47 protein-coding genes (1 of these 47 running past the window's edge) are annotated in these 57671 nt (G+C 70.1%); 24 read left to right on the forward strand and 23 right to left on the reverse strand.

The genetic code is table 11. The annotated features are described in order from the left end of the window. Nucleotides 1–195: 195 nt before the first annotated feature. Together ABD844_RS04265 and ABD844_RS04270 are read right to left on the reverse strand one after the other, a co-directional pair. Nucleotides 196–1083: a phosphorothioated DNA-binding restriction endonuclease gene (locus tag ABD844_RS04265; protein ID WP_344873154.1), complete on the reverse strand. Its 888-nt coding sequence runs from the start codon at nt 1081–1083 to the stop codon at nt 196–198. Between the two features lie 177 nt (nt 1084–1260). Next, nucleotides 1261–3261, reverse strand: a complete 2001-nt coding sequence (locus ABD844_RS04270) for a hypothetical protein (RefSeq protein ID WP_344873156.1) — start codon at nt 3259–3261, stop codon at nt 1261–1263. Between the two features lie 1050 nt (nt 3262–4311). Between ABD844_RS04270 and ABD844_RS04275 the strand changes: the two genes are divergently transcribed. From ABD844_RS04275 to ABD844_RS04290, 4 genes are all read left to right on the forward strand, one after another. After that, complete coding sequence (locus ABD844_RS04275; RefSeq protein ID WP_344873158.1) at nt 4312–5520, forward strand: RNA ligase RtcB family protein; 1209 nt, start codon at nt 4312–4314, stop codon at nt 5518–5520. Next, nucleotides 5517–6140 carry a peptide chain release factor H gene (gene prfH / locus ABD844_RS04280; RefSeq protein WP_344873160.1) on the forward strand — a complete coding sequence of 208 codons (624 nt, stop codon included), beginning with the start codon at nt 5517–5519 and terminating at the stop codon, nt 6138–6140. Before ABD844_RS04275 ends, prfH begins: the two co-directional genes overlap by 4 nt. A 100-nt stretch (nt 6141–6240) precedes the next feature. Beyond that, a complete protein-coding gene (locus ABD844_RS04285) occupies nt 6241–6834 on the forward strand; it encodes a hypothetical protein (protein WP_344873162.1) in 594 nt (197 codons plus the stop codon). Between the two features lie 455 nt (nt 6835–7289). Next, nucleotides 7290–8537 carry an OmpA family protein gene (locus ABD844_RS04290; protein WP_344873164.1) on the forward strand — a complete coding sequence of 416 codons (1248 nt, stop codon included), beginning with the start codon at nt 7290–7292 and terminating at the stop codon, nt 8535–8537. 23 nt (nt 8538–8560) lie between these two features. On the opposite strand, the gene ABD844_RS04295 is transcribed toward ABD844_RS04290, so the two are convergent. Beyond that, entirely contained in the window at nt 8561–11635 is a 3075-nt protein-coding gene (locus ABD844_RS04295; RefSeq protein WP_344873166.1) for an AfsR/SARP family transcriptional regulator, read from the reverse strand. A gap of 76 nt (nt 11636–11711) precedes the next feature. Between ABD844_RS04295 and ABD844_RS04300 the strand changes: the two genes are divergently transcribed. After that, nucleotides 11712–13076 (forward strand): FAD-binding oxidoreductase, encoded by a 1365-nt coding sequence (locus tag ABD844_RS04300; RefSeq protein WP_344873168.1) that lies wholly within the window; start codon nt 11712–11714, stop codon nt 13074–13076. Between the two features lie 10 nt (nt 13077–13086). Here ABD844_RS04300 and ABD844_RS04305 read toward each other — a convergent pair whose 3' ends face one another. Further along, nucleotides 13087–14025 (reverse strand): zinc-binding dehydrogenase, encoded by a 939-nt coding sequence (locus ABD844_RS04305; RefSeq protein WP_344873170.1) that lies wholly within the window; start codon nt 14023–14025, stop codon nt 13087–13089. Nucleotides 14026–14103: 78 nt separating this feature from the next. Between ABD844_RS04305 and ABD844_RS04310 the strand changes: the two genes are divergently transcribed. Continuing rightward, nucleotides 14104–14679, forward strand: coding sequence for a TetR/AcrR family transcriptional regulator (locus ABD844_RS04310; protein ID WP_344873171.1), 576 nt, complete (start codon nt 14104–14106; stop codon nt 14677–14679). A 186-nt stretch (nt 14680–14865) separates the two neighbouring features. Here ABD844_RS04310 and ABD844_RS04315 read toward each other — a convergent pair whose 3' ends face one another. Both ABD844_RS04315 and ABD844_RS04320 read right to left on the reverse strand, forming a co-directional pair. Further along, nucleotides 14866–16527, reverse strand: a complete 1662-nt coding sequence (locus ABD844_RS04315) for a caspase, EACC1-associated type (RefSeq protein WP_344873173.1) — start codon at nt 16525–16527, stop codon at nt 14866–14868. Continuing rightward, nucleotides 16524–16874 (reverse strand): effector-associated constant component EACC1, encoded by a 351-nt coding sequence (locus ABD844_RS04320; RefSeq protein WP_344873175.1) that lies wholly within the window; start codon nt 16872–16874, stop codon nt 16524–16526. The genes ABD844_RS04315 and ABD844_RS04320 overlap by 4 nt, the downstream gene beginning before the upstream one ends. Before the next feature lie 340 nt (nt 16875–17214). On the opposite strand from ABD844_RS04320, the gene ABD844_RS04325 reads away from it, so the two are divergent. Further along, nucleotides 17215–18261: an LLM class flavin-dependent oxidoreductase gene (locus tag ABD844_RS04325; RefSeq protein WP_344873177.1), complete on the forward strand. Its 1047-nt coding sequence runs from the start codon at nt 17215–17217 to the stop codon at nt 18259–18261. 127 nt (nt 18262–18388) lie between these two features. On the opposite strand, the gene ABD844_RS04330 is transcribed toward ABD844_RS04325, so the two are convergent. The 5 genes from ABD844_RS04330 to ABD844_RS04350 form a co-directional block, all read right to left on the reverse strand. Then, the gene (locus ABD844_RS04330; protein WP_344873179.1) at nt 18389–21115 is read right to left on the reverse strand and encodes a glycosyl hydrolase family 95 catalytic domain-containing protein; all 2727 of its coding nucleotides are present in this window, start codon (nt 21113–21115) and stop codon (nt 18389–18391) included. Nucleotides 21116–21457: 342 nt separating this feature from the next. Continuing rightward, nucleotides 21458–23224 (reverse strand): outer membrane protein assembly factor BamB family protein, encoded by a 1767-nt coding sequence (locus ABD844_RS04335; RefSeq protein WP_344873181.1) that lies wholly within the window; start codon nt 23222–23224, stop codon nt 21458–21460. A gap of 14 nt (nt 23225–23238) precedes the next feature. Further along, nucleotides 23239–24300, reverse strand: a complete 1062-nt coding sequence (locus tag ABD844_RS04340) for a hypothetical protein (protein ID WP_344873183.1) — start codon at nt 24298–24300, stop codon at nt 23239–23241. A 132-nt stretch (nt 24301–24432) separates the two neighbouring features. After that, nucleotides 24433–27000 carry a polysaccharide lyase family 8 super-sandwich domain-containing protein gene (locus ABD844_RS04345; protein ID WP_344873185.1) on the reverse strand — a complete coding sequence of 856 codons (2568 nt, stop codon included), beginning with the start codon at nt 26998–27000 and terminating at the stop codon, nt 24433–24435. A 70-nt stretch (nt 27001–27070) separates the two neighbouring features. Further along, on the reverse strand, nt 27071–27574 hold the full coding sequence (locus ABD844_RS04350) for a phospholipase (RefSeq protein WP_344873187.1): 504 nt from the start codon (nt 27572–27574) through the stop codon (nt 27071–27073). A 246-nt stretch (nt 27575–27820) separates the two neighbouring features. Here ABD844_RS04350 and ABD844_RS04355 point away from each other — a divergent pair, with 246 nt between their 5' ends. Both ABD844_RS04355 and ABD844_RS04360 read left to right on the forward strand, forming a co-directional pair. Then, the gene (locus tag ABD844_RS04355; RefSeq protein ID WP_344873189.1) at nt 27821–29122 is read left to right on the forward strand and encodes a cytochrome P450; all 1302 of its coding nucleotides are present in this window, start codon (nt 27821–27823) and stop codon (nt 29120–29122) included. Nucleotides 29123–29229: 107 nt separating this feature from the next. Next, nucleotides 29230–29667, forward strand: coding sequence for an anthrone oxygenase family protein (locus ABD844_RS04360; protein ID WP_344873191.1), 438 nt, complete (start codon nt 29230–29232; stop codon nt 29665–29667). Nucleotides 29668–29687: 20 nt separating this feature from the next. Here the strand turns inward: ABD844_RS04360 and ABD844_RS04365 are convergent, their stop codons facing one another. After that, a complete protein-coding gene (locus tag ABD844_RS04365; protein ID WP_344873193.1) occupies nt 29688–30122 on the reverse strand; it encodes a hypothetical protein in 435 nt (144 codons plus the stop codon). A 363-nt stretch (nt 30123–30485) separates the two neighbouring features. Between ABD844_RS04365 and ABD844_RS04370 the strand changes: the two genes are divergently transcribed. Beyond that, the gene (locus tag ABD844_RS04370; protein ID WP_344873195.1) at nt 30486–30953 is read left to right on the forward strand and encodes a PPOX class F420-dependent oxidoreductase; all 468 of its coding nucleotides are present in this window, start codon (nt 30486–30488) and stop codon (nt 30951–30953) included. Nucleotides 30954–31051: 98 nt separating this feature from the next. Next, nucleotides 31052–33208, forward strand: coding sequence for an NAD-dependent DNA ligase LigA (ligA, locus tag ABD844_RS04375; protein ID WP_344873197.1), 2157 nt, complete (start codon nt 31052–31054; stop codon nt 33206–33208). Between the two features lie 262 nt (nt 33209–33470). Here ligA and ABD844_RS04380 read toward each other — a convergent pair whose 3' ends face one another. After that, on the reverse strand, nt 33471–34382 hold the full coding sequence (locus tag ABD844_RS04380) for a class I SAM-dependent methyltransferase (protein WP_344873199.1): 912 nt from the start codon (nt 34380–34382) through the stop codon (nt 33471–33473). A 371-nt stretch (nt 34383–34753) separates the two neighbouring features. Between ABD844_RS04380 and ABD844_RS04385 the strand changes: the two genes are divergently transcribed. After that, the gene (locus ABD844_RS04385) at nt 34754–35416 is read left to right on the forward strand and encodes a restriction endonuclease (protein WP_344873201.1); all 663 of its coding nucleotides are present in this window, start codon (nt 34754–34756) and stop codon (nt 35414–35416) included. 509 nt (nt 35417–35925) lie between these two features. Here ABD844_RS04385 and ABD844_RS04390 read toward each other — a convergent pair. Both ABD844_RS04390 and ABD844_RS04395 read right to left on the reverse strand, forming a co-directional pair. Beyond that, complete coding sequence (locus tag ABD844_RS04390) at nt 35926–36972, reverse strand: tartrate dehydrogenase (RefSeq protein WP_344873203.1); 1047 nt, start codon at nt 36970–36972, stop codon at nt 35926–35928. A 69-nt stretch (nt 36973–37041) separates the two neighbouring features. Further along, a complete protein-coding gene (locus tag ABD844_RS04395) occupies nt 37042–37917 on the reverse strand; it encodes a LysR family transcriptional regulator (RefSeq protein ID WP_344873205.1) in 876 nt (291 codons plus the stop codon). Nucleotides 37918–38020: 103 nt separating this feature from the next. On the opposite strand from ABD844_RS04395, the gene ABD844_RS04400 reads away from it, so the two are divergent. Beyond that, nucleotides 38021–39619 carry an SLC13 family permease gene (locus ABD844_RS04400; RefSeq protein WP_344873207.1) on the forward strand — a complete coding sequence of 533 codons (1599 nt, stop codon included), beginning with the start codon at nt 38021–38023 and terminating at the stop codon, nt 39617–39619. 30 nt (nt 39620–39649) lie between these two features. Here ABD844_RS04400 and ABD844_RS04405 read toward each other — a convergent pair whose 3' ends face one another. Beyond that, complete coding sequence (locus ABD844_RS04405) at nt 39650–40372, reverse strand: Clp protease N-terminal domain-containing protein (protein ID WP_344873209.1); 723 nt, start codon at nt 40370–40372, stop codon at nt 39650–39652. A 64-nt stretch (nt 40373–40436) separates the two neighbouring features. On the opposite strand from ABD844_RS04405, the gene ABD844_RS04410 reads away from it, so the two are divergent. Next, nucleotides 40437–41906: a serine hydrolase domain-containing protein gene (locus tag ABD844_RS04410; protein WP_344873211.1), complete on the forward strand. Its 1470-nt coding sequence runs from the start codon at nt 40437–40439 to the stop codon at nt 41904–41906. Here ABD844_RS04410 and ABD844_RS04415 read toward each other — a convergent pair. Then, a complete protein-coding gene (locus tag ABD844_RS04415) occupies nt 41898–43721 on the reverse strand; it encodes an ABC transporter ATP-binding protein (RefSeq protein ID WP_344873213.1) in 1824 nt (607 codons plus the stop codon). The two genes, ABD844_RS04410 and ABD844_RS04415, sit on opposite strands and share 9 nt — an antisense overlap. After that, a complete protein-coding gene (locus tag ABD844_RS04420; RefSeq protein ID WP_344873215.1) occupies nt 43721–45556 on the reverse strand; it encodes an ABC transporter ATP-binding protein in 1836 nt (611 codons plus the stop codon). Before ABD844_RS04420 ends, ABD844_RS04415 begins: the two co-directional genes overlap by 1 nt. A 209-nt stretch (nt 45557–45765) precedes the next feature. On the opposite strand from ABD844_RS04420, the gene ABD844_RS04425 reads away from it, so the two are divergent. Continuing rightward, on the forward strand, nt 45766–46380 hold the full coding sequence (locus ABD844_RS04425) for a mycothiol-dependent nitroreductase Rv2466c family protein (protein WP_344873217.1): 615 nt from the start codon (nt 45766–45768) through the stop codon (nt 46378–46380). A 60-nt stretch (nt 46381–46440) separates the two neighbouring features. Here ABD844_RS04425 and ABD844_RS04430 read toward each other — a convergent pair whose 3' ends face one another. The 4 genes from ABD844_RS04430 to ABD844_RS04445 form a co-directional block, all read right to left on the reverse strand. Continuing rightward, entirely contained in the window at nt 46441–46899 is a 459-nt protein-coding gene (locus ABD844_RS04430) for a DUF1348 family protein (protein ID WP_344873219.1), read from the reverse strand. A 103-nt stretch (nt 46900–47002) separates the two neighbouring features. Then, a complete protein-coding gene (locus tag ABD844_RS04435; protein ID WP_344873221.1) occupies nt 47003–49270 on the reverse strand; it encodes a xanthine dehydrogenase family protein molybdopterin-binding subunit in 2268 nt (755 codons plus the stop codon). Continuing rightward, nucleotides 49267–50256 carry an FAD binding domain-containing protein gene (locus ABD844_RS04440; RefSeq protein WP_344873223.1) on the reverse strand — a complete coding sequence of 330 codons (990 nt, stop codon included), beginning with the start codon at nt 50254–50256 and terminating at the stop codon, nt 49267–49269. The genes ABD844_RS04435 and ABD844_RS04440 overlap by 4 nt, the downstream gene beginning before the upstream one ends. Then, nucleotides 50253–50774 carry a (2Fe-2S)-binding protein gene (locus ABD844_RS04445; RefSeq protein ID WP_344873260.1) on the reverse strand — a complete coding sequence of 174 codons (522 nt, stop codon included), beginning with the start codon at nt 50772–50774 and terminating at the stop codon, nt 50253–50255. Before ABD844_RS04445 ends, ABD844_RS04440 begins: the two co-directional genes overlap by 4 nt. Before the next feature lie 115 nt (nt 50775–50889). On the opposite strand from ABD844_RS04445, the gene ABD844_RS04450 reads away from it, so the two are divergent. Further along, the gene (locus tag ABD844_RS04450; RefSeq protein ID WP_344873225.1) at nt 50890–51615 is read left to right on the forward strand and encodes a TetR/AcrR family transcriptional regulator; all 726 of its coding nucleotides are present in this window, start codon (nt 50890–50892) and stop codon (nt 51613–51615) included. A gap of 173 nt (nt 51616–51788) precedes the next feature. Here ABD844_RS04450 and ABD844_RS04455 read toward each other — a convergent pair whose 3' ends face one another. Next, on the reverse strand, nt 51789–52904 hold the full coding sequence (locus tag ABD844_RS04455) for an epoxide hydrolase family protein (protein ID WP_344873227.1): 1116 nt from the start codon (nt 52902–52904) through the stop codon (nt 51789–51791). A 194-nt stretch (nt 52905–53098) separates the two neighbouring features. Here ABD844_RS04455 and ABD844_RS04460 point away from each other — a divergent pair, with 194 nt between their 5' ends. The 8 genes from ABD844_RS04460 to ABD844_RS04495 all read left to right on the forward strand — a co-directional run. Continuing rightward, on the forward strand, nt 53099–54115 hold the full coding sequence (locus tag ABD844_RS04460; protein ID WP_344873229.1) for a LacI family DNA-binding transcriptional regulator: 1017 nt from the start codon (nt 53099–53101) through the stop codon (nt 54113–54115). Further along, complete coding sequence (locus tag ABD844_RS04465; protein WP_344873230.1) at nt 54112–54489, forward strand: FAD-dependent oxidoreductase; 378 nt, start codon at nt 54112–54114, stop codon at nt 54487–54489. Before ABD844_RS04460 ends, ABD844_RS04465 begins: the two co-directional genes overlap by 4 nt. 157 nt (nt 54490–54646) lie before the next feature. Continuing rightward, nucleotides 54647–54850, forward strand: a complete 204-nt coding sequence (locus ABD844_RS04470) for a hypothetical protein (protein ID WP_344873232.1) — start codon at nt 54647–54649, stop codon at nt 54848–54850. Nucleotides 54851–54862: 12 nt separating this feature from the next. Further along, entirely contained in the window at nt 54863–55132 is a 270-nt protein-coding gene (locus tag ABD844_RS04475; RefSeq protein ID WP_344873234.1) for a sulfurtransferase TusA family protein, read from the forward strand. Nucleotides 55133–55531: 399 nt separating this feature from the next. Then, the gene (locus ABD844_RS04480; RefSeq protein WP_344873236.1) at nt 55532–55849 is read left to right on the forward strand and encodes a DUF3140 domain-containing protein; all 318 of its coding nucleotides are present in this window, start codon (nt 55532–55534) and stop codon (nt 55847–55849) included. Between the two features lie 4 nt (nt 55850–55853). Next, nucleotides 55854–56216 carry a YybH family protein gene (locus tag ABD844_RS04485; protein ID WP_344873237.1) on the forward strand — a complete coding sequence of 121 codons (363 nt, stop codon included), beginning with the start codon at nt 55854–55856 and terminating at the stop codon, nt 56214–56216. Between the two features lie 37 nt (nt 56217–56253). Continuing rightward, nucleotides 56254–56466, forward strand: a complete 213-nt coding sequence (locus ABD844_RS04490; RefSeq protein WP_344873238.1) for a hypothetical protein — start codon at nt 56254–56256, stop codon at nt 56464–56466. A gap of 364 nt (nt 56467–56830) precedes the next feature. Continuing rightward, nucleotides 56831–57671, forward strand: partial view of a fatty acid desaturase family protein gene (locus ABD844_RS04495; protein WP_425568503.1) — the 5' portion only. Its footprint extends 92 nt past the window's final position; only the first 841 of its 933 coding nucleotides appear in the window; it begins with the start codon at nt 56831–56833; its stop codon lies beyond the right edge, outside the window.

A 57671-nucleotide genomic window follows, 5' to 3' on the forward strand; every position in this document is an offset into this window, starting at 1 on the left:
CCATCGCCGTCCTTCAGAACCACCGCGTTGCCCAGGCCGCCTGAGGATGAAAAGGGGTCAGTGTTCCAGGGCCGGCATGCCGGTGACAGTACGCCGCCCTTCCGACAATTTCGGTGTCAGCCGTGCTGACAATCTGCTGGTAGGTCGCGGGATTACGCCAACCCGGCGGTGCGTACAGACCCCATAGCCGATGACTCAGCCGCGGGCGGGCGTGCGGAACACCTGGTGACTGTGCCAGTCGATGTGGTCCTGTTCGACTTCGTCCAGGCCGGGCTGGGGAGGTCGAGCGGGCCGGCCTGCCAGGGCGAGCACCATGTCCAGGGCAGACTGCGAGCGGCCGACGAACCTGGCCGAGACGGTGATGGCGCGCTCTGTGGTCAGTCCGAGGACGCCCTTGTCGAACAGTTTGTGGTGGATCGCGCACAGGCACAGTCCGTTCGCCACGTCGTCGGGCCCGTCGAAGGCCCACCAGCGCACGTGCGCGGCATCGAGGCCCACCGCCGCGCCGTCCAGCCAGCCGTCGTAGGAGCAGAACGCGCAGCAGTACTCGTATGCCATGAGCACCCGGTCGCGGAAGCCCGGGTCACGGCGTGCGGCAGACAGCTTCTTGGTCTCTGCGGCGGTTTCGAGGGTCTCCAGGTCCAGGCCGGCCAGCAGGCACAGGTCGGTGTGCAGGGACGGCGCGAAGTTGGCATCCAGGAGATATCGGGCCATCCGCCCCAGCAGACCGGGTTCCTCCGCCAGCGCGCGGGCCAGGTCGGGATGCAGACGGCCGGTGGCCTCGCTCTCGCGCAGGCGGCCCAGCTCCGGGCCCGGGCTGCCAGGGCCATGGCGGGTGTCGACCAGCCAGAGGCCGTCGTTCGTCAGGTGATGAAAGGGGTAGCCCGGGCTGGTGTCACGGGGCGGACCGTACTCCTTGAGCAGTTTCTTCAGTTCGGCCTCGGCGGCGCTGAACGGGATGGGGCGATTGCCGTGCCGCTGGAAACGGCCCAGGGCGTACAGGAGGAGGAGCGGCTTGTGCGGCGCGCGCTCACCGCCTCTGCTCCAACGCCGGATCTCGGCGACCCGCTCGATCCAGTCCACGATCGGCCAGTGTAGGACGATCTTTCCGGTCTCGGCATACGTATTTCGCGTTGGCCGTCCGCGCCTTGTAGTCGCCCGGTGAGCGATCTTCGGCCAGGCGTCTGTCAGCATCTGGTCACTCGTGAGCTGGATGGCCACCGGGTCACACCGCCAGCGTGTGGCGCAAAAGGATCAGGGTCAGTGCTTGCGCTTCTTCCTGCGGCCTCGGGCTCCCGGCGGCCGAGTGGGGACGAGACGGAGGGGGTGGTGGCGGGTGGTCTTGCGGAGCGGCTCGGCCACCAGCTCGCGTAGCTCCCGCAATCCCACGACATCGGGGTGCCCCGACGCCAGGATCGCCTCCACGAACTCGTACGCGTCCCCGCCCCCCATCCTCTTGAGCTGCTCGACAAGCCCTTCAGGCCCCGCGAGCTCCAGCACCGACAGGAAGTTCTCCGCCCCCATCAGCAGGTTCTCCCGCTCACTCAACGACCCGGGCTTCATCTCCCCGGCATCGATGAGCTGCGTCCACACGGCGGGCCCGAGGACCGGGTCGCGACGCAGGTCATGCAGAAGCCGCCGTTCGGGAAGGGCGTCGGCCAGAACGCGCAGCATCGCCCCCACCCGCGTACGGAACGGGCAATCCCGCACGGCCTGCAACAACATCTCGACGTCATGACCCGGCCAGGCCAGCCACCCCTGGAGCTCCGCGACGGCGTCCTGCGGCGGATAGTGCTGGGCGAGCACCCCGAGCAGCTCGGCCGGCGGGGCGGTGGCCAGCTCGCCGATGAGGGGAGCGTCGCGGCCCTCGGCGAGGAGGCGGTCGCGGACGCCGCGCACGCCGAGCGGAGTGAGGCGGACCAGCGGGAGGTCGGGCTCGGCGAGGGCGGTGCGCAGGCGTTCGACCGCGTCCGGTGGCAAGGGCTGGTCGTCGTGGTCGAGGTCGCTCGCGTAGAGGGGGTCGGCGGGGCCGCGGGTGAGCTCCACGGCCCTGAGGTCGGACAGTACCTCGAACATGCGCCCCAGGTCCCGGGCGGCCTCGCGGCGCCAGAGATCACGCAGGCCCTCTTCTTCCTGGTCAAGAACGAAGTACTCTTGGCAGGCCAGCCACACCGTCTCTTCGAGCCGGGCCACCGGCATCTCGTCCAGCCCGTACATGGAGTTGAGCACGTCCGGCAGGATCTCGTCGAAGATCTCGGCCAGGATGGGCTCGGGCTGCCACGTCGCGGCGGGCACGGTGACCACACGGCCCAGCTCCGGCAGCACCTCGAACGCGCGCCGCCACAGCTCCTGCGGGTCGCGCAGCAGGGGTGCGGCCTTGGCCACGCGGAAGAGCCGGCCCTTGCTGGTGCGGGTCAGGCGCAGCTTCTTGGCCCAGGCGAGCAACAGGTTGAGCTGCGGCAGATCGGTGGCGCTGCGGACGCGCAACTGGTCCTCGCCGGTGCCCAGCAGGGCCGACACCTCGAGGGCGTCGGCGACGCGGAGGTTGCCCGCGTCGGTGAGGGCGCGACCGTCCTTGCCCGCCCAAGCGGCCAGGGTGATGAGACGCTGGACGGTCTGGCTGCGCGCGGCGGCCTCCATCAGCTCGGACGCAGGGGGCAGGGAGACAGGCGGCTGGGGGAAGGCGCGTTCCTCGCTGATGCCGCCGTTCACGAAGCGGTTCTGCATGATCTTGTCGAGCACCTGCTCGTCATACGGAACGCGACCGGCGTCGAGATCGCGTTTGAACCGCTCGAACGCCCCCGGAACGGTGAGATCGACGCCCTGGCCGAGAGCCGTGTGCGCCCAGAACGTCGCCACCCCGCGCAGTGTGGGATCGTCGAGCGCGGCCGCGTACTCCGCCCGCGCGCCGACGATGATCTCTTCCGCCTCCGCGAGCGTGGCGCCGCGCGGGTCGCGCAGGCCCGTGACGTCGAGATAGCGCAGGTACGTGCACAGCACCTCCGGGGCGAGGTCGAGCTCCTGCCGCGAGGCCGTCACCTTGTACGGCACGTACCGCAGCAGGAAGAACCTGATGCGCGCACCGTCCCAGTACGCCAGCCGGCCGTCACGGCTCTCGTGCCGCGCGTCGACGGCGGCGGAGAGCAGCAGGCCATCGACCGGACGCCCGTGCTCCTCCGCCCAGGTCACACACCGCCGGATCAGCAGGTCCTTGGCGGCCTCGAACTCCTCGGCCTCTTCGGGCTCGAACCAGGTACGCACAATCCAAGCCTCCCATCTCTACAGGGTCACCGTCTCGCCTGTCAGACGAGAGTTCCCGGCGGCCCAGGCGACGAGACGGCTGTGCAGGCTCTCGCCGTGCAAGGGGAGGATCGCGGTGCCGTTCCCCATCGTCGAGTTCTACGAGACGGCGACGTGGAAATTTCCTGGTTCCCATGCGCCGCTTCCGGTCGTCGCGGCTGTGCGGTTCGCGGTGTGGGCGGTGAGGGCGCCAAGTCCACAGAGAGCTGCGATTGCGCAGCGTACATAGCGTGCCGCGTCGAACATCGACTCGCCGGCGCTCGACTGCCGCACTCCCGACTGCGCCCAGGCCGACGTGCGTACGCTGGGCGCCGGCTCCGAGTACCACGCAATCCCAGCGCTGGTCCTGGACCGCGCATGGACGGCGCTCCGGGGGTACGCGGTCGAGGTTGCTATTGCTCCAACAGCCCTACCACCAACTCGTCAGCCTCACCCGCATATGACACCTGGACGACCTTACGCAGCTTGACGAAGTTCTTGCTCTTGTCAAGGTCAAGACGGGCAACGCTTGTGGCTTCCAACTGCCCTAATTCGGCGAGGCGTGCGTACGCTTCGTTGCTCGGGTCGTAAAGCGGGGATTCGGAGTTTCCAGAGGTGCTGATCGATGTCCCGTTCGTCCAGGCACAACGGGGCGTTCGGACTTCTCCCTGGTGACAGGCCGTCCTCGACGTTGAACTCTCGTGCCAGGAACGAACAGCGCTCCTTCTCACCCACTTCGAGCACGGAATGCTCACCTGAAGGTCGCGGGGATTCTCAATGAGAATGCACTCAGCCGCCATGGTCTCAGCGGGTCGGACGAAGCGCACCCGTACATCGTTACGTAGGAGGGTGCGTGCGGGCGTGCAAGCCCGTACGGCCGAAAACCACTTGCCTCGCGTGGTGAGCTCAGGGAATGTGGTGTCCATGATGCTCTGACGGACAGCACGCGCTATTTCGAGATGCCACGGCGCCTGCTCGCGCCGTAATGCCGCCCGCCCATACCCTGTTCCGCGAATCAGCGAAGAGAGCGTTTTGTCTCAGCAATACTCCCGGCGGGAGTTCCTGCCGCCATCCACCACGGCCATGGGTACGGCCACCGTCACCGTGTTCGCCTCCCCCACAAGCTGGATCGAGTCCGAGGCCGTCGCGCAATGCCATCAGGTGGCCGCCCTCGACGGCATGATGCACGTCGCCGCCATGCCGGACCTGCACCCCGGCAAGGGCGCCCCCATCGGCGCCGCCATGGCGTCGACCATCTTGTACCCGTTCCTGGTGGGTTCCGACATCGGATGCGGCATCGCCGTCTTCCCCGTCAAGCTCAAGCGCGCCGTACCCGAGAAGCTGGCCGCCCGGTTTCCCGATCTCGATCGCGCGCTGCATCCAGAGCAGGATGCCGACGACCCGGCCTGGGCCGTGGTGAAAAGTGAGATTCCCGCTGGTCATGTCGAGGGCCTTGGGACGGTCGGCCGGGGCAACCACTTCGTTGAGCTGGCGCGGATCGGGACCGTTTTCGAGCCGGAGCACGCGAGCCGTCTCGGACTCGCCGCCGGCGACCTGGTTCTCATCGTCCACAGCGGTTCCCGAGGGCTGGGCGAACGGATCCTGCGGGCGCACACCGAGGTCCACGGCGCGGGCCCGGCCCCTGATCCCGGCGCCTATCTGGCGATGCATGACGACGCCGTACGCTGGGGCTCGCTCAACCGGCGGCTGCTGGCCGCCCGGGTCGCCCATGCTCTGGGGACCGAGCCCACCGAGCCGATCGTCGACCAGTGCCACAACCTGGTCGAGCTCCACGACGGGATCTACCTGCACCGCAAGGGGGCGGCACCGGGTGACGGCCGCGACGTGCTCATCGCCGGTACGCGAGGCACCCCTTCCTACCTCGTGGCCGCCCACGCCGGGCCGGACGCCGGCCATTCCGTGGCGCACGGCGCGGGCCGCAAGATGTCGCGTTCGGACGCGCTGCGCCGGGGGCGGGCCAAGCACACGGTGGAGGAGCTGCGCCGCACACCGGTGGGGTCGCTGGTGGTGTGCGGCGACCGGCAGTTGCTCTTCGAGGAGGCGCCAACGGCCTACAAGCGCATCGAGCAGGTGATCGCCGACCTCGTCGACCATGACCTGGCCACGCCCGTGGCCACCACGATCCCGCTGGTCACGTACAAGACGCCCGACCTCGGATCGGCGCCCCAGAAGGACCGCCCGGAGCACCGGGAGCACCGCCGCAGGCGGGGGCGTCCATGAGCGTCCACCTGCTCCTGTCGGCCGGACGCGGCCCGCAGGAATGCGCCTGGGCATTGGCCCAGCTACTGCACCGCCTGGAAACCGACGCCACCCGGCAGAACCTGGAGACCCATCGCGCTCAGACTGTCCCCGGCGACCGGCCCGGCACCTACCGATCGGTCCTCATCCGCATCACCGGAGCCGCCGCCGACGCGTTCGCCGCCTCGTGGACCGGAACCCTGTGCTGGCAGGCCCCCAGCCCATACCGGACCAGCACCGGCCGGAAGAACTGGTACGTCATCGCCCAGCCATGCCAGGTCGACACCCCGCGCACGACGTTCGCGGAAGCAGACGTCGACATCGTCGCCTGCCGCACCGGCGGCCCCGGCGGTCAACATCGGAACAAGGCCAGCACGGCGGTACGGGCGACCCACCGGCCCACAGGGATCGTCGTCGTGGTCGACACCGAGCGGCAGTTCAGCCTCAACCGCCGCATCGCCATGCGGCTGCTGCGCCAACGCGTCGAACACGGCGACGAGGCGGCAGAGCTCGCCGTCACCACAGCCCGCTGGCGCATCCACGACGAGCTAGTACGCGGCAACCCCACCCGCATCGAACGCCCGATTCGGTCTCCACACTGACTCACGAGTCGGACCGCCACCAGGCGTCTTTGAAAGGCGCCAGGAAGATCTTTTGGTCTTCTCCTGACCGATCGTATGAGCGACCGTCACACTAAAGGCCGTGACGAACGATCTCACGGATGCGCAGAACCGCCTGGTCTCGCTCCGTCAACTCCACCAGGTGGCGGCTCTGCTCAATATGCCGTACCCGGGTGAGACAGTCACCCACGACGATTCTCCGCAATCCAGACAGCAGGCGGCGCTGTACGCCGGCATCGCCGACTGGGCTCGGCTGTCGGCGCAGGCGGCCGAACAACTTGGTAAGTCGAACATTCCCGAGATTACCGACAAATTCGCCTATCTCGTCGAATACACCGACCGGCACGCCAAAGGCTGGCACCAAGCTCCCAGCGAGCAGTCCCATGGGATCACCCTGGGCACCACGGCCGAGACGGTCGCGCAAATCGTACTCCCTCGCTACATCACCCACCTGGCCGAACACCGCTACGAATACGAGCTGTGGCTGGTGGATACGCTGTCCCTGCGTGCGAGCGTGTGGCACGTGGACAGCACCGAGGCGCGCCCCCGTCGCCGCCGCCCCAACTTTCCTTCATCACCGCTCACGCTCAAAGAGGCCGAGGTTCCTCCGCAAGCCGTCGAGATCCGCACGCCCACCCAAATATATCGACTCATAGATCACCAGCTCGCCCTGTAACCGAGAGGGCCGGGCCCTGGAAACGATGATTGCAAGCGAGTAGGGCCTGCCCCAAAGGCAAGTGAGCCCGCCCGTCATTGGCCTTTTCATTTCGACAAGCTCGCCGTTCGGTACGAAGCGATCATCCACATAGCTGCTGCCATCACGGCGATTCCGGACAGCCGCCTTCTGATGGCGTTCGGTGTGGGCGCGGCGTGGAGCCGGGTGCGTGAGACTGCCGTGAGACGTCTGTGGAACGTCGGGCTCGCAGGCTGGACGGCATGGCATTGACTGACAAGAGCCGGAGGACGGCGTACGGTGTGGCGCTTGTGCTTGTCCTCTCCGCTTGCGGACCGCGTGGGCAGGCAGCTCAGTACCCCGACGCGGCCCCGGACCCGGTGGAGCCTCGGGCGGCGAGTCCGTCCCCTCCGCAGACCGCTCCTCCCCCGCAGGCTCGTGGGATCGTGGCCGGTCCCGTGTCGACGGCTTTCGCGGTCGAGGGCAGGGACCTGCGCCTGGTCAGGTCGGGCGAGAAGGAGCTGGCGCTGCAGTTCGAGCTGTACAACGGCACCGGCGAGGAGGTCTCGCTCGGCACGCTGGGTCTGGACGGCCGCGAGCAGTTGATGGCGCTGGTGGACCTGCCCAGGGGTACGGCGTACGGTCTGGTCGGCGGTTCGGGCCCGGACGGACGGATCAGCGAGGACGTCGACGTCGAGCCGGGACAGTCGGCCCCGGTGACGGCGGTCTTCACCGCGCCACCCGAGGAGGCCACCGAGATGCTGGTCGTGGTGAACGGCCTGCTTCCGGTGACCGTACCGATCACGGAGGGTGAGCTGGACGACGATCCGGCCTTGTCGGGCCCGTACGGTGCGGCCCAGGTGGGCCCGCTGGTCTGCAAGACGGAACAAGGCGGACGCGAGAAGTTCCGGCTGCCCAGCGACGTGCTCTTCGAGTTCGGCAGCTCCAAGCTCTCGACCTCGGCCCGATCGAGCATAGAAGGGCTGCGCGAACGGATCTCCGCCGCGTCGGGTTCGGTGACCGTGAACGGGCACACCGACGGGATCGGCACCGACTCCGCCAATCAGATCCTGTCGGAGGAACGCGCCGCGGCCGTCAGGCAGGTGCTCCAGCCGTCCCTCGGCGACGGCTTCACGTATCAGGCGAAGGGGCACGGTGAGAGCGAGCCCGTGGCGCCCAACACCAAGCCCGACGGCAGCGACGACTCCTCCGGGCGGGCGCAGAACAGGCGGGTCGAGGTGCAGGTCGAAGGCGAATCGACCGTGCAGCCCGCGGAGACGGGCGGCGAGCTGTCGGACGCGGGGCTGGTGGCCCGGGTGGAGAGCGTACGCCGGCTGTCGGGTTATCTGCTGGCCAGCGTCAAGATCACGAACTCGGGCTCCGAGCCCGCGCCCCTGCCGTACGAGAACCATTTCACGCCCGACGAGCTCACCACGGGCCAGCTCTCGATCGCAGGACAGAACGAACGGCACGAGCTGTGCGGCTTCGCCGAGCCCACCTACTTCGACTTCATCGGCACGATGAGCTCCGGGTTCGCGCCGGGCAAGCTCGACTCGGTTCCGGGGGGCGCCGAGGTGACGCTGTGGGGGCTGTTCCCCGCACCGGTTCCGGCGGCGGCGGGGCAGGGCTCGACGGGGGCGTCGGTGAAGGTGCAGATCGGCGGGTACGCGGAGCCGCTGGACGCGGAGGTCACCGCAGCCGGTTGAGCGGCCCGGCGGGCGCGGCGGTCTCAGGGTGTGCTGAGGGCGGTGCCCACCTCGGCCAGGCGGGCGGCGTAGCGGGGCCAGCCGAAACCGGAGGCGGCGTAGGCCGAAGCCGTCGACTCCGCCAGTTCCGCCGCCCGCCCCGCGTCCCCCTCCGCGAGCGCCAGCGCCGCCGACACCGACCGCGCGGCGAGCCAGGGAGTGCTGTGCTCGGGCGTATCGGCGTAGACCTCCGCCAGCAGGGCCGCGGCCTCGCTCAGTTCCCCACGCCGGATGAGTACGTCGGCGAGGTCGACGTGCGCCATGTTCGGCCCGGAGCCGTCGGACACGGCGTAGCCGACGGCCACGCGCATGTGTCCCTCCGCCCGGGCCAGGTCCCCCTCCATGACGGCGGCGGCGCCCCTGATCAGCTCGTTCAGCGGGAGGATCTGGCGGTCGTCCAGGCGTTCCGCGTAGTGATCCGACTCGGCGGCGCATGCCACCGCCTCCTGGACGCGTCCCATTCCCAGCAGGGCCTGCGCCTGGTTGCTGAGGCCGCGCGCCAGCCCGTGCTCGTCGCCCTTCTCCAGGTCGAAGGCGTTGGCCATGGCGTAACGTTCGAACGCCCGCTGCGCGTCGCCGCAGAAGAGGTGGAGGGTGCCGAGCGCGTCGGCGAAGGCGGACATCCGCTGCGTGTGGGCGAGCCTTTCCGCCTGCTCCATGCCCTGCAGCAGCGGTGGGAACGCGTCGCGCAGGCGGCCCCGTTCGATCTCCACGATGCCGCGGTAGTACAGGACGTTCATGGTCACGAGGTCGTCCGACGCGATCTCGGCCAGTTGCGCGGCCCTGGTCAGGAACTCGGCCGCCTCGTCGAACCTGCCGACCATCGTGGCCACGAAGGCGTGGTCGCTCAGCGCGGTGGCCTGCTCGGTCGGCGTACTGCCCGGCGCGTCGGTCAGGGCCGAGAAGTGCCGTCGCGCCTCGCCGTACCAGCCGCGGATGAGCCACGGCGTGTGCAGTTCGAGCGCCAGCCGCAGCCCGTCGGCGGCCCTCTCGGTGGACGGGGCCCGTTCCAGCGCTTCCAGGAGGTTCGGCCACTCCGCGAACACGGCCGTCACCTCCTCCGCCGCGGCGAAGTCGCTCGGCTCGCCGATCCGGCGGACGAACGCCAGGCACCAGTCCAGATGGGCCGCCAGCGCGCGCTCCGTCTCACCTGCGGCGGACAGTTCGGCCCAGGCGTAGTCCTTCACGGTCTCCAGCAGCCCGAACCGTCTTCCGCCGCCCGACGCCTCCACGGTGACCAGGCTTCGGTCCGCCAGTTCGGCCAGGGCGGGGGCGACGTCCGCCGTCACCACCATCGCGTGGCCCGTCGCGTCCGGGACGACGTGTTCGGCCGTCTCCAGGTCGAAGCCGCCGCTGAACACCGACACCCGCCGCAGCACCGCCCGCTCGCGTTCGGTGAGCAGGTCGTGGCTCCAGTCGAGCGCGGCACGCAGGCTCGTGTGCCTGCCGCCCGCGTCGCGGCCGCCGCCCACCAGCAGGCGCAGCCGGTCCTCCACCCGGGCGGCCAACTGGGCCACGGTGAGGGTACGGGTGAGACCGGCCGCCAGCTCGATCCCCAGCGGCAGCCGGTCGACGGCGGCGCAGATCGTGGCGACGGCGGCGGGTTCGGCACCGGCCTGGTCGGCGGCACAGCGCTGGGTGAACAGCGTCGCCGCCGCCCCCGCCGCCAGCGGCCCAACCCTGATCAACTGCTCCCCCGCCACCAGTAGCGGGCGCTGCGAGGTGACGAGTACGGCCAGCCCTCGGGTACGGCCCAGCAGCCCGATGACCAGCTCGGCCACCTGGTCGACGAGGTGTTCGGCGTTGTCGAGCAGGAGCAGCCCGCCCTCCAGCCGTGCGGCCAGCTCCGGCACCGGGTCGTCGGACTCCGAGTCCAGCCCAACGGCCGCGGCCACCGCCGCCTGTACCGCGCCTTCCCTGCGTAACGGTGCCAGCTCCACCACCGTCACCGTCCTGACCGCAGCACCGGAACCGGCGGACGCACCGGAGGCACCGGACGTGGTGAACGCGGTGCCCGAGGCCACGGCTCTGGCCGCCTCGATGGCCAGCCGCGACTTCCCGCTGCCTGGCCCGCCCGTCAGCGTGACGAGTCCCGGTCGGCCGAGCCGCTCCAGCAGGGCGGCCAGATCACCGTCCCGACCGACGAAGCTCGTCGCGGGGCCCGGGAGCCGGATCGGCCGCGGACCCGGGTCCGTCGCACTCGCCTGCGGCTCGATCGGGCCCGCCGACGCGCCGGCCCTCTCGCCCTGCGCGACCGGCACCACGCCGCCCAGCAGCAAGGACGGATCCTGGCGGAGGATGCGTAGTTCCAGGGCGGCCGTCTCCGGGACCGGGTCCACGCCGAGCCCGTCGGCCAGCCTGCGGCGTAGCCCGGACAGCCGGTCGAGTGCGTCGGCCTGGCGTCCGGTGCGGTACAGCGCGAGCGCCAGCAGCCCGGACAGCCGTTCGTGCAGCGGGTGGTCGGCGGCCAGTCGTTCCAGCTCCACCACCACCTCGGCCGCCGCGCCCAAGGCCAGGTCGGCGGTGAGCCGCCGGACGAGCAGGTCCAGCCGCCACGCCTCCAGCCGCTCGCCCTCCGCCTCGGCGTAGGGGATCGCCCGCAGGTCGGCCAGGGCCGGCCCGCGCCACAGGCCGAGCGCCCGCGCCGCCGCCGCGCGAGCGTGTTCGTGGTCACCGGCTCTGGCGGCCGCGTGGGCCTGCTCGGCGTCCGACCTGGCCGCGGTGAGGTCGGCGGCGTGCGCGTCGAGCGCGTACCCGCCGGGCTTCCTGACCAGCGGCGACGGACCCCGTTGCGGACGATCGCCATCCTGCTCGGAGCCGGACAGCAGGGCGGCGCGCAGGCGGGAGGCGAGGACCCGCAGACGTTCGGCGGGACGGGCCAGCTCCGCCTCGCCCCACAGGTCCGCGGCCAGCCGTACGTCGGGAACCGCGGAGCCGCCCGCGAGCGCGAGCCGGGCCAGCATGGCGCGCTCCAGGAGACGATCCACCGCGATCGTCGCGTCTCCGGCACGGACGGTGATCGGGCCAAGCACGAGAACGTCGAGGCCGAAGGGGGACATGGAGGAAGTATCGCAGCAGCGACCATGAGATGCCCGTGAAATAGGCGTGCAAGGTCACCCACCCAGGCTCGATGTCATGGAACGAGACATCACAGGCTTGCGTACCGCCGTACAAGGCGAGGTTCTCACCCCGCGCGACGCCGGCTACGAGGACGCGCGGGCCCTGCACAACAGCCTCATCACCCGCCGGCCGGCCGCGATCGTACGGGTCAGCGGCACCGCCGACGTCGTCACCACGCTGGCCTACGCACGAGAGCACGCCCTGGAGGTCAGCGTACGCGGTGGCGGGCACGGCCTGTCCGGACGAGCGCTCGGCGGCGACCTGGTGATCGACCTGTCGGCGCTGCGCGGCGTCACCGTCGACCCGGACGCCCGGACCGCCGTCGTACAGGGCGGCGCGACCTGGGCCGACGTCGACCAGGCCACGCAGGCACACGGGCTGGCCGTGCCCGGCGGGCGGATCAGCCACACCGGCGTCGCGGGGCTCACGCTCGGGGGCGGCGAGGGCTGGCTGTCCGCGAAGCACGGGTTGACCTGCGACAACCTGATCGCGGCCGAGGTGGTGACCGCCGACGGCAGGGTGGTCGTCGCCGACGACCGGAGTGAGCCCGAGCTGATGTGGGCGTTGCGCGGCGGGGGCGGCAACTTCGGCGTGGTCACGGCGTTCACGTTTCGGCTGCACCCGGTGGGGCCGCTCGTGCTCGGCGGCATCATCGGGTACCGGGTGGCCGACGCGCCTGCCGTGCTCGGCGTGCTGGATCGCGTGCACTCCGTCGGGCACGACGCCTTCGCCGGCGCGGCGGTCTTCCTGACGGCGCCTCCTGCCCCGTTCGTGCCGGGGCACGTGGTCGGGCGGCCGATCCTCGCGATCGCGCCCGTCTGGCTCGGCCCTCTGGAGACGGGCGCCGCCGTGGTGCACCCGATCCGCGAGGCGGCCACGCCGCTCTTCGACGCCGCCGGGCCGATGCCGTACCTGGCGCTGCAGTCGATGCTGGACGACGGCGCGCTGCCGGAACGGCGCAACCGGTGGTCGGCGGAGTACGTGCCCGACCTCACGCCACGCCTGATCGCCGACCTCCAGGACGCCGCCATGACCGCGCCGAGCCCGCTGTCACAGGTGATCGTCTCCCCACTGCCGGACGCGGTCAGAACGGCACCGGACTCCGCGTTCCCGAGCCGCGACGGCGGGCGCTGGCTGGTCCACCCGGTGGGCGTCTGGACCGACCCGGACGACGACGACCCCAACTTCGCCTGGGTGGACAAGGTCACGTCCGCGGTACGGGAGCACGAGGTCACCGGCACCTACCTGAACCTGGAGGCGCCCGACGACGACCGGGTGCGCTGGGCGATGGGAGAGACCAGGTACCGCAGGCTGCAGCGGGTGAAGGCCGCCTGGGATCCGGACGACGTGTTCCGGCACTGCGCCCATGTGAGCCCGTAGGATCCCGGGTTCAGCCGGAGCCGGCCGGGTCCCCGGCGACGACGTCGAGTACGGCCTTGCCGGGAACGCGACGACCGAGGAGGGCGGCGATCGCCTCCTCCACCCGGTCCCAGGGACCACGCCAGCCGATCTGCGGATCGAGTTCGCCCTTCTCCAGCAGGCGGATCAGGTAGGCCGACTCCGGCCCGAAGGGGGCGGCCACCGTGAAGGGTTCGACCCGCTTGTGAATGCCTTTCATCCGTTCTTCCTCGAAATCGATGACGGTCGGCTCGCGGGACGCCCATCCGACGGACAGGGCGACACCGCCGTCCTCCAGGATCCCGAACGCCTCGGCCAGCAGCTTGCCGCCCACGTTGTCGAGCACGCCGAACACGGGCTCGGCAGGCATGGCTGGCCCGACCAGAATGTCGCGGGCGCCCAATGCCTGCAGTCCGGCGGCACGTTCGGCACTGCCCACGGAAGCGATCACGTACGCGCCTGCCCGCGCGGCGAGTTGCACGGCGAATCGTCCGACGCCACCCGATGCCCCGGTCACCAGCACCCGGCGGCCGAGCACCGGGCCCAGCCGGCGCACCGCCTGCAGAGCGGTGACACCGGCCGCGGGAAGGGCGCTCGCGGCGGCGAGGTCCACCGAAGGGGACACGACGGCCAGGTTCGCCGTGTCGACGGCCCGCAGTTCGGCCCATCCGCCGGTGCCCGCGAACGAGGTGACGCGCGCGCCCTCCGGCGGCCCCGAGCCGTCGGCGGCGGCCTGGAGCACCGTCCCCGCCGCGTCCTTGCCGAAGACCGCGCCGGGACGGAGTTGCCGGGCGGCGAAGGCGAGTTCGCCGAAGTTCAACGAGGCCGCTTCCACCTTGATCAGCGCCTGGGACTCACGCGGTTGAGGCTCGTCCACCTCACCGAACCGTACGCCGCGTGCGGCGTCGGGATCGTAGATCAGGGCTCGCATCTCGGTTCTCCAATCTGAACTAACCAACTAGTTAAGTGGGGAGCATAACAGACTGAACTAACCAGTTAGAATGTCTCCATGCCGCGCACATCACCCGCTCGCGACCGCCTGCTGAAGGCGGCCCGTGAGCTGTTCTACGCCGAGGGCTACGGCGTCTCGATCGACGCCGTCACCGAACGCGCGAAGGTCGCCAAGCCGACCGTGTACGCGCACTTCAAGTCCAAGGACGAACTCATCGGCACCATGCTCACCGCGGCAGGCGAGGAGTGGTTCACCGAACTGGACGCCGAACTGGACCGGCGCAGCGGCGACCCCCTGGCGCAGCTACTGGCACCGTTCGACCTGCTGGCGGCGAGCCTGCCCGACCCCGCGTATCACGGTTGCATCCTGGTGAACAGCGCTGCGGCCTTCCTCGCCGCCGACCACCCTGCCCATCAGGCTCTGGCCGTACACGACGAGCGCATGCTGGCGCTCTTCGAACGGCTGGCCGCCAACGCGAGCGCCGCACGACCATCCGATCTGGCCCGGCAACTCCTGGTGCTCTACGACGGGGTCAAGACCCGCGGCCTGGTCGACAACACCGGCACCGCAGCCCACGACGCCCGCACAGCAGCGACCGCCCTCCTGCACGCACACGCTGACGCATCTCCGTGAGAGCCGAGATCGTTTCCCACGTGGTGGCAGGCACTTCGTCGCCAGACGCTCAGTGATCTTGGTCCGGCACCAAGGCGCCGAAGCTGGGTAAGGGTCGCCCTGGGTCGCCCTGGGTCGCCCTGGCCAACAGGTCCTACAGCTCTCAACGCGACGCGGCTATGAACGTACTGCTGAAATGCGCCCTAGCTAGTAGTCGAGTTCGTCGCTGAGTTTGCGGTGGCTAAGGGTGTGGTGCTGACGGTGGTATTGAATGTTGGCCCGATCGAGGTCATGTTTCAGCGTGAGCTTGCCGATCAGCTCGCCATCCGTTTGATCTATCACACGGAAATCGTCCTCAATGACGATCGCGCCGTATTTGAACAGGTCTCGATGGTTAGGGCAAAGGCACAACATGTTGGCGTGGTTGTCGGGCCCCAAGTGAGGCTGCTCAAGCCCGCGGATGTGCACAGTGGCGGCAAATCGCAGACCGCCTGGCACTTCGAGCACAGTGCCACATACCTGACAGGCGTGGTCGTAGACGTGCTTGAGCTCGGTTGCTAGCAGCCTGTCCGCATAGACCCCAGGAGCAATCTCTTCCCGACGTCCAGGGGGAAGCTTGCGACTCAGATGGTGTGCTGCGATCTTCTTCGGAGAACCATCATCTATCTGCTCAAGCCGAAACTGAAGCACCGTAGGCCCATCGGTGCCACGTTTGGTCCAGTAATCGGCAACCGTGAAGAGCCCGTCGTAGCTATAGCCGGCCGGTGGCGAGAATCTTTCGTTACCCCCAGATCCACGAATAACCCGAACTGGCAGGCCGGTCATAATACTCTTAATGAGAGCAGCGTTGCCTGAATCGTCCGCCGACTGATCCTTGACCTGCACGCCGGTGTTGGGATCGCGCCCACCATGGCCGGTGTAGATGATCACGTCCCCGTAATCTTCATCATCCTTGTAACCGCCCGAAACGACGATGGACTCCGCGCCACCCCGCTCAGCAGTGCCACAGATGCCTGCCTGAAGCGGCCGGTGCACACCCGCGTCGTGCAACGCCCGACGGTTATCGAAGATGGTCCCCGACTGGATCCCTTGGATAGGGCCGTAGAACTCTTTGACCTCGAAACGCTTCTGGCTCTTATGTGCACGGTTACGCACCAGCGTGATTTGCGCGGCAAAGTTGGACTCACGCTTTTGCGGAACAGGGAGACCTTTTTCTCGGAGCGAAGCGCGCGCGTGCTGAAAGATTGTGTCCAGCTCTAGAAATTCAGGCTGCTCTGGAATCCCATCACGGATGAGCTGGATCAGCTCACCAGTAAAAGCCGTATAGGTATCTAGGCCACCAAGCGCGGTGTTGTTCTCGGCGGTCGCCGTCATCAGGAATGTGCCAGCGACGCGGGCGCTGTTCGCAACGCGGTCCGTAGGATCCTCGGCACTCATCAGACTGAGCGCGAGCCCGCTGTAGCAGCAGTCAAGGATGACGATCTTGCGTCGCGCCAAACTCGACCGAATCTCATTTCGTACGGTGTCGTAGGCCACCGCGCTGTACATGCGATCTTTGTGCGAGTCGACCAGCGTGAGGTACAGATCACTCTCCACGGAATGCATCAATCCATGGCCAGCGAAGTACACAATGAGGGTATCTTTAGCCTCTTCCCGAGCCTGCCACAACGGATCCATCATGGCGTCTATGGAGGTGGGATTATGGACAATCGTGCAGTGCTCTGCCGGCAGGCCCCACAGGTCAGATCGCTGCAGGAGCTTACTCAACTCCTGCAGGTTGTTTTCCACGGCAGGAAGAGAGCTGAGATGAGTGTACTCACTCGTGCCAATCAGTACGGCACGTGACGTTAATGGGTCAGGCAGGCTCACTCGTGATCCTTTATCGCCTCGATGATCCGAATGACGAGTTCCGACTCCGCCGCAGATACCACGACGGTGGTCTTCCCACGCTCAATGGTCACCTGTGGAAGATGACGCCGCGTGCCACGCCACCGCGATAGTGTCTCGATGAATGCCGGCCACTGCAAGGAGCTAGTCACAACCAGGGAAATGAGATCGAGTGTGTCACCCATCTCACCGGGTTCTGGATCCTTTGATTGTAGGCGAACATCCATATAGTCAAGTGCATCAAGGTCTCTCATCAGCCACTCGTAGAGCGACCGAAGCTCTTGCTCAGCAAAATCTCCACCCATGCGAAGTTTGACCGTTTCAGACACCGCAATACCCACCAATCCCGCTACGAATCCGCATGGGGGATGCTACCGCCACCGACCCCAACATGCGCATCCAAACACCAGGAAACGGACACCCCGTGAGGCCCACCCGTGACCAGCATTCATCCACCGACAATCGTGCGCGCACAAGCACACAAAGGGAAGGTCGATCCGCGACGATTTCCTTAGGTGATGGCCCAGCAAGCTGCACATACGGGCCTGACGGTGAGCGGCCTCACGCTCGGAGCGCACTCCAAGTAGCAGGCGGCAGGTGTGGGGGCTTGGCATGTTGGGGTTGAGTGGAGGGGTGTTTCGCGGGGTGGCGTGATCGGGGAGGGTGGGTATGCGTGGGTGCCTGGAGGCTGATGTACGCGTTTCGGTGCTGGACACCTCGCCCATCGTGCAGGGGTCCACGCCGAGGCAAGCGTTGAACGACACGGTGGATCTCGCCGTGCTGGCCGATGCGCTGGGTTATCACCGCTATTGGGTGCCTGAGCATCACGGGATGCGGGGCGTCGCCAGCTCTGCCCCGGCTGTCCTCGTCGGCCATCTCGCGAACGCCACCAGGCGCCTGCGCGTCGGGGCGGGTGGGGTGCTGCTGCCCAGCCACGCTCCGATCGTGGTGGCCGAGCAGTTCGGTACGCTCGCCGCGCTCCACCCGGGACGGATCGACCTCGGGCTCGGGCGCGCGCCGGGCGGGTCGCGGTCGGCCGCGGACGCGGTGCGGCCCGAGGGGGAACGGACCGCGAAGAGCTTTCGTCAGCAGCTCGACGAGTTGCTGGCCTACCTCTGCCCGTCCCCGGACGCGCCGGTCAAGGCGATTCCCGTGCTCGGTGGGAACGCCCCGCCGGTCTGGGTGCTCGGCACCTCGGTCACCAGTGCCGAGCTCGCCGGTGAGCTGGGCCTGCCCTACGCCTTCGCCCACCACCTCAACGCGGCGGCGGCGGCGGACGCCATGCGCGCCTACCGGGAGCGGTTCCGTCCGTCGGAGCGTGCCGCGACACCGACGGCGCTGGTCAGCGTGTCGGTCATCGCCGCGGACGACGACGGACGCGCCGAATGGCTCGCCGGGTCCACCCGGTTGAAGGTGCTCAGCCGCGTACGGGGGAAGCGCATCCTGCTGCCGAGCCCCGAGGACGCGGCGGCCTATCACTACACGGACGACGACCGCGCCGACATCGCCGCCCGGGCCGGTAGCGTGCTCGTCGGAGGTCCGGCCACGGTGGTGGGGCGGCTGCAGGCGGTGCTCGACGAGACCGGGGCCGATGAGCTCATGGTCACCACGCCGGTGTTCCATCACGCAGATCGCCGCCGGTCCTACGAGCTGGTCGCCTCTGTCGCCGAACGGCTCCGTCCCGGTGCGCGGCGCGGGAGCGGCCTCGTCGGCTGATGTCCTGCGGTCAGCGGCCGGAGTGAGGGTGATCGGGCTGAAGCGGGTCATCCGGGCCGTCGGCCGGCGCAGTGCGCGGGCACCGCGCCGGCTCGCTCGCAGGTCGTCTTGTGGGACGGTGGGCTGGTCAGTTGGTGATGAGGTCGAAGGACTCCCAAGGGCCGATGGCGTCGCGGTTGGCGATGAGTGGTGCGGCGCCCGCGTTGTCGGCGCAGACGTACTTGCCGTTGACCTGGGCTCTGAGGCTGATCGTGCCGTCGGGGTTGTTGATCTGCTGGAAGGTCTCCCAGGGGCCGATGGCGTCCCGGTTGGCGATCAGCGGTTGCACCCCGGCGGCTTCGGCGGCCACGTACTTGCCGTTGATCCGCGCTCTCAGGGCGATGTTGCCGTTGCCCAGGTCGACGCGGTCGAACTGCTCCCACGTGCCGGCCGTCGGACGGTTGGCGATCAGCGGCTGGGCGCCGGCGTTCGCCGCGGACACGTACGAGTTGTTGGCGCGCGAGCGCAGGCTGATCGTGCCCGACGGCGCTGAACCGGTCGGCAGGCCCAGGGTGGAGGCGGTGCCGCTCAGGGACTTCACGCCCTGGTTGGCGCTGCCGGTGAGCCGGGTGGTGGCGTAGGAGCTGAGCGGTTTGGCGGTGCGCTCCACCACGTAGACCGATCCTGCGGCGGTGGCGAAGCCGATCTCCGCGTTCGAGCTCGTCGTGATGATCGCGTTGTCGGACGTACGCCGGACGCGTACCTGCTGGGTGCCCCACGGGTTGACCACGGTGGCCTGCTTGCCGTGGACGCTCTTCACCCCGACGTACTTGACCTCCCCGGCCTCACGCTCGGAGCTGACCAGGAACCCGTCCTTGGCCAGCAGCGTGAACTTGCCGACGAACGAGGAGTGGCCCGGCACCGCGGGGAACACCCGGATCTTGCCGTTGTAGCTCTGCAGGAGCGACTCGTTGAGCGCCGTGAGGTGCACGCCGAGGTACTCGAAGACGCCGTTGGTGTTGTTCGTGAAGCCGTTCGGGTAGTTCTGGTACTTCTGCAGCATGGTCTTCATGCCGTTGTACGCCTGGTCGCCGAGGCCCAGCCGGGCGGCCTGCACGGCGTCGTTGGACCACACGTTGCCGTAGGGGAAGGGCCGCTGGTTCCAGGTGTTGACCGCGGTCTGCTGGTCGGGGTAGCCGATGCCGGTCACCTCGTACGGCCAGATCAGCTCGGCGGAGACGTTCTCGTTGTTCCTGGTCTGGGAGATCGGCGGCTGGTGGGGCTGGTAGGCGCCGTTCGAGACCACGTAGGGCACCAGGCGGTCGAGCACGTTCTGCCAGGTCGACCGCAGCCCCGCGTCCACGCCGAGCTGCTGGCTGACCTGGATCGCCAGCGGGAACATGCTGCGCACGGCGGCCAGGTCGGTGATCGCGTTTCGGACGTTCCAGTACGTCTCGTGGGAGTGGGAGTTGGCCATGTAGTACGTGTTCGTGGCGGCGTCGTGGGACAGCATGGCCGAGTAGAACTTGGCGGTCTCGCGCATGTACGGGTAGGCCACGTCGCGCAGGTAGGCGGCGTCGTCGGTGTACCGGTAGCGCATGTACATGCTGTAGGCGGCCTCGTAGCCGGTGGACAGGATGTTGTTGGTGTAGTCGCTGTTGACCGTGCCGCGCGCGTTGCCGTCCCAGCCCATCGTCTCCGGCACCCACAGGCCGTCCACGCCGTAGCGCGTCTGGGTGTACGCCTTCAGCGCGGTGTAGTTCCGGCTGTACAGGTTGTTGTGCCGGTCGGTCAGCTCGGGATGGTTGGAGGCGAGGAACGACAGGTAGACGTCGCGCTGGTTCCAGTACCAGTACGCGTTGCTCCACTTGGTGTTGTCCTGCGTCGCGCGGAAGACGCCGTTGATGAAGTGGAACGGGTAGTTGCCGAACCCGCCGGCGGCGACCAGGTACGTGGACAGGTAGTACACGTTCTCCAGGTAGTCGGCGTCGCCGGACAGACCCGAATACTGCACGAACGACCTGGCCCAGAAGGAGTGCCACCAGTTGCGGTAGTTGTTGAGCGTGGTGGCGTACCCGGTGGACTTCACGGAGGCGAGCTGGTTGCGGGCCTGCGTGACGGAGTCCCGGTTCGGCGCGTTGACCCGGCTGGCCGCGGTGAACCAGATCGTGTAGCTGGAGGTCGGCGTGATGGTGAGCCGCACCGTGCGGGAGTCGACCACCTGTGTGGTGTAGTTCGCGCCTTCGACCGTGGCGGCCAGCGTGTAGCCGAACCCGTTGGCGTCGCTCTGTCCCCGGCTCAGCCCGGCGGCGTTCGCGTCGGCGAAGGTGGAGACGGTCTTCCAGGTGTTCAGGTCGGGCACGTCGCCGCTGTTGGGCAGGTTGGCGGTGTCCCACATGCTGAGGTTCAGCGCGACGCTGGAGACTCCGCTGCGGCCGTCCTCGACGTGGATGCCCATCACCTCGGAGTTCGGCGAGCCCATGACGGTGACGGTGCGGTTGGAGTCGTACTTGGTGGTGAGGGTGCCGTCGTAGAGGGACAGCCGCTGCTGGAAGGTGGTGTACCCGCTGTCCATGGCAGGGCTGGTGGCCAGGTTGACCAGCCCCGCCGCGAACGCGGACTGCTGGGACAGGTCCACCCCGGAGGTCTGCATCGTCAGCCCGTTCTGACTCCAGACCATCGCTCCGGTACGGCCGTTGCCCACGGTCATGCCGTACAGCGGGTTGGTGTTGGGCCGGTTGTAGACGATGTCGTGCTTGGACAGGTAGCCCGCGTAGTCGACGCCGAGCGTTCCCGCGGACTGGTCGAACGCGGCGTCGGTCGGCGCGGCCTGCGCGGGCGTTCCGGACAGCACCGCACCGACAAGCGCCAGCAAGGGAAAGGAGCGTAACAACCTCTTCACCATGCTCACCTTTGGGGGGTTAGGAGTGGCATGTCACGCGCAGTTAACATTGGATGTTTCTGCCGGTCAAGAGGCAATCAATAGCAAAGAAACCTACAAAATCCGCCAAGATTCCCCAGGTACGGCCTGCTAACAGCGAGGTTATCCCGGAGAGGGCGCCTAGCCGCCTGACGCAAAGGGCCCGAACAGTGATCGGAGGTCTGTCCATCTCGCGGATCGACTCGGTCATCCCGGCTGGGGTGGAAGAGCCGTAGTCACGGCCGCCGACCGCCGCCACCGGCTTCCTGGCGCGTGAACGCGCGTCCCCCGGCAGCCTCAGGTGAGGCCGACGACCGTGGTGCCGTCCTTGTAGGCGACCACGACCGCGTCCGAGACCGGCAGCAGGTACAGCTTCCGCGACTCGAAAGCGTTGGTCCGGTCGTAGCCCATGTCGAAGGAGAGGTTCGTCGGCCGGGTCCCGCCCCAGCCGGCCATGCTGGTCTCGATGGTCACCGTGTCCTCCTTGACCGTTTTGGTCACCGGCCTGGCCGCGAGCAGGCCGTCTTCGAGGCGTAGCGCCTCCCAAGAATCGCTTTCCAGCGCCGGCTCGGCCGTCTTCGGCTCACCGCCGTCGTACGGCGTCCAGCGGTACCGCTCCCACACGTGCTCGAACGACCTGGTCAGGTAGCCGTCCGTGGTGAGCGCCGCCGGCGCGTCCCCGTACGAGTCGGTCGACCCCAGGTCCTCCCCGTGCTCCTGCGTCAGGACCACCTCCTTGGAGGCGTTCTCGTCGTCGTCCTCGAAGGTCAGCCACAGGACGCTGCCGTCCTGCGCGCGCTCGACCTCGATGTCGGGTGTGTCGTAGGGCCACGGCCACTCATAGCGCCACACCTCGTCCCCGCTCCGTGGGTCCAGGGCGATCACCCCGACGCCCTGGTCGCAGAACACCGGCAGGGCGATCACGTCACGGAGGTTCACATGCCAGGACTCTGACCCGGAGGAGCGCGCTGAGACAGGGCGGCATTCGTAGGGCAGGCGGTACGACCAGGCGGCCTCCCCGATGTCCCGCAGGTCCCATCCGACCACCGTCCCGTCGTCGGCGTAGGCCGTGGCGAAGCCGTACGAGGTCATGGCGGCGTTCAGGAGCAGCCCGCGGGCCTGCTCGGAGATGACCCCGCCGGTGTGGGCGTCCATCAGCACCGTCCGGTCCCTGACCTCCTGCATGCTGCTCCCCCTGGCGAACTCCACCGCGACCATGTCGCCGTCCGGGGCGGCCAGGAGCCGCACGGCCGCCGCTCCGGGACGGCGGTAGTGCCAGCGTTCGCGACCCGTGACGGAGTCCAGGGCCACCACGCCGTCGGACAGGCGCACGACCACATGCCCGCCCGCGGCCACCGCATGCCGGACCGTGCCGCCGTTCGGTGGGCGCCACTGCCAGGCGATCTTGCTCACCGAGGCGGGAGTGGCGTTCTCCGGGGCGGGGTCTGGGCCCGTCCTGGAGGGATCGGTGGCCACCGCGGTGGTGGCCTCGACCGGCAGCGTCTCGGCGGCCAGCAGGCCCGCCTGCGCCACGGCCGCCACGGTGAGCAGCCCCGCGCACAGGCTCGTCAGGGACCGGGCGGTCAGGCCGACCGCGCCCTTGCCCAGCGCGGCGAGCCCGGCCGCGGCGAACGTCAGGCCGAGGCCGAACAGGACATCACCGGGCTCCGGCAGCCCGCCCATGAAGCCGCGTTGCAGACGGACCAGGCCGTACAGGGCGAACGGGCACACGACCAGCACCGCCAGGACGACCCACACACGTACGCTGTACACCGCGTCCGGGACGGCACGCGGGTGCTCCTCGGAAAGGGCGGCCATGCGAGCGAGCCTGACCGCCGCGAACACCGGCGCCGCCAGCAACCCGGCCGCCAGGAGGAGCATGACGTTCATCCCGGTCGACGGCTCCTCGACCAACGACCAACGCAGGGCGTGACCCCACCCGGCCACCGCCGCACCCGCGATCAGGAGCCCCGCGCCGAACCAACCCCAGCGCATGCCCGCCGCCCGGTGCTCCGGAGGCTGTCCGGAAAGGGCCTCGTCGGGATCGCTGTCGGGGTGCGTCATGAAGAGCTCCCACCTCATGCGGCGGCGGCGTCGCACTGCCGCTTCCGTCGCGGATCGGCGTCGCAGGCGGGGATCTCGTCCCCGCCCGCGACGACCAGCCGCCGGTCGCCGAGCGGTTCGCCGAGCGTGATGCCCACTCGTCGCGGAATGGTCAGGTACTCGTAGCGGTTCGTGCACTTCTCGGTAAGACGTACACCGCCGCCACGACTCGACTCCTCGAAGAGGCTGACCGTCACCTCACGAGCCTTCTCCTCGACCGCGTCGTCGACAGAGCCGCGGTCAGCGCACGGCGACAACGAGTAGACGATCACCAGGCGGCTGTCGTCGACGTCGCCGTTGCTGTCGACGTAGGGCCGGTAGCCGATGATGCGCCCGGAGAGCCGATCCGACTCGGGCTTCAGCCCGAGTCGGCGGGCCTCGCCGTTGCCGATCCTCGAAGCGCGTGCCAGGGCGACCACGTCACAGGCTTTCGCGCGCTCCGGGTCGGCCTCGCACCTGGGGATCTCGGTGCCGTCCCAGGTGGTGACCCGCCGGCCGCTGATCGGTGCGTCGAGCACGAGAGGGCTGGTCGCGGGCACGGACACGTCGGCCAGGCCACCCCGGCATTCGAGGTCCTCCACGATGCGCACCCTGATCCGGGTCCCGTTCTCATCGGACTTCTTCTGCAGGAGACCCGCGCACGTCGAGACCTTGAAGACGACGCGCACGTCCCCCGTGTCGGGGTCGGCGCGGTAGCCGACGATGTGGCCGGTGTGCTGGTCCGAGCCCGGTTCGACGCCCAGCTCCCGCGCGTCGCCGCTCTTGATCAGTTTTTCCGTCTCCTCGTCGCGTTCCGCCTGCTCCGCGGCGTCCTCCCGCTGCTTTTCCGCCAGGCGCCACGCGGGGTCGTACGTGACCGCGTCCCGATACAGGAACATCCCCGCGGCCAGGACGACCAGCGCCGTGATCGACCACAACCGGGCGGAGCCGAGAGGGAGACGCCTCCAGACGAACAGCTTCTGGCCGAACTCAGGACTGATCGCGGACGTGACGAGGGCGATCACCAGAACGATGATGATCAGCCACAACAGAACCATGAAACCCACGCTTCGTACGGGAGCCAACGCCGGAAGCGGGCATCGTAGCCCCGAGGGCTGGAAGGGCGCTGAAACGGGAGGTGAGCACCCCTGTCAGCCCGCGACCGACCGGCTCTCCGGGTTGACGTCCGTTCAGCGGAGGGTGGCGGTGAAGGTGCGGCCGTAGGCGTGGCGGGTGGTCGCCTGGATGAGGACGCCCCCCGGTACGCGCCGCACCGTCACCCCCTCGTCGGCCGTCTCCAGCCTGAGCCGCGGACCGTGCAGCACGACATCGACGCGGTCGCGCCGCATCGTGGGATCGGACACGGCGACGACCGTACGCTCTCCCGACCTGACGATGACCGAGGCCGGCCCGTCGACCAGCAGCCGACCGGCGTGGCGGGGGCCGTCGGTGAAGACGTTGGCGGCCACGAGCCCGAGCGCCTTGTGCTCGATCGCCTGCACGTGCCGGTTGTTGACCAGGACGGACAGCGGGCCCCGAGCGTAGGCGCGCAGGCGGGCCTCGGTCGCGTTCGGCACCAGGGCGTAGGCCAGGGCGGCGGCGCCACCGGTGGCGGGGTGGGCGATCGAGGCGGTGAAGACGTTCTTGGTCACGCTGGTGTCGGGGTTCGACGTACGCACGACCCGGCGGCTGCGCGTCACCGTCTCCAGCCCGGCCGTCACCGGCTGCCTGGTGAGGAAGGCGTAGCCGATCGCGGTACGGCGGGTGCCGTTGGCATAGCGCAGCCAGCGCGGCGGCGCGGTGTCACCGGCCCGCCAGGCCCCGCCGTCCCAGCCCTCGCCGGTGAGCGCGACCGCGTCGGCGAGGGCTGCGATGCGGCTGTCGACGGTGGTCACCGCGGCGCGGCCGCCCTGCCCGGAGACGTCCGCGGCGAGCACCACGATCTCGTCGTCGAGCATGAACCAGGACTTGGTCGCGCGGGCGTTGCGGTAGGCGACGAAGTCGTCGGGCAGGAGGCCGGCCTGCTTGGCGGTGTAGGCGGCGTCGTCGGACTGCACCATCCCGGCCACGCCGTACGCGCCCAGCGTGGCGCCGCCGGAGAAGGCGTTGCCCGCGCGCGGGAAGTACACGTAGGTGTTCTGGGACTCGGAGGAGGAGGTGAAGTTGAGCGGGTGGTCGGGGTTGTCGTACCAGAACCGGCCGTACAGGTCGGGCACCGTCCGCCGCTCCTCCACCGGCGCGGTGATCCCGGCCAGCCGGTACGGCGAGACGGCCGTGTAGTAGTCGACGCCGAAGACCTCGCGCTGGTCCTCGCCCGCCAGGTAGAGGTAGTAGGCGCCGTCGCCCTGGAACCAGGGCATGAGGTTCTCGCCGTTCATGTACTCGTACTTGCTGATCCGCTCCGAGCTGCGCGCCAGGGCGAAGGCGTAGCCGGGGCGGCGGTGCACGGTCTTGTCCATGGCGTTGTACGCCACGCTGCGCTCGGGCGCGTTGAGGTCGGCGGCCGGTACGGCGGAGTCGGCACGGATGGCCGCGTACCGGGCGATGCTGACCGGGGAGACGAAGGCGGCGGTGTCGGCGGCCGGCAGGAACCTGACGTACTTCCTCAGCGCGAGCGCCTCGGCGGCCCCGACGTGGTCGGCCAGGTCGGCGATGGCCTCCACGATCACCCCGACGTCGGCGTAGCCGGTGACGGTACGCGAGACCGCCCGCCCCTTGACGATCTCCATCATCCAGCCCTCGAAGATCAGGGGGGCGAAGCCGTCGGCGATCCAGCGGTACACCACGGCGGGCAGGTCCTCCGCGGCCGTGCCGCTCGCAGCGCCGCTCGCCGTTCCGCTCGTCGCGCCCTGGAGCGTCTTGAGGGTCTGGACGACGCGCGTCAGCAGGAGGCGTCCGTACGAGCCGGTGTAGGCGACCGAGTGGTGCTGGATGAAGGAGCCGTCGCGGTAGTAGCCGTCGGTGACGCCGTGCTGGAGGTCGTACGGGTCGATGGTGGCGAAGACGGTGGCCTGGTCGGAGATGGCCTTGGTGACGCGGGAGTCGTCGCCGGTGAGCGCGCCCTGAAGGATGCGGTTGGCGGCGATGTCGGCCAGGTTCGCGCCGGTGTGGAAGCGCGAGTCGAGGTCCACGTCGCCGTTCTTGCCGTTGCGCAGGTAGGCGTCCATGGAGGCCAGGTAGGGCGCGGTCAGCCCTTCGCGTAACTGCTCGGCCAGCAGGACGAGCGTCCTGCTCACGTGGGTGGGGATGCCGATCTCCCAGGTGTGCCAGTTTCCGTAGTAACCGGCCTGCTGGTCCCCGAAGTAGCGCTCGTGCAGCCACAGCAGGCCGTCGGCCACCCTGCGCTGGACGGTCGCGTCGTCGATCAGCCCGCTGCCCGGTGTGCGGGTGGCGAGCGCGATCTCGTACAGGTACTGGTAGGCCAGGCGCAGGTTGGCGTCGTCGGTGCCGAGCCGCAGCCCGGCGAACAACTCGCCGTCGCCCGCCCGGTCCATGGCGGTCAGCCGCTGCCCGGCGGTGGCGACGATGGCCGCGAGCTTGGCGGCGACCTCGGGACGGGCGTTGACCTCGGGGGTGCCCGCGAGCATCGAGACGGTGTTGGCGAGCAGCCGCGCGTGGTCGATCCCCGCCGCGGCGCGCGAGGGGGTGGCCACGGTGAGCAGACCGGCGGCGGGGAGCAGGGAGAGAACCTGGCGACGGGACATGTGCGGCACGGCGGGCTCCAGGCCGTTGGAGGATATGCCGCGCTCACCATACATGATCTTTATTTTCAGGCACATGGCATCACGCGGCACTTTTTTCCACCGGCCGGCCCCGGCCCTGCACGGCTCAGAGTGAGCCGCGGGCGTCCTCCGAGTCGCGGCCCACGAGCCCGCCCAGCCGCCGGACCGCCTGATAGTACGACCACGCGAGACGGTCACAGGCGGTCTTGCGCGCTCCGGCGTACTCGACGCACACCTGCCGCATGTCGAAGAGGAAGGCGCTGTCGACGTGCTCTTTGTTCGCCGGGAACCGTCCCAGCGCCTTGTAGTTGCGGTAGCCGAAGTCGTGCCGCCGGCAGGCCGGGCGGAAGTCGAAGCCGAGCGGCCGGTCGGGGCTGCCCGAGCAGAGATCGGATGACCAGTCGAAGCCGTACGCGCCCCACGACGCCCGGCTGTCCCAGGCGTCGTGCCAGGCCGCGGCGCTGGGTTCGGTGGGCTGGGTCAGGGCGTCGAGCGCGGCGAGCTTCTGCTCCAGCGTCACCGTGGACGCCTGCGCCGCCTCTGCGGAGGCCGCGGCCGGGCACGTCAGGACGGCGACGAGGGGCAGGGCGGCGAGAGTGCGTCCGACCATGGGCAGAACCTGCCTGTCTTGCCAGGGGAAACCTGTCCTGGCCAGCTTCACCCGCTCACCCGGCGGCGGGCCTGGCGGGCGCGGCAGTGTCGGACCAGGTCTCGCCCAAGTTTCCCCAAGCTCGCGGCGGCCGGCTCTACTCGCCTGTGGAACGTGGCGACCTCACCGGTGGCGGCGGCCCGTGCCGGGTGCGGGCGAGCCGTGGCGAGGGTTGCGATCCCGGCGTGATCGAGAGACCGTGGCGAGGTGCGCGAGATCCCTGGACCACCCCACCAGGCCGACTCCGGACGTGACGCCATCGCGGCCGCCGGCGGCCTGCACACCTACCAACTCCACCTGCACGAGCAGTACGGACCCGTCGTACGCTTCCAGCTCCCCGGCACCCGGACGGCCGTCTCGGTGGCCGATCCGGTGCTGCTGGAGGCCACCGCCGCGGTCAACGAGCGGCCGGACAAGCCGTTCGAGTTCCTGGCCCCGCTGTGCGAGGCGGGCAACCTGCAGACGCTCCCGGCCGACGAACACCGGCCGCTGCGCCGGGCCCTGCTGTCGGTGCTGGCCGGGCGGCCCTCGCACGAGGCGCACTTCCCCGAGTTCGCCGCGCTGGCGACCGACCTGGCCGACCGGTGGGCGGCCCGCGCCACCGGGGGCCCGGTGGACCTGCAGCACGACCTGAGCGAGCTGTCGCTGCGGATGATCTGCCACTACGCGCTCGGCGGCGGCATCGACGACCCGGCCCACGTGGTCGACGCCTTCGAGACCGTGCTGACCGTGTACCTGGGCCGCGCCGACGCCCACGGCGACGGTCAGGCGCGGGCCGGGCGGGAGCTGGCGTACCTGCGCGAGGTCGTGGACGGCGTGCTCGCCACGGGTGGCAGCGACCTGGTGTCCGCCCTGGTCAAGGCCGATATGAGCGCTGCCAGGGTGCGCGACACCGTACTGATGATCATGATGGCGGCGCACCACACGACCGGCGTGGCCGTCTCCTGGACGCTGCACCTGCTGACCCGCCACCCCGAGGAGGCCGCGCGCGTCGTCGAGGAGCTGGACGAGGTCCTCGGCACGCGGCCCGCGCCCACGTACGCCGACCTGCGCCGCCTGCCCCGGCTGGAGATGGCGCTCAAGGAGGCGATGCGGCTCTACCCGCCCGGCCCGTACGGCGCCCGCGAGACGACCGAGGACCTCACGCTCGGCGCGTACCACATCCCGGCAGGAACGACGATCTTCTACCCGTTCTGGGCCGTGCACCTCAATCCGTCGTACTGGCGCGACCCTCACGCGTTCGTCCCCGACCGGTTCACCGCCGAGGAACAGGCCAAGCGCCCCCGGTTCGCCTACATCCCCTTCGGCCTGGGCCCGCGGAGCTGCGAGGGCGCGGGCCTGGCCATGGTCGAGGCCGAGCTGGTGCTCGCGGTGCTGCTCAAACGGTTCCGGTTCGAGCCGGTCGCGGACCATCCCGTCGTACCGGTGGAACGTTTCGTCCTGTGGGCCGAGCACGACATCCGGATGCGCCTGAGCGCCAGAGACGCCGCCGAGCCCGGCCGTTCGTGACGGCGTCGGCCACGATCTTCCGCCGCACCGGCGCCATGGACGATCGCATATGGCCTTGAGCGCGCCGGCCATGGACCCGCGCGCCTCCGCGGCGGGACGATGGGGCCATGTTGATCCTGGCTCTCATCACCCTCGTCCTGCACGGCGCCCTCACGGGCTTGTTCTACGCGTTCTCCATGTCCGTCATGCCGGGCCTGAACGCGATCGACCCCGCTCAGGCGGAGGCCGCGATGCGCAGCGTCAACCGGAAGATCCTCAACCCGTGGTTGTTCGTGGTCTTCCTGGGTTCGCCGCTCGCGGCCCTGGTGGCCGGGTTCCTCGCGGGCGCTCCGGCCGCCGTGTGGTTCTTCGCCGCCGCCGCCGTGAACTTCGTCGGCTCGTTCCTGGTCACCGTGGCGATCAACGTACCGATGAACAACGCGCTCGACGCCGGGACCATGCCCTTCAAGGCGTACTCGCCGCGGTGGACCACCTGGAACACGGTGCGCACCGTGGCGTGCGCGGCCGGTCTCGTCCTGGTCGGGATCGGACTGACCGGCCTGTGAACGCCCCCTGAGAGTTCCGCCTAGTAGATGCGGTACTTCTTGCCGCAGTTGTCGAACTTGCCGGCCCAGCAGGTGAAGGTGTAGACCTTCGAGATCCCCCGGCCGCTCCACGAGCCGACGACCTTGCCGTCCCACGACTTGTTGAACTTGTGCCAGCTACCGTTCTGGTAGTACTCGAACCAGACCCAGCCCTTCTTGCCGCCCTTCCTGTCCACGCCGTACCACTTCGTGAACACCTTGCCGCCCGACTTCCAGGTCTTGCCGAACGTGTACGCCTTGCGGTCGCTGGAGAAGAACTTCCCCCAGCCGCCCCCGTAGGCCGCGGTGAACTGCGTGGTGGACTGCGTGCTGGATTGAGTCGTCTGAGTCGCCGCCTGAGCCGTCGCCGGGCTGAGCGCCAGGCCGGTCAGGGCCGTCGAACCGGCCAGGGCCGCGATCGCCAGAGTCTTCCGCATTGTGGTTCCTCCCCGTTTGTCGGTCGGTGCCGCCGGGGTGCCCCGGCAGGACAGACGGTACGGAGACCGCAAGCGAACTACTGTGCAGGAATCCACACATAAAGCGTGATCGGTGCCACACGGGCGAACGTCATCCAGCACGCCTCCTCATACGAAGCCGCCCGCCGTTCCCACCGCCTCGACACGAGTCCTTCGGCGAGCTTGAGCGCCTCCGCGACCCCCGCCCGTACGTTCTTCGCGCGAGGCCCCCATGCGCCTCACGAGGGCCGACCATGTGGTACGGCTGGTACGCCCCGTCTCGGCTGCCGTTTCAGTGTCCGATGACGAGCCGGGGCAGACCGAATCTGATCCGAAAGGCTTGAGATGGCTCCCAGCATCGCCACCGCGCGCCACGTCGAACTGCCCGAACTGCTCGACTTCCTGCGGCCCAGGCACCACGGCCTGCTGTCCACCACCCGTACGGACGGTCGCCCCCAGCTCTCTCCGGTCTCCTGCGGCGTCGACGAGGACGGCCGGATCGTGGTCTCGACCTATCCCGACCGCGTCAAGGCCGTCAACGCCCGCCGCGACGACCGGGTGTCGATCTGCGTCCTGTCCGACGACTGGAACGGGCCGTACGTGCAGGTGGACGGGCACGCCGAGGTGCTCGACATGCCCGAGGCCCTGGAGCCGCTGGTCGAGTACTACCGTTGCATCGCGGGCGAACACCCCGACTGGGACGAATACCGCGAAGCCATGCGCCGCCAGGACAAGTCGCTGATCCGCCTGCACATCGACCGCTGGGGTCCCATCGCCACCGGCGGCTTCCCCGCCCGCCTCGTACAGGACTGACGGCCCGGCGCCGCACCGGCACGGACCTGCGCGTCTGCTCCCGTACGAGCGCGTCGCTGGTCAGGGGAATTGTCGGTGGCGCACGACATGATGGCGCCATGACCGAGACACCCCCCATCACCGCCCTGGCCGACGACGCCGCCTACGCCGAGGCCGTGCGGCTCGCGGTCGAGTCCGCCGCCGCCTACTACGCCGACGGCACCTCCACGCTCGACGACGACGCCTACGACCGGCTGATCCGCAGCATCCAGGCATACGAGGAGGAGCATCCGGAGGCGGTGCTGCCGTCCTCGCCCACGGGCAAGGTGGCCGGTGGGGCCGTGGTGGGCGACGTGCCGCACACGGTGCCGATGCTCAGCCTCGACAACGTGTTCGGGGCCGAGCAGCTCGCCGACTGGGCGACCGGGCTGGAGCGCAGGCTCGGCCGTCCCGTCACGGTGTGGAGCGTGGAGCCCAAGCTCGACGGGCTGGCCATCTCGGCCCGCTACCGGCACGGCCGTCTGGCGCAGCTCGTCACGCGCGGCGACGGCACCGCGGGCGAAGACGTCTCCCATGCGATCGGCACCATCGTGGGCCTTCCCGACAGGCTGGCCGACGCGGTCACGGTGGAGCTGCGCGGTGAGGTCATGATGACCACCTCCCAGTTCGAGGCGGCCTGCGAAAAGCGGCAGGCGCACGACGGCACCTCGTTCGCAAATGCGCGCAGCGCCGCCGCGGGCACGTTACGCGCGCAGGACCGGCCCTACGTGTGCGAGCTGACGTTCTTCGGTTATGGCGTCCTGCCGCCGCCCGACGACGACTCCGAGCTAGCCGTCCGGCTGCGCGAGCTGCCGCACAGCGGGGTCATGGGGTGGGTCGCCGCGCAGGGTGTGCAGACCACGGCCGCCACGCCGGTGGCCGGGATCGTCGCCGAGACGCTGGAGCGGGTGCGCGAGCGGGTCGGCGAGATCGCGGGGTTGCGCGCCGAGCTGCCGTTCGGCATCGACGGCATCGTGATCAAGTGTGATCTGGCCGCCGACCAGGCCGCGGCGGGGTTCAGCTCGCGGGCGCCGCGCTGGGCGGTCGCGTACAAGCTGCCTGCCACCGAGAAGATCACCAAGCTGCTTCGCGTGGAGTGGAACACCGGCCGCACCGGCATCATCGCTCCGCGCGCGGTGCTGGAGCCGGTCGAGCTCGACGGCAGCACGGTCACCTACGCCACCCTGCACAACGCCGCCGACATCACCCGGCGCGGCCTGATGCTGGGCGACAGCGTGACGGTCTACAAGGCGGGCGACGTGATCCCGCGCGTCGAGGCGCCGGTCGTGCACCTGCGTACCGGCGACGAGCGGCCCATCGAGATCCCGGAGGTCTGCCCCGCGTGCGGCGACGCCATCGACAAGTCGCAGGAACGCTGGCGGTGCGTGCGCGGGCGCGAGTGCCGGGCGATCGCGTCCATCATCTACGCGGTCGGCCGTGACCAGCTCGACATCGAGGGGCTGGCGGAAAACCGCGTCAAGCAGATGCTCGACACCGGCCTGATCGCCGACTTCGCCGACCTGTTCTTCCTGACGCGCGAGCAGCTTCTCGGTCTCGAGCGCATGGGCGAGACCAGCAGCGACAACCTGATCGCGGCCATCGAGCAGGCCAAGACACGGCCGCTCAGCAGGGTGTTCGCGGCGCTCGGGGTGCGCGGCACCGGCCGTTCGATGAGCCGCCGCATCGCCCGCCACTTCGCCACCATGGACGCCGTCCGCGCCGCCGACGCCGAGGCGATCCAGCAGGTCGAGGGCATCGGGCCGGAGAAGGCGCCGGTCGTGGTGACGGAGCTGGCCGAGCTGGCGCCGCTCATCGACAAGCTCGTACGCGCCGGGGTGAACATGACCGAACCCGGCGCCACGCCTCCGTCCACGAAGAGTGCGGAGAGTGCGGAGAGTGCGGAGAGTGCGGAGAGTGCGGAGAGTGCGGAGAGTGCGGAGAGTGCGGAGAGTGCGGAGCCGACGGTCGAGCTGCCGCTCGCCTCGATGTCGGTGGTGGTCACGGGCACGATGACGGGCCCGCTGGCGGCACTGTCGCGCAACGAGGTCAACGAGCTGATCGAACGGGCCGGGGGGAAGGCGTCCTCCAGCGTGTCGGCGAAGACGTCTCTGCTGGTAGCAGGGGAGAAAGCGGGGTCCAAGCGGGCCAAGGCCGAGACGTTGGGGGTGCCGATCGTGACCCCGGAGGAGTTCGCCGACCAGGTCGGCGCGTTCATGCCGAGCGCCCTGCCCGGCTGAGCGCGACGGCACCGGCGTGTTTGAGGTGGGCGCGCGTCCCATGCGCGCAGGTTCCCTGTGGACAGGTTCCGTGTGCACAGGTTCCGTGTGGACAGGTCCCACGTGAGGCAGGTCCCACGTGAGCGCGTTCGAGGTGAGCGGACTCGCGGTGAGCGGACTCGCGGTGAGCGGACTCGCGGTGAGCGGACTCGCGGTGAGCGGACTCGCGGTGAGCGGACTCGCGGTGAGCGGACTCGCGGTGAGCGGACTCGCGGTGAGCGGGCTACTTGCCTGGGGTGGTGCGGCGGCGGAGCCATCCGGCGGCGCGGTGCGCGACGGGGCCGAGCACGCTGACCTCCTTGGTGGCCTTCTTCAGGGCCTGGACGGCGTTCCGCGACTCCGCGGTGGCCTTCTTCAGCTCCGCGGTCGTTTGCCGCAGCTCGGTGGCCAGCCGTTCGAGGTCGCTTGCGGGAGAGGCGGCGGGCTTGGGCTTCTTGCGCTGGTTGATCCGGACGAGGATGCGCTCGCCGAGCACGTCCGTGGTGTGCCACAGGTCAGGACGCGACGCGAGCCAGTCGAGCAGCCGCTCCTGCACGGGGGACGGGTCGCCCCATGTGGCGTACAACTTCTGGGTGCTGACGCAGATCGGCGCCAGCCCGTGACCGGCGACCGCCTCCCACACGGCGAGAGCGACGCCCGGGGTGTGCTCACTGCGGTAGTCGTCGAAGGCGACCACCCCATCCTCCTTGAGCACCGTACGCGCCGCCAGCACGTCGCCCTTCACGTGCGTGTAGAGGTGGGAGGCGTCGACGTGGACGAACCTGCACGTGTCGGCCCCGACGTGGTCGAGGATGATCGACGTCGGGCCGTGCACGATCTCGGGCAGGGTTTCGTGAACGCTCAGGTAGTTCTGCTCGAAACGGTCGCGGGTGAGCGTGGAGTAGGACCTGGTGGTCTCGGCGTCGTTGTGGGCGTCGGGGGCGTCCGACTCGAAGAGGTCGCAGACGGTGAAGGTCTCGCTTTGGCGTACGCGGGTGCCGATCAGGACGGCGCTCTTGCCGAGGTACGTCCCGAGTTCGAGGACGTCACCCCGGTTGTCGCCCTCCGACAGGAACCACTCGAACAGGCGCTGATCCGTCGGCCAGAACCAGCCGGGGATGCGCTCCAGCGCAGCGGTGAGGTCCGGTGCTAACATGCCGGGACGCTAACAGGCCCTTTATACCGACTTTAAGCGAGTTTCCGTGATGGCCACCGGGAAGTAACCGAGAGTTCGCCGCTTCCGCCGCCACTCCTTCGCCAACTGGCCGGGCGCGGCTTCCCTATCACACGAAGCGGCGAGGCGACGTCTCTTCACCTTTCTGCCGGACGAGGATTGCACCTTTCCCCCCTTTTCTCGCACTCCTCATCCGCCTCAGATCACTCCATGCCCGCCGAATTCTCGGGCACGCCAACCACTCATCACCGGTCAACTACCGATAAAGGCGTTATGCGAGTGACCGTGGACACGGATTCTGTCGGTCCCGTAGGCCATACTCGCCATCACCAACGGCCTTCTGGAGGGATGCGATGGCGAGACGATCCGGTCGCGGCAAGCGTCGGCGCAAGCAGGGCGACGACCGTGCGTTGTGGTTTGCAGGGCTCGGATGCACGACCATTGCGGTCGTCATATCGGCCAGATTTGTCATGGAAAATCCGGGATGGGCGATAGGCATCGCCTCCGTGGCCATCGCCGCCTTTGGGGCTGGCCTTTTCCTGCGATATCGGATCCTCCAAGCTCGCCGTCAACGTTTTCTCGCGGCCAACACCGAGTTGACGAAGGTCGATCTCATGACCGGCACGCAATTCGAGCACCTGGTCGCCGAACGGTTGATCACCGAAGGGTTCCGGCGCGTTCGGGAAAGGGGGCGCAGCGGTGACGGCGGCGTCGACATCACCGCCGTCGCACCTGGCGGCACACCGTACGCGATCCAGTGCAAGCGCTACGGCGGCAGCGTCGGAGCCCCGGCCGTCCGCAACTTCCTCGGGGCGCTGGCCAACGCCTTCAACGGGCACACGGGGATCCTCATCACGTCGGGCCGACTGACCGATCAGGCACGCACCGAGGCCCTCAACGCCCGCCAACCCCTGATCCTCCTCGAACGCGACCACCTGGCCGACTGGCTGATCGGCCAGCGCACGATCCTCACCCGACCGATGCGGTTGGCAGAAGCGGACGACCCCGCAACCTAACCCCCTGCGACAGCGCCACACCAACCGGGGCAGGGCGGGGCGGGACCGGGCCAACCGGGACCGGGCAGGGCCAGACCGGGCAGGGCAGGGCCGGACCGGGCAGGGCAGGGCCAGACCGGGCAGGGCGTGCAGGGCCGGGCAGGGCAGGGCGGACCGGGCGGGCGGGCGGGACCTGGCCGAGCGGGCGGGTAGGCAGGCAGGGCGGGGGCGGGGCGAGCCCGGGCAGGTAAGGCCAGGCGGGTGGGCAGGGCCGGACGGGCGAGGCCGGGTGTCGCGGGAGACGTACTGATCGGGCGCGGGCCCACCGATCAGGCGGGGCCTATCGACCGGGCGGAAGGACGCGCCGACCGGGTGGGAGGACGTACCGACCGGGTGGGAGGACGTACCGACCGGGTGGGGTCGGCACGTTGATCAGGTGGGGTCGTGGTGCGCGGTGCTGGCGTTTTCGGTCTCCCGGGTCGCGTCGAGGTCGCACGTGGCAGGGCGAGAGCACGGGGCGGCGTGGGACGTCAGCTCAGGTGGGCGAGGACCGCTTGGGTGAACTCCTGCGTCCCGGCTGTGCCTCCCAGGTCGCGGGTCCGTACGTGCCCCTTTGCGAGGACGTGGGCGATGGCCGCCACCATCTCCGTCGCCGCCGCCTCGTGCCCCAGATGTTCCACCATCATGGCTGCCGACCAGATGGCGCCGATCGGGTTGGCCACGCCCTGGCCCGCGATGTCCGGGGCCGAGCCGTGTACGGGTTCGAACATCGACGGGAACTCGCGTTCCGGGTTGAGGTTGGCCGAGGGGGCGATGCCGATGCTGCCCGCGACCGCCGCCGCCAGGTCGCTGAGGATGTCGCCGAACAGGTTGGAGCCCACGATTACGTCGAAGCGTCCTGGCTCCAGTACCAGCTTGGCGCAGAGCGCGTCGATGTGCTCCTGGTCCCAGCGCACGCCGGGATGTACGGCGGCACGTTCGTTGACCAGTTCGTCCCAGAAGGGCAGCGTGTGCACGATCCCGTTGGACTTGGTGGCCGAGGTCAGGTGGCCCTGGCGGCGGGCGGCCAGGTCGAAGGCGTAGTCGAGCACCCGTGTGACGCCCGCCCGGGTGAACACCGCCTCCTGCACCGCCAACTCCTCCGGGAAACCACGGTTCATCCGGCCGCCGATCTCGCTGTACTCCCCCTCGGTGTTCTCCCTGACGACGACGAGGTCGATCTCGGCGCGTACGGGGCTCTCGACGCCCTCGAAGAGGCGTACCGGGCGGAGGTTCACGTACTGGCGGAAGGCCCGGCGGATCGGGATGAGCAGCCCCCAGAGCGAGACGTGGTCGGCCACGCCGGGCGCGCCGACCGCTCCGAGGAAGATGGCGTCGTGGCCGCGCAGCCGGTCGAGGCCGTCGAACGGCATCATCGCGCCCGTACTCAGGTAACGCGCGCACGACCAGTCGTACTCGGTGAGCCGGAGCCCGAAGCCGTGGCGCCGGCCCGCCGCCCGCGTCACCTCCAGGGCCGCCGGGGTGACTTCGAGGCCGATGCCGTCTCCGGGGATCACGGCGATGTCATGCGTCTCCATGGTCCCGATTCAAGCGGTGGCCTGCGAAGACGTCCAAGACCGGCAAGTGATGCGACCTATAGGCGGCGCCTATCGATCGACCGAGAGCTCCAGGAACTCGGCCGCCGCCGGGCTGAGCCAGCCCTTCCTGCTGACCAGGGCCAGGTGCAGCGACGCGGGCGGGTCCAGGTCGAACACCAGCGCACCCGCCCGTTCGGCCAGCGGCCGCCACGCCTCGGCCAGCACGCCGATCCCCACGCCCTTCAGCACCAGCGGCAGGAACGCCTCCCGGTGCTCCGACTCGACCGCGATCGACAGTTCCACGCCCGAGGCCCGGATCTCCTCGACGAGGCGGCGCAGCCCCGTGCCGTGCTCGCCGACGATCAGCCGCTGACCGGCCAGGCGCTCGCGGGGCAGCGACGGGGCCGGGTCGAAGGGGCCGCCGGGCGGGGCCACGAGCACGAACCGCTGCTCCTCGACGGGGTGCAGCTCCACGTCGGCAACTGTGGGCAGTTCCCAGGCCGACAGCAGGCCCAGCTCCGTGACGCCCGTACGGACGTGCTCGATCACCGAATGCGGCACCGGCGCGTCCTTGACCACCACCTGCACGTCCGGGTGGCGGTCGCGGAAGCGGTCGATCATGCTGCTCAGCGGCTCCACCGCGGGCGAGGGCATCGACGCGATGGCGACGCTGCCGCACACCATGCCCTGCACGGCGGCCACGCTCGCGCGGGCCGCTTCGAGGCTGCGTACGACCTGCCGGGCTGGCTCGATCAGCGCCCGACCGGCGTCGGTGAGCACCACGCGCCGGCCGATGCGGTGGAAGAGCTGGCCGCCGAGATCCTTCTCCAGGGTCCTGATCGCCTGCGACAGGGAGGGCTGCGCCATGAACAGCGCTCTGGCGCCCTTGTTGAAGCCGCCGTGATCGACGACGGCCAGGAAGTACTCGAGCTGCCGGACATCCACACAACGCTCCTATAGGAGACACCTATGACTCAAGTAGCTAACTCGTCTTGGACCTGCGCGCCACCCAGATCTTGAATGACGGCGAAAACGTTAGGAGCAGGCGATGAACTCCGGCGGCCCGAGAACCGACGTCGACCAGGCCCTGCTAGGCCACGCCACCTACCGCAGCCTCGGCGAGCAGAAGCTGTCCGCCACCGAGGAGAGATTCGAGAAGGCCCGACGCACCACGGGCATGTGGCTGGCGCCGCTCGTCACGGTGGCCTTCCTGGTGCTGCCCCTCGACATGGACGGCACGCAGCAGACCTTGGCCGCCGTGTTGCTCGGCGTCATCGTGCTGTGGGTGACCGAGCCGGTGCCCATCCCGGTCGGAGGTCTCATCGGCGTCGGCGCGATCGTGCTGCTCGGTGTGGTCTCCGCGACGGACGCGCTGTCTCCCTTCGGCTCGCCCACGATCTTCACCTTCGTCGGGGCGTTCATCCTGGCGCAGGCCATGCTGAAGTACGGGCTGGCGCGCCGCTTCGCCTTCCGGATCCTGTCGTTACCCGGGGTGGGGCGCTCGACGTTCCGGCTGATCGTGGCGTTCGGCGCCATCACGTGCCTGTTGTCGGCGTTCGTCTCCAACACGGCCACCGTGGCGATGCTGCTGCCCACGGCGCTCGGCATGCTCGCCGTGATCGCCAAGCTCCTGCAGGACCGCGGGCTGGTCCCGGCCGACTTCAACCCGCTGCGGCTGCGGGTGGGCGCGGCGCTCGTCCTGATGCTCGCGTACGGGGCCAGCGTCGGCGGCCTGCTCACCCCCGTCGGCACCCCGCCGAACCTGATCGGCCGCGGGCTCATCGAGGAGGCCACCGGTCAGCGCATCTCGTTCGCCGAGTGGGTGATCACGGCGCTGCCGATCTGCGCGCTCATGTTCGTCGCGCTGGCGGTCGTGCTGCTCCTGGTGAACCGGCCGGAGATCCGCGAGATCGAGGGCGTCGAGGAGTACGTGCGGCGCGAGCGGGCCGCCCTGGGCTCGTTGTCGCGCGCCGAGAAGAACACCCTCGTCGCCTTCGGCACCACCGTGTTCCTGTGGATCTTCCCGGGCGTGATCGCGCTGTTCGCCGGCACCGAGTCGGCCCTCTACACCGCCGTCAGCGGCCGGCTCAACGAGGGCATCGTGGCCGTGCTCGGCGCCGCGCTGCTGTTCGTGCTGCCGACGGACTGGGGCAAGCGCGAGTTCACCCTCAACTGGAGCGACGCGGCCCGCATCGACTGGGGCACGATCGTGCTGTTCGGCACCGGCATCATCTTCGGCTCCCTGCTGGAAGAGACGGGGCTGGCCAGGACCATCGGCTCGTCGGCCGCCTCCGCGCTGGGGCTGAGCAGCGTCTTCGCCATCACCGCCTTCGCCGTGGTGCTGGCCGTGGTGGTCTCGGAGACCACCAGCAACACGGCCTCGGCCGCCGTGGTGGTGCCGATCATCATTCCGATCGCGGTGGCGGCGGGGATCAATCCGTTCGTGCCGGCGCTGGCGGCGACGTTCGCGGCGTCGTTCGGGTTCATGTTGCCGGTGTCGACGCCGCAGAACGCGATCGCGTACGGGTCGGGGGTGGTGCCGATCACGACGATGATCCGGTCGGGGTTGAGCTTCGACGTCATCGGCGCGATTCTGATCATCCTGCTCCTGCCGCTGCTCATCGGGATGACCGGCATCGGCGGCTGACCCGCGGGACGGCCGGGTTCCCCTGATTCGTCATGCCTCCCTGGCTCGCAGGAACGCCTCCAGGGCGGCGCGTACGGCGGCCCGCGTCGGTTCGAGCGCCAGCCCGTGCCGCCGCGGCAACGGGTTCGCCGGGTCGTGCAGCAGCCCCAGCAGCAGGTGCTCGGTGCCGATGTAGTTGTGCCTCAGCTCGGCCGTCTCCACCAGCGTGGCCTGGAGGGCGCGGCGGGCCTCGGCGCCGATCGGCAGCGTCGCCGGGGAGCCGGGGCCGGTGGGCAGGTGCCGTTCCAGGTCCGCTCGGAGGGCGGCGGGATCGATGCCCTGGGCGGCGATCGCGCGGACGGCGAGGGTCTCGTGGTCGTCGAGGATGCCGAGCAGCAGGTGGTCCACGCCGACGGCGGCGCTCTGCGTACGGCGGGCGTGGGCCTCGGCCCGTTCCAGGGTCTGTTTGGCGCGGCCCGTGTAGCGGTCGAACGCCCCCGACTGGGCGAGGTCGGCGACGGTGAGGCTGGACCAGCGACGGCCGTAACGCTGCTGGGCCGCCTGGCGGCTGATGCCGAGGTGGTCGCCGATGTCGGACCACGAGCAGCCCTCGGCCCTGGCCAGCTCGACGAGGTAGCCGAGCAGCCTGTCACCGATGCCCTGAAGGTCGCTCAGCACGCCTTCGGCGACGGACAGGCGGGTGAGGGCGTCGGCGTCGGGGCTGCGTTCTTCGACGACCGACAGCAGGGCGGCAAGATCGGGTAGCTCAGGCACCGTACCATTATGGCTGTCAACGAATGTCTTGACAGTTTCGATGCGTCAATGCCAGCGTTGACGCATGGATGTGAAGACGTTGGCGGAGGCGCTCGACGCGCTGGTGCCGGAGATCATGGAGCACTGCGGGGCACCGGGGCTGTCGATCGCGGTGGGCGTGGGCACGGAGGTGGCGCTGGCCCGCGCGTACGGGCTCGCGGACCTGGCCACCGGGCGGCCCATGACGGTCGACACGGTCGGGCCCACCGGCTCCGACTGCAAGCCGTACACCGGGGTCGCGGCCATGCAGCTCGTGGAGCGCGGCCTGATCGGGCTGGACGACCCGATCGACGACCACCTGGACGTACGCGTCGTCAACCCGCACGGCCCACGGCCGATCACGCTGCGCGACCTGCTCACCCACCGCAGCGGCCTGGGCACCAACATGGGGAACTGGGATCGGGTGCCCCCCGCCCCGCTGGGCGAGCACCTGCGGCGGGTGCTCGGGGCCGGGCGGTCGGACGCGTACGGCGGCACGGTGCTGCCGTTCTGGGCCGGCCCGGTGGGCGGGCAGTACGCCTACAGCAACGTGGGCATCGCCCTGGTCGGCTACCTCGTCGAACGGCTCAATCCCGACGGGCTCACGTTCTCCGAATGGGTGGGGCGTCGGGTGCTGGCGCCGCTCGGGATGGGCTCGACCGTGTTCCCGCCCGCGCAACATCCCGACCACGTGCCCGCCGAGCTGCTCGAACGCCGTTCGACCGGCTACGCGACCCTACCCGGACACCACTTCCCGCTGCCGCCGCTCTATCCCGGCGACTACCCGGCCGGGTCCGCGCTGAGCACGCCGTCCGATCACGCCCGGTTCCTGCTCGCGATGGTCAACGGGGGACGGCTGGGGACGGGATCGGTCCTGGAGCCCGGGACGGCCCGGCAGATGATCACGGCGCAGGCGTCCGGCGGCACGCTCACCGGGCCGAGCGCGGAGGCGTCCGTCGGGCTGGTGTTCAACGTCTTCGGCGGCGAACACCCCTACGTCGGCCACGGCGGCGAGTATCTGTGGGGCTGGGGCCACTTCAGCCGGGCCTGGACCGAGGACCGGGTCGTGCTGGTGATCTCCACGAACCAGTACGACCTCGGCGACTTCGGCCTGTCCGACCGTACGAGCCACGCCGCCGCCCGGCTGGTCGCCGAGATCGTCACCGCCTGGGTGCACGGCGCCGACCCCCGTCCGCGGCGCGATCCGGCGGCCGGGCGGAGCTATCTGGCCGGGCTGCTCATCGGCGACCGGCTGACCACCAGGCTGGGCATCGCCGCGCAGCCCGACCCCGGCGAGGTCGCGCGCGTCGCGGAGACGGCCGTGGTCGCGGGCCCGTGGGATCCGCGGGCGTTCGAGGAGGCCGTGGGGCAGGTGCGGCTGACCGCCCACCCGCTGGCCGACAACGCGCGTACGGTGGCGCGCGAGCTGCCCGTCCACGAGATCGAGCTGCTCAAGCGGCAGCTCGGCGTGCCCGGCCTCGGCGCCCAGGCGACACCGCGCGACCGGTCACGGTGAGCTGACCGGGACGAAGCCGGAGCCCGCGCGGTAGTTGGGCGACTGGTGCCGGAAGTAGGTGTTGTAGACCTGGCAGTAGCGGCCGCCGCGCCGGAGCAGCGTGGCGTGGTCGCCCTCTTCCACGATCTGTCCGTGGTCGAGCACGATGATGCGGTCGACGTGCTCGATCGTGGACAGGCGGTGGGCGATGACGATCGAGGTGCGCCCGGCCAGCACCACGTCGAGCCCCTCCTGGATCTGGGCCTCGGTGAGCGGGTCGACGCTGGCCGTGGCCTCGTCGAGGACCACGATCGCCGGGTCCTGGATGAGCAGGCGGGCCAGCGCGACGAGCTGGCGCTGGCCCATCGACAGCGTGCGGCCGTCTTCGCCGACGTCGGTCCGCAGGCCGTCGGGCAGGGCTTCGATCCAGTCGCCGCCGCCCACCGCCGAGGCGGCGGCCAGCACCTCTTCGTCGCCGGCCTCGGGGCGCGGATAGCGGATGTTGTCGGCCACCGTGCCGCTGAACAGGAACGGCGACTGCGGCACGGCTCCGATCTGCCGCCGGTAGGAGGGCAGGTCGAGCGTGCGGATGTCGCGGCCGTCGATCAGCAGGCGGCCGTCCTGGAACTCGTAGAAGCGGGTGATCAGCTTGCTCAGCGTGGACTTGCCCGCCCCGGTGTGCCCGACGAGCGCGACGGTCTCGCCCGCCTCGATGCGCAGGTCGAAGTCGCGCAGCACCGGGTGGGCCGGGTCGTAGCCGAACGTCACGCCCTCGAACTCGATGCGGCCGGCCGGCCTGCCGGCGGGCAGGGAGTCGGTCTGCACGACCCGGGGTGGCGCGTCGATCAGGGCGAAGACGCGCTCGGAGGCCGACAGGCCCTGCTGGAACTGCGACCAGAACGCGGCGATGGACGTCAGCGGGAACCAGAAGAGCGAGACCCCTTGCAGGAACAGGTACCAGTCGCCGGCCGACAGCCCGCCGCGCAGCACCGCCGAGCCGCCGAACTGGACGAGCGCGACCGTCGCCAACCCGGCCACGAGGAAGAGCACCGGGAAGATGCTCGAGAACACGAACCCCTGCCGCAGCGTCACCTGGTAGCTCTGCCGGTTGATCGGCCGGAACTCGTCGTAGACCTGCTGCTCCTGCCGGAAGTTCTTGGCCACGGCGATGCCGGCCATCGTCTCCTGCAGGTTGGCGTTGACCCGGCTCAGCGAGCGCTGCGCCTGCCGGGTGCTGGCCCGCGCCATGCGCCGGAACAGCAGCGCCAGACCGATCACGATCGGTACGATCAGCAGCGTCAGCAGCGCCAGCTCCACACTCCGCAGGAACAGCAGCACCGTGACGAAGCCGACCATCAGCACCTGGCTGATCAGGTCCATCGTCAGGGTGGAGACCGTGGCGAAGTCGTCGGTGTCGGAGGTGACCCGGCTGACGATCCTGCCGGACGGCGTCTCGTCGTAGAACGACAGGTCGCGCTCGAGCACGGCGTCGAACGCGTCTTCGCGCAGCTTGAGCACGACGTCGCCGGTGACCCTGGAGCTGAACCACTGCCGGACGAAGTTGAAGCCCCAGCCCAGCACGCCCGCGACCAGGAGCCCCACCACGAACATCCAGCCCACCTGGGCGATCGTGCCGTCGGCGATGGCGTCGACCACATAGCTCGCCAGCAGCGGCACCGCCGCCTGGCTCGTGGACGACAGCACGATCATGCCCGCGACCAGCAGCATCGAGCCCGCCTTGGGCCGGAAGTAGGACAGGATCCGGCGCAGCAGGTCACGGTCGTTGTAGGTGCGGTCGTAGTCTTCGGCCTCGAGGCCGTCCATGAGGAAGCCCATCAGCGCACGCCTCCCTGCTCGCTCGCCAGGACCGGGGCGTCGTCGCCCGGTGTCACGCCCGCTTCGTCGTAGTGGGCGAAGATCCGCCGGTAGAGGCGGCTGCGCCCGATCAGCTCGTCGTGCGTGCCGATGTCGACCAGCTCGCCGCGGCGCAGCAGCAGCACCTTGTCGGCCCAGCGGATCTGCGAGAGCCGGTGGGTGATCAGCAGGGTGGTGCGCCCTTCGAGGATGCGGCCGATGGCCTGCTGGATCAGGTCTTCGGTGGCGGAGTCGATGGCGCTGGTGGAGTCGTCGAGCACCAGGATCGCCGGGTCGGTCAGCAGCGCCCGCGCGATGGCCAGCCGCTGGCGCTGCCCGCCGGAGAGCGTGACGCCGCGCTCGCCGATGACCGTGTCGTAGCCGTCGGGCAATTCGGACACGAACTCGTCGGCCTGCGCGTCTCGCGCCGCCCTGACCACGGCCTCGCGGTCGGCGCGCTGGCCGAGGCTGAAGGCGATGTTCTCGGCCACCGAGCGGGAGAACAGCACGATGTCCTGCTCGATGGTGGAGATCTGGGAGCGCAGCGAGTCGAGGTCCCAGTCGCGTACGTCGACGCCGTCGACCAGGATGCGGCCCGAGGTGACGTCGTAGATGCGCGGCACGAGTTTGGTCAGCGTGCTCTTGCCCGACCCGGTCTCGCCCACGATCGCGACCGTCTCGCCCGGCTTGACGGTGAACGTCAGCCCGCGCAGCGCCGGTTCGCCGTCGTCGTAGCCGAACGTCACGCCGTCGAAGACGATCTCACCGGAGATGCGGGCGGCGTGACCGTCGGCGCGCTGCTTCAGCTCGGCCTCGGAGGTGACGGTGCTCAGGATCCGGCGGGCGGAGGCGATGCCGATCTGCACCAGCGAGAAGGTGAAGATGGAGATCTGGGTCGGGAAGCCCAGCATGACCATCAGGCCCATGAACGCCACCAGGTCGCCGACCGTGATCGCGCCGATGCCCTGGAGGTGGAGGGCGTGCCACAGCGCCCCGGCGACCGCGCAGGCGAACAGCAGCGTCGGCAGGTAGCGGGCCTGCACCAGGCCGTTGCGCACGAAGGAGTCGCGGTAGAGGCGGGCGTAGGCGCGGAAACGGCCCCTCTCCTGCTGCTCCTGCGCCATCACCTTGATCACCTCGATGCCGCGCACGGCCTGGCTGAGCCCCGCGTTGAGGTCGCCGAACTGCTCGCGCATCCGCGTGGCCACCGGGTTGAGCTGGCGCATGTAGTGCCAGAGCGCGGCCACGAAGACGACCGCGAAGACGCCGGGCACCAGCAGCAGGCGCGGGTCGATGGTGGCGATGAAGAACAGCGGCACGAGCCCGGTCAGGCCGGAGTCGACGATCAGGTCGAGACCCGGCGTGACCATGATGTTGAGCTGCCGGATGTCGTTGGCGGCGCGGGCCATCAGGTCGCCGACGCGCTGCCGGTTGTGGAAAGTCTGGCTCTTGCCGAGCAGGCTCACGTAGAGCTCGTCGCGGGCGTCGCGCTCCAGCCGCTTGGCCAGGACCTCGCTCGACATGCGGGCGACCAGGTCGAACAGGCCGCGGGCGGTCACGATGACCAGCAGGACCAGAGCGATCGGCACCAGCACGGCGCCCGGCTCGCCCCGCGCGCCGAGGACGGCGTCGAAGGCGGCCCCGGTGAGCTGCGGGACGGCGGCGTTGAGCGCCGTCATGACGAGCGAGCCGCCCAGGAAGCCCAGCAGGTGGACGGGATGACGGCGCAGGTGGGACCAGAGCCAGCGCACCGGGCCGCGCCGGTCGGTGCGGGCGCCGGAGACGGAGAACTCCGAGCTGCTGGTGGTCACGGACATGGGTCTCCCCGGCCGGAGGTGAGTGGACGTCGAGATTGGTTTCTACCACCGGGGTACGACAGTTTCCCAGCGGAATTTCGACCGCCCCCGGCGTCGGAGCCCGGGCGGGGGTGGCCGGCCGAGCGTTCGGGGCCACCGGCGGGACCGCCTCGCACCAGTGTTCGGGGCCACCGGCGGGACCGGTGGCCCCGCCTGGCACCCTGGGCAGGGTGACGAGCGATTCGGCGGTGGCCGACTTCTGGTTCGATCCGTCCTGCCCCTACACGTGGCTGACCTTCCAATGGCTGCTGGAGGTGCGCGAGGTCCGCCCGGTCGAGCTGCGCTGGCACGTGATGAGCCTGTCGGTGCTCAACGAGGGCCGCGACGACGACCCGGAAGGGGATCCGGAGGGCTACCTGTGGGTCCCCGTACGCGTCTGCGCCGCCGTACGGCGTGAGCACGGTCAGGAGGCGCTGGCCAGGTTCTACACCGCCCTGTGGACGACCGGCACGGGCGACTGGATGGGCGACCTGCGCGGGGCGCTGGCCGCGGCCGGGCTGCCGGTGGAGCTGGCCGAGGCCGGGCTGCGCCCCGACCACGACGACGAGGTACGCGCCTCGCACGCCGAGGCCATGACCCTGATCGGCGGCGACCACGTGGGCACCCCGATCGTGGCCGTCACGCGCGACGGCGGCGAGCGCGTGGTGTTCTTCGGCCCGGTCGTCTCCCGTGTGCCCACGGGCGAGCGGGCCGGGCGCCTCTGGGACGGGACGCTGCTGGTGGCGGGCACCCCGGGCTTCCACGAGCTGAAGGGCAGGCCGCACGAGGAGCCCCGGCTCGCCTGAGCACCTGCCTCACCTGAGCAGCAGCCGCATCTGAGCGCCCGCCTCACCTGAGCGCCTGCCTCACCTGAGTGGCAGCACGTCCACGCCGCGCTCGTCGTCGCCGCGCGGGCCGAACACGCGCCGCTGCGACTCCTCGATGCGCACGTCGTTGATGCTGGCCTCCCTGCGCCGCATCAGCCCCGACGCGTCGAACTCCCACTGCTCGTTGCCGTAGCTGCGCCACCACTGGCCGGAGGCGTCGCGGCACTCGTACTGGAAGCGGACCGCGATGCGGTCGCCGAGCACCGCCCACAGCTCCTTGCGCAGGGCGTAGTCGAGCTCTCTGTCCCACTTGCGGCGCAGGAACTCCCGGATCTCGTCGCGCCCGGTCAGGAACTCGTCGCGGTTGCGCCAGACCGAGTCCTCCGTGTAGGCGAGGGCGACCCGGTCGGGGTCGCACGTGTTCCAGGCGTCCTCGGCGGCCTGCACCTTGACGCGGGCGGTCTCCTCGGTGAACGGCGGGACGGGCGGACGGGACATGTCGGATCGTTCCTTCTGGCGAGCGGCGGTCGGCCGGTGATCGGTTGATCGTTCTCCCGCCCAGCCTAGAGAACGACCCCCGCCAACAGCACGAAGCGCGCCCTCACAACAGCTTGTCGAGGGTGATCGGGAGGTCGAGGACGCGCTTGCCGGTGGCGTGCCGTACGGCGTTGGCCACGGCCGCCGCCGCTCCGGTGATGCCCACCTCGCCGACCCCGAGCAGCCCCAGGGGCATGGTCGGATCGGGCTCGTCCAGGTAGTGGACGTCGATGCGGGGGACGTCGGCGTGCACGGGCACGTGGTATTCCGCCAGGCTCGGGTTCACGATCCGGCCGGTGCGGTGGTCGATCAGGGTCTGCTCCGACAGCGCCGCGCCAATGCCCATCACGATGCCGCCGCGGAGCTGGCTCGCCGCCGTCGTCGCGTTGATCACGGTGCCGACGTCGAAGACGCCCACCCAGCGCGACACCCGTACCTCGAAGGTGTCGGGGTCCACCCGCACCTCGCAGAACTGCGCCCCGGACGCCGCCCGCATCAGCCTCCTGCGGTCGCGGAGGGTACGGACCACGAACGCCGGCATGCTCGCCTTGACCACCGCCTCCACGTGGTCGCGCCCGGCCCCGGCCAGGATCTCCGCGTACGTCTGGCCGCCGCCCGCGTGGAACAGCCCTCCGTCGCGGGGCGTCAGCTCCTCCAGCCGGCGCCCGCGCAGCGGCGAGCCGGGCAGGCGCCGGGCCAGGGCGTGCACCGAGCGCTTCAGCTTGGCGCCGGCGGCCAGCACCCCGGCGGCGACGCTGGCGGTCTGCGCCGAGCCGCCCGCTCCAGGGCTGGGCGGCAGGTCGGAGTCGCCGTACTCCATCCGGACGGACTCCAGCGGCACGCCCATCTCGTCGGCGGCGATCTGCGCCTGCGCGGTCGCCGCCCCCATGCCCATCTCCTGCAGGCCGCAGCGCACGACGACCGTGCCGTCCGCGCCCAGCCGCATGGTGACGCTCGCCGCCATGAGCCACGCCGGGTGGTACGCCGTGGCCACCCCCATGCCGACCAGCCACCGCCCGTCCCGCATGGCGCCGGCCCGCGGGTCGCGCTCGCGCCAGCCGAACCTCTCGGCCCCCACCGCGTACGCCTCCCGCAGCATCCGGTGCGCGAACCGCTGCCCGCCCACCGGGTTGCGCTCGGGCTCGTTGCGCATGCGCAGCTCGATCGGGTCCATGCCCAGCTCCCAGGAGAGCTCGTCCATCGCGGACTCCAGGGCGAAGGTGCCGATGGCCTCGCCCGGCGCCCGCATGAAGGTGTTGGGCACCAGGTCGAGCCGGACGGTGCTGTCGCTGAGGTGGATGTTCGGGGAGGCGTAGAGGTGGCGGGAGGCCGAGGTGACGGGCTCGGGCCCGCCGCCCGCGCGGGCCGTCCTGGACACGCTGGTGTGGATCAGCGCGCTCAGCCTGCCCTGCGCGTCCGCGCCGAGCGCGACCCGCTGCGTGCTCGGCGTACGCCCGCCGACCGTGTGGTAGACGCCCTCGCGGGTCAGCGCCAGGCGCACGGGACGGCCCGTCGCGCGGGCCGCCAGCACGGCGAGCAGCGTGCCCGCCCAGACCGAGCCCTTGCCGCCGAACCCGCCGCCCACGTAGGGGGACAGCACCCGCACCCCCCGCTCCGGCACCCCGAACCGCAGCGCCAGATGTTTGCGCGTCCACGCGATGTTCTGCGTGGCCTCGTGGACGGTCAGCCGGTCGCCGTCCCACACGGCCGTGGTCGCGTGCGGCTCGATCGCGTTGTGGTTCTGGGGCGGCGTGCTGAAGCGCAGGTCGACCGAGACCGGGGCGGTGGCCAGCGCGGCCCGTGCGTCCCCCTTGTCGGCCCCGCTCTCGCGCATGGGGTTGCTCTTCTGGGGGACGGCGTTCGGCTCCTCGGCCGCGAAGTCCACCACGGCCGGCCACTCCTCGTACGACGGGCGCACCAGCGAGGCCGCGTACCGTGCCGCCTCCGGGGTCTCGGCGACCACGACCGCCACGGGCTGGCCGTTCCAGTACACCTCGTCGGTGGCCAGGTAGTTGACCGTCGTGCCAGAGACGAGCGAGCTGAGGTTGAACAGGCTCGGCTTGGGCGCGGGCTTCATGGCGGGGGCGTTCTCGTGGGTGAGCACGTCGATCACCCCGCGAACGGCCCTGGCCCGCGCCGTGTCGACGGCGGTGACCCGGCCCCTGGCGACGGTCGCGTGCACGAGGGCGGCGTGGGCCAGGTCGGGGTAGGGGTGCTCGGCGGCGAAGCGGGCCTCGCCGGTGGTCTTGGCCTTGGCGTCGAGCCGGTCCACCGCGCGGCCGACGTACTTCGTGGCGGCCTGCGGCGCGGCCTCGGCGTACTTGGTGCTCATCGGAGATCCTCTCCCGTGCTCAGCTCGCGCAGCGTGGCGGCGATCGTGGCCGTGGCGAGCCCGGCCTTGAACGCGTTGCCCGGCCTGAGGGTCGCCTGGGCCAGCTCGGCCTCGGCCGCGCGGCGGAAGGCCGCCTCGTCCGCCGGGCCGCCGAGCAGGACGCGCTCCGCCTCGCGGGCCCGCCAGGGCTTGGGCGCGACGCCGCCGAGCGCCAGGCGGATCTCGGTGATCTCGCCGTCGCGCACCTGGAGCGCCGCCGCGACCGAGACCAGCGCGAACGCGTACGACGCCCGGTCGCGGACCTTCCGGTAGCGGGAGGCGGCGGCGATCGGCGGCAGCTCGACCGCGGTGACCAGCTCTCCGCGGGCCAGGTCGGTCTCGATCTCCGGCGTGCCGCCGGGCAGCCGGTGAAGGTCGGTCAAGGGGACGCGGCGGGTGCCGTCGGGGCCGCGTACCTCGACGACGGCGTCCAGGGCGGCCAGCGCCACGCACATGTCGGACGGGTGCGTGGCGATGCAGCTCTCGCTCACGCCCAGGATCGCGTGGCCGCGGTTGAACCCGTCGAGCGCGTCGCAGCCGCTGCCCGGCTCGCGCTTGTTGCAGGCCGCGGCGCCGTCGTAGAAGTACGGGCAGCGCGTGCGCTGGAGCAGGTTGCCGCCCACGGTGGCCATGTTGCGCAACTGGGCCGAGGCCCCGGCGAGCAGCGCCTGTGACAACACCGGGTAGCGGGCGCGCACGCGCCGGTCGGCGGCCAGGACGCTGTTGCGGACCAGCGCGCCGACGCGCAGGCCGCCGCCGGGCAGCTCGGTCACGGTGTCGAGGGGCAGGCCCGTGACGTCGACGACCGTGTCGGGGCGTTCGATGCCCTCGCGCATGAGGTCGACCAGGTTGGTGCCGCCGCCGAGGAACTTGGCGCCCGGCTCGGTGGCCGCCACGCGCACGGCGGCCTCGATGTCGGCGGGCTTGACGTACGCGAAGGGCCTCATCGGGCGTCCTGCCCGGCCACGTCCATGATCGCGTCCACGATGCCGTTGTAGGCGCCGCAGCGGCACAGGTTGCCGCTCATGCGCTCCCTGACCTCGGCCTCGGTGAGCCTCTCCCTGGTGTGCTCAGGGCGGGTGGGCCCTGCGTGGGTGGGCCCTGCGTGGGTGGACTCGGTCACGGCGCTGGGCATGCCGGACTCGTGCTCGGCCAGCATCCCGATCGCCGAGCAGATCTGGCCCGGGGTGCAGTAGCCGCACTGGAAGCCGTCGTGGCGGACGAACGCCTCCCGCAGGGGATGGGACACGCCCTCGATCGTGGTGATCTCGCTGCCGTCGTACTGGACGGCCAGGGCCAGGCAGGAGTTGATCCGCAGGCCGTCGGCCAGCACCGTGCACGCGCCGCAGGCGCCCTGGTCACAGCCCTTCTTGGGACCGGTGAGGCCGAGCCGGTCGCGCAGGGCGTCGAGCAGGCTGACCCATGGCTCGACGTCGAGGGACTCGACGTCACCGTTCACTTTCATCCGTATCTCGGCCACTCGAATCCTCCCGTACGGTGTCATCCGGACGCTAACAGAACATCGTTCACCTAACAAGTGAATGGTGTTCTGTTAAACCCGCAAGTATGCTGAGGGCGATATGACGCGGTCGGCATTCCTCCGGGCCAGGCGGCCAGAGCACAAGCAGCAGCGGCGCGAGGCCATCCTCACCGCCGCCCGTGAGCTCGCCCGCACCTCCGGCGTACGCAACGTCACCCTGGGAGCCGTCGCCGATACCGTGGGGATCGCGAAGTCGAACATCATGCGATACTTCGGCACCCGCGAGGAGATCTACCTCGAACTCGCCGCCGAGGAGTGGCACCAGTGGGCCGCCGCCGTCGCCGACCGCCTGCCCCCGACCAGGGAACCCGCCACCGAACCCGCCACCGAACCGGCCACTGGCCCGACCACTGGCCCGACCACCGGCGTGGCTCCGGTCGTGGCGGCGCTGGCCGAGACGGTCGCCGATCGGCCGCTCTTCTGCGACCTGCTCGGCCACCTCTCCATCAGCCTGGAGCACAACGTGTCGGTCGCGGCGGCCCACACCCTCAAGCGCACGGTGAGAGACGTGCTCAAGGAGATGGGCGCCCGGGTGGCGGCGGTCACCGACCTGACGGAGCAGGAGGGCTTGGAACTGGTGGCCGCCGCGAGCGGCCTGGCCGGGATGCTGTATCCGGCCGCCAACCCGCCCCCCGCGCTCGCCCAGGTCTACGCCCAGGACCCCGAGCTGGCGGCGGCCTGCCCGGAGCTGCTGCCCACCCTGGTACGCGTGCTCACGGCCCTGGCGGCGGGCCTGCCCACGCTCCGCGAACAGCCCCCGCGGTGAGACTTTCCCCCCGATCCAGGCATTCCCGAGGCGTCCGTGGAGGCGGGCCCAGCTTCGGCTTCCAGGTCAGCCGTCCTGGCGGCGACACGGCCACGGTGTCGTCCTACTCCTGCGCGTCCTACTCCTGCGCGGCCTCCTGACCGCCGGGGCTCGCCCGCGCGGCGAGCGCCGGTTCACCTGACGGCGGCGAAGAACTGCCGCAGGTCGCCGACCAGCAGGTCGGGCGCGTCGTGGGCGGCGTAGTGCCCGCCGCGGTCGAACCGGTTCCACGACACCAGGTTGCGGTGGGCGTGCTCGGCGAAGGCCCGTACCGAGCCGAGGTCGCCGGGGAACTGGGCGACGCCGAGCGGGACCGTCGTGGGGCCCGTGGCCGCCTCCTCCCGCTCGTCCTCGGCGTAGATGCGGATGGCCGAGCCCGCGGTGCCGGTCAGCCAGTGGATCGTGACGTGGGTGAGCAGCGCGTCGGGGTCCAGGTCCGACATGGCCTGGGCGTTCCAGCCGAGTAGCCCGGCGGGCGAGTCGGCCAGGGCGTGCGCGAGCGTCTGGGGCTGCTGGCCCTGCACGGCGCCGTACGACGCCTCGTGGGCCGCGTAGTGCTCGAAGTCGGCCAGCGCGGCCCGGTCCTGCGGCGTCAGCCGGTCCAAGCAGCCAGGGTCGTCGTCGGGGGGCGGGCACCACGCCTGCGTCACGTGCACGCCGACCACCGACTCCGGCGCCAGGCGGCCCAGCTCCGGCGAGATGAACGAGCCCCAGTCGTTGCCCGCCGCGCCGTAGCGACGGTAGCCGAGCCGGCGCATCAGCTCTGCCCAGGCGCGGGCGATCCGGCGCGGGCCCCAGCCGGTGTCGGGCGTCGGACCGGAGAAGCCGAAGCCGGGCAGCGAGGGCACCACGAGGTGGAAGGCGATCGACGGGTCGAGCCCGTGCCCGCGCGGGTCGCTGAGCGGGCCGATGACGTCCAGGTACTCGGCCACCGAGCCGGGCCAGCCGTGGCTGAGCACGAGCGGGAGGGCGTCCCGCTCCGGCGAGCGGACGTGCAGGAAGTGCACGGTCGCGCCGTCGACCACGGTGGTGAACTGGGGATGGGCGTTCAGCCGGGCCTCCCAGCCACGCCAGTCGTAGCGCTCGCGCCAGTGCTCGGCCAGCTCCCGCACCCGGGCGAGCGGCACGCCGTAGCCGCGATCGCCGCCGACCGGCTCGGGGGCCCAGCGGGTACGCGCGAGCCGCTCCCGCAGCTCGGCCAGGTCTTCCTCGGGAATCTCGATCCGGTACGGCCGGACTGCCTCGTTCATGACCGATCACCTTCCTGTCCTTTTCAAGGGAGGTCGGAGCCGTCCACGCGACTTCGACACGACCCCTCACGGCAGGCCGCCACGTCGAGGTAATCCGAATTAGCACCGGGGAAACCTTGACACCCCAGCAGGGCGCGGCGAACAATTCCAGGCATCGCCCGAGCGCTAATGCGCATTAGCAGTCCAGGAAGCCCATGCCGCCGCCGGACCACACCCGCCGCCTCACCCAGCGCGACATCGCCCGCCTGGCGGGCGTCAGCCAGACCACCGTCTCACTGGTGCTCAACGACCGCGCCGACGCGGAGTCCCGCATCCCCGCCGAGACCAGGGACCGGGTCCTGCGCGTGATCAGGGAGACCGGCTACGTCGCCGACCCGGCCGCCCGCAGGCTGGCCGCCCGCCGCAACCGCATCCTCGGCGTCTTCACCTACGAGCCGGTCTTCCCGAGCGCGACCGGCGACTTCTACCACCCGTTCCTGGTCGGCATCGAGGAGTGCGCCGAGCACTGCGGCTGCGACCTGCTGCTGTTCACCAGCGCCCCCACGGTCGGCGGGCGCAAGCGGGTCTACCACCAGGACCACCGGCTCAGGCTGGCCGACGGCTGCGTGCTGCTGGGCCACGAGCTGGACAGGGAGGACCTGAGCAGGCTGGTGACCGAGCGCTATCCGTTCGTGTCGGTCGGCCGCCGCGACGACGCGGGCGGGCCGGTGCCGTACGTCGGCGCCGACTACCCGGCCGCCGTCAAGCGGCTGGTCGCCCGCACCAGGGCGCTGGGCCACGAGCGCATCGCGTACCTGGGCCACGGCCGGGGCCCGGAGCCGTACGTTGACCGGTTCCGCGGCTATGTCGAGTCGGTGGCCGCCCCGCTGCGGCTCGACCCCGGCGAGCCCGCCGACATGGTGGCCCGGGTGCTGGCCGCGGACGTGACGGCGGTGCTGGCCGAGGAGTACGCCGACGGCGTCGCCCTGACCGACCTGCTGGCCAGGCGCGGCGTGTCCGTGCCCGGCGACCTGTCGGTCATCACCTTGGGCGACCCGACCCGGCCCGCCCCCACCGATGTCGACTTCACCGGCTTCCGGATCCCCAGGCGGGAGATGGGGCGCCAGGCCGTCGAGGTCCTCACCGAACTGATCGAGGGCGGCGAGCCCGTGCAACGGCTCCTGCCGTGCGAGTACGCCGAGGGCGCCACGCTGACGCCCCCACGGACATGAAGGGAACGGATTCGCGCGGGTCGAGTGCCGAGGTGCTGATCGTCGGGGGCGGCCTCGGAGGGGTGGCCGCCGCGCTGGCGGCCCTGCGGGCGGGTAGGAAGGTGGTGCTGACCGAGGAGTACGACTGGCTCGGCGGCCAGCTCACCAGCCAGGCCGTCCCGCCCGACGAGCACACCTGGGTGGAACTGTTCGGCGTGACCGCGAGCTACCGGGCGCTGCGCGACGGGATCCGGGCGTACTACCGCCGCCACTTCCCGCTGACCGAGCGGGCCCGCGCCTGGCGGGCGCTGAACCCGGGCGCGGGCCACGTGAGCCCGCTGTGCCACGAGCCCCGGGTGGCGGTCGCGGTGCTGGAGTCGATGCCGGCCCCCTAGCGGGGCGGCGGACGGCTGACCGTGTTGCAGCCGTACCGTCCGGTCGGGGCCGAGGTCGACGGCGACCGGGTGACGGCCGTCAGGCCGGCCCACCGCGACGACCCCGGCGACGAGGTGTGGATCGGCGCGCCGTACGTGCTGGACGCCACCGAGACGGGTGAGTTACTGCCGCTCGCCGTCGGCGCGCCAGGCGCTGACCCAGTTCGTGGACGCCTACGGCGGGCCCATGTGGAACGTGCAGCTCGCCGCCGCCTCGCTGACCGCGCTGCCGGTGCTGCCGGTGCTGCCGGTGCTGGTGGTGTTCGTGGTGGCGCAGAAGCAGTTCGTGGAGGGCCTGGCACATACGGGACTCAAGGGATGATTTCCTGAACATATGCCTGATCTCGTAGTGGACGGCGGCGACAAGCTGTGCGTGCAACTGCTCATCGAACTGCGCGCGCACGTACGCGAGGCCGGTCCCGGCGCCGTCATCCACCTGATCGCCGCCGACCCGGCCGCGCCCGTGGACCTGCCCGCGTGGTGCCACCTGACCGGGCACACCTACCTGGGGCCCGTGGAGGGGGCGGAGCGGGCCACGTACGCGCTGCGCGTCGCCGGCACCGCCAAGGAGACGCGGGAATCCAAGCCGTGGCACGCCGCATGAACGGCTCCAGATCGTCGGCGGCCGCCGCTCCCTTATCGCGCCCCCTGATCGCGCTCCCCCGTGGCCTGCACCTCCGGCACGTGCCGCGGGCGGGGACGTGACGGCTGGCAGACCGTCCGGCCCGGCCCGCGGCACGTGCCGTCCCCTCCTCGCGGCAGTCCGTGGGAAGCCGTCCCCACGTCCCCCGCGCAGAGACGGCTCCACTGTGACGGAGGCGCTTAGGGGTGACCTGAGTACCTCTGTACCGGAACGAGATGCGAATTGTGGTGAATCGTGACCTGAGAGAGGCGTCAACGATCTTCGTCGGGAGCGGCTCGCCGAGTGCCCACCTGATTGACCGAGTGACAAAACTGCAGGTCAGAGTACATAACGCGGGGCCCGGCGGGTAGGCGGCCAAATATGACCAAGGGTTTTGACACCGACGTCTTGTGGGACGAGTTCCATCGGGCGGTCAACATGAACTCCGAGGAGCTGCGGTCCCACCTGCTGACCGCGGCCTCCGACGAGGAGGGCTTCCCGCCCGACCCCGACCTGGGCATCGACGAGCTGGGGCGGGGCGTACTGCACGTCCTGAACAAGCGGAAGGGCGACCTCACCAAGGTCGATCTCGACGTGATGCGCAAGGTCGTCGACCTCGTCGATACCCTGGGCGACCGCACGGACGATCACTCGCGCCGCGAACTGATGTCCGTCGGCCACGACCCGTTGAGAGGATGACCCGATGGCCGAACCGCGTCCGTGGATCGAGGGGTACGTACGTGCCTGGGACTCCAACGATCCCGACGACATCGCCGCCCTGTTCACCGAGGACGCGGTGTACTACACCGAGCCGCACAGCCGGCCCTGGCAGGGGCGTGACGAGATCGTCGCGCAGTGGCTGGAACGGCAGGACAAGCCTGGTGAGGCCACGTTCGAATGGCATCCGGTCTGCGTGACTGAGAGCGCAGGTGAGGGCGTTGGTGTCGTCCAGGGAGTCACGACATATCCTGACAAAACGTACAGCAACTTGTGGATCATCCGGTTCGCGCCCGACGGCCGGTGCCGGGAATTCACCGAATGGTGGATGCGGCACGATGCCAAGTGATGCAATGGGCCGGACCGTCTTCACCCGAGGAGATCTGTTGAAGGACAACCTCGACCTCGCCGCGAGCGCCCAGGAACTGGCCGACGCCGCCCCGACGGGATCGATCGACCGCGCCGCCGCCTCGTCCGTGGCCATCACCCTGGCCACCACCCGCGACATCACCGATGCCAGGAAGACCTTGGACGGGGTCACGCCGGAGGAAGTCAAGCAAGCGGCCCTGGCCCTGTTCGACCGCCTTTCCGCAAGCTAGCCACGCGTGGATCCGGCACCCGGGCGGAGCACGACCTCCGCCGGGGCGGACGCCGTGCTGCCCGCGGTCGCGAAGCTGCGGCGGCTCGGGTGTCGATGCTCCGGGCCAGGTCAGAGGTGCTCGGGCATTTTCCGGGCGCCCGGCCGGCGGCGCTCTCCTGGCCCGGGTCGGGGACGCGCAGGTCATCCACCGGTGTGCTTCCGGTTTCTCGGTGAATGCGCCAAGGTTAGGGCAACGAACCACGAGGCAAGGGAGACCAGTGGCCAGTCCCGGCACGATCGATACTCGAGGCAGTGATTTCGCCCGACTAGCCCATCGGATTTCGGACGCCGGTCTCCTTGACAGGCGTCCCTTTTATTACGCCGTGCGGACGAGCATCGTCGCCGTACTCTACGTCGGCGGCTGGGCGCTGTTCGCCTGGCTGGGAGACTCCTGGTGGCAACTGCTCGTCGCGGTGGCCCTGGCCGTGGTCTTCACGCAACTCGGGTTTCTCGCCCACGACCTCGGACACCGGCAGGTCTTCAGGACCCGGCGGCCGAGCGACATCGCGGGCCTGATCATCGGTAACTTCGGCGTCGGACTCGGCTGGGGCTGGTGGACCACCAAGCACAACCGCCACCACGCCAACCCCAACCACGAGGACCACGACCCCGACGTCTCACCCGCCGTGATCGTCTGGTCGGAGGACCAGGTGGCACGCAGCAGTGGCCTGCCCCGATTTATCTCGAAATATCAGGCTTTTTGGTTCTTCCCGCTGCTCACCCTCGAAGCCTGGCACCTCCACATCGCCAGCTTCAAGGCGCTGCTCCAGCCCACGGCCAAGCGGCGCGGCCTGGAGCTGACGCTGCTCGTCACGCACTTCGTCCTCTATTTCGGCCTGGTCTTCGCCGTGTTGCCGTTCGGCAAGGCGCTGCTGTTCCTGGCCGTGCACCAAGGGCTGTTCGGCATCTACCTCGGCTGTTCGTTCGCCCCCAACCACAAGGGCATGCCCATCCTGACGAAGGAGGACGAGCTGGACTTCCTCCGCAAGCAGGTGCTGACCTCGCGCAACGTGCATGGCGGGCTACTCACCGACGTGGCGCTGGGCCAGCTCAACTACCAGATCGAGCACCACCTGTTCCCCAACATGCCCGCCCCGAACCTGCGCAGGGCGCAGCCGATCGTCGAGCGGTACTGCCAGGAGATCGGCGTCGACTATCTGCAGA

It is taken from the genome of Nonomuraea antimicrobica (assembly GCF_039536965.1).
GTDB lineage: Bacteria > Actinomycetota > Actinomycetes > Streptosporangiales > Streptosporangiaceae > Nonomuraea > Nonomuraea antimicrobica.

What these genes read in the sequence shown, in the direction of transcription:
- ABD844_RS04300 (WP_344873168.1), top strand. Translation starts at nt 11,712, where the DNA reads ATGGAACGAGACATCACAGGCTTGCGTACCGCCGTACAAGGCGAGGTT.
- ABD844_RS04325 (WP_344873177.1), top strand. Translation starts at nt 17,215, where the DNA reads ATGCGTGGGTGCCTGGAGGCTGATGTACGCGTTTCGGTGCTGGACACC.
- ABD844_RS04430 (WP_344873219.1), bottom strand. Translation starts at nt 46,899, where the DNA reads ATGTCCCGTCCGCCCGTCCCGCCGTTCACCGAGGAGACCGCCCGCGTC.
- ABD844_RS04370 (WP_344873195.1), top strand. Translation starts at nt 30,486, where the DNA reads ATGGCTCCCAGCATCGCCACCGCGCGCCACGTCGAACTGCCCGAACTG.
- ABD844_RS04415 (WP_344873213.1), bottom strand. Translation starts at nt 43,721, where the DNA reads ATGGGCTTCCTCATGGACGGCCTCGAGGCCGAAGACTACGACCGCACC.
- ABD844_RS04335 (WP_344873181.1), bottom strand. Translation starts at nt 23,224, where the DNA reads ATGACGCACCCCGACAGCGATCCCGACGAGGCCCTTTCCGGACAGCCT.
- prfH (WP_344873160.1), top strand. Translation starts at nt 5,517, where the DNA reads ATGAGCGTCCACCTGCTCCTGTCGGCCGGACGCGGCCCGCAGGAATGC.
- ABD844_RS04435 (WP_344873221.1), bottom strand. Translation starts at nt 49,270, where the DNA reads ATGAGCACCAAGTACGCCGAGGCCGCGCCGCAGGCCGCCACGAAGTAC.
- ABD844_RS04340 (WP_344873183.1), bottom strand. Translation starts at nt 24,300, where the DNA reads ATGGTTCTGTTGTGGCTGATCATCATCGTTCTGGTGATCGCCCTCGTC.
- ABD844_RS04360 (WP_344873191.1), top strand. Translation starts at nt 29,230, where the DNA reads ATGTTGATCCTGGCTCTCATCACCCTCGTCCTGCACGGCGCCCTCACG.
- ABD844_RS04310 (WP_344873171.1), top strand. Translation starts at nt 14,104, where the DNA reads ATGCCGCGCACATCACCCGCTCGCGACCGCCTGCTGAAGGCGGCCCGT.
- ABD844_RS04450 (WP_344873225.1), top strand. Translation starts at nt 50,890, where the DNA reads ATGACGCGGTCGGCATTCCTCCGGGCCAGGCGGCCAGAGCACAAGCAG.
- ABD844_RS04420 (WP_344873215.1), bottom strand. Translation starts at nt 45,556, where the DNA reads ATGTCCGTGACCACCAGCAGCTCGGAGTTCTCCGTCTCCGGCGCCCGC.
- ABD844_RS04390 (WP_344873203.1), bottom strand. Translation starts at nt 36,972, where the DNA reads ATGGAGACGCATGACATCGCCGTGATCCCCGGAGACGGCATCGGCCTC.
- ABD844_RS04460 (WP_344873229.1), top strand. Translation starts at nt 53,099, where the DNA reads ATGCCGCCGCCGGACCACACCCGCCGCCTCACCCAGCGCGACATCGCC.
- ABD844_RS04345 (WP_344873185.1), bottom strand. Translation starts at nt 27,000, where the DNA reads ATGTATGGTGAGCGCGGCATATCCTCCAACGGCCTGGAGCCCGCCGTG.
- ABD844_RS04410 (WP_344873211.1), top strand. Translation starts at nt 40,437, where the DNA reads ATGGATGTGAAGACGTTGGCGGAGGCGCTCGACGCGCTGGTGCCGGAG.
- ABD844_RS04475 (WP_344873234.1), top strand. Translation starts at nt 54,863, where the DNA reads ATGCCTGATCTCGTAGTGGACGGCGGCGACAAGCTGTGCGTGCAACTG.
- ABD844_RS04305 (WP_344873170.1), bottom strand. Translation starts at nt 14,025, where the DNA reads ATGCGAGCCCTGATCTACGATCCCGACGCCGCACGCGGCGTACGGTTC.
- ABD844_RS04485 (WP_344873237.1), top strand. Translation starts at nt 55,854, where the DNA reads ATGGCCGAACCGCGTCCGTGGATCGAGGGGTACGTACGTGCCTGGGAC.
- ABD844_RS04380 (WP_344873199.1), bottom strand. Translation starts at nt 34,382, where the DNA reads ATGTTAGCACCGGACCTCACCGCTGCGCTGGAGCGCATCCCCGGCTGG.
- ABD844_RS04400 (WP_344873207.1), top strand. Translation starts at nt 38,021, where the DNA reads ATGAACTCCGGCGGCCCGAGAACCGACGTCGACCAGGCCCTGCTAGGC.
- ABD844_RS04440 (WP_344873223.1), bottom strand. Translation starts at nt 50,256, where the DNA reads ATGAGGCCCTTCGCGTACGTCAAGCCCGCCGACATCGAGGCCGCCGTG.
- ABD844_RS04350 (WP_344873187.1), bottom strand. Translation starts at nt 27,574, where the DNA reads ATGGTCGGACGCACTCTCGCCGCCCTGCCCCTCGTCGCCGTCCTGACG.
- ABD844_RS04455 (WP_344873227.1), bottom strand. Translation starts at nt 52,904, where the DNA reads ATGAACGAGGCAGTCCGGCCGTACCGGATCGAGATTCCCGAGGAAGAC.
- ABD844_RS04465 (WP_344873230.1), top strand. Translation starts at nt 54,112, where the DNA reads ATGAAGGGAACGGATTCGCGCGGGTCGAGTGCCGAGGTGCTGATCGTC.
- ABD844_RS04385 (WP_344873201.1), top strand. Translation starts at nt 34,754, where the DNA reads ATGGCGAGACGATCCGGTCGCGGCAAGCGTCGGCGCAAGCAGGGCGAC.
- ABD844_RS04295 (WP_344873166.1), bottom strand. Translation starts at nt 11,635, where the DNA reads ATGTCCCCCTTCGGCCTCGACGTTCTCGTGCTTGGCCCGATCACCGTC.
- ABD844_RS04445 (WP_344873260.1), bottom strand. Translation starts at nt 50,774, where the DNA reads ATGAAAGTGAACGGTGACGTCGAGTCCCTCGACGTCGAGCCATGGGTC.
- ligA (WP_344873197.1), top strand. Translation starts at nt 31,052, where the DNA reads ATGACCGAGACACCCCCCATCACCGCCCTGGCCGACGACGCCGCCTAC.
- ABD844_RS04480 (WP_344873236.1), top strand. Translation starts at nt 55,532, where the DNA reads ATGACCAAGGGTTTTGACACCGACGTCTTGTGGGACGAGTTCCATCGG.
- ABD844_RS04365 (WP_344873193.1), bottom strand. Translation starts at nt 30,122, where the DNA reads ATGCGGAAGACTCTGGCGATCGCGGCCCTGGCCGGTTCGACGGCCCTG.